The 55,742-nt window shown below is 63.5% G+C and carries 60 protein-coding genes and 6 pseudogenes (1 of these 66 running past the window's edge); 51 read left to right on the top strand and 15 right to left on the bottom strand.

Annotated features, from left to right (window positions below; genetic code table 11):
• The 3 genes in view from IPK65_13220 to IPK65_13210 are tightly spaced (at most 57 nt apart) and all read left to right on the top strand, a layout consistent with a single transcriptional unit that may run on beyond the window.
• Window positions 1-562 carry the end of a class II fructose-bisphosphate aldolase gene (locus tag IPK65_13220; protein MBK8164044.1) on the top strand. Its footprint begins 668 nt before the window's first position, so the window shows 562 of its 1,230 coding nt (coding positions 669-1,230); the start codon falls outside the window, past its left edge; its stop codon occupies window positions 560-562.
• A 1-nt stretch (window position 563) separates the two neighbouring features.
• Complete coding sequence (locus IPK65_13215; protein ID MBK8164043.1) at window positions 564-1,454, top strand: phosphoribosylaminoimidazolesuccinocarboxamide synthase; 891 nt, start codon at window positions 564-566, stop codon at window positions 1,452-1,454.
• A gap of 57 nt (window positions 1,455-1,511) precedes the next feature.
• On the top strand, window positions 1,512-1,874 hold the full coding sequence (locus tag IPK65_13210; protein ID MBK8164042.1) for a hypothetical protein: 363 nt from the start codon (window positions 1,512-1,514) through the stop codon (window positions 1,872-1,874).
• Between the two features lie 36 nt (window positions 1,875-1,910).
• Here IPK65_13210 and IPK65_13205 read toward each other — a convergent pair whose 3' ends face one another.
• Both IPK65_13205 and pgl read right to left on the bottom strand, forming a co-directional pair.
• A complete protein-coding gene (locus IPK65_13205) occupies window positions 1,911-2,915 on the bottom strand; it encodes a glucokinase (GenBank protein MBK8164041.1) in 1,005 nt (334 codons plus the stop codon).
• Window position 2,916: 1 nt separating this feature from the next.
• Window positions 2,917-3,666 carry a 6-phosphogluconolactonase gene (gene pgl / locus IPK65_13200; GenBank protein MBK8164040.1) on the bottom strand — a complete coding sequence of 250 codons (750 nt, stop codon included), beginning with the start codon at window positions 3,664-3,666 and terminating at the stop codon, window positions 2,917-2,919.
• 185 nt (window positions 3,667-3,851) lie between these two features.
• Between pgl and IPK65_13195 the strand changes: the two genes are divergently transcribed.
• Window positions 3,852-4,340: a DUF1043 family protein gene (locus IPK65_13195; GenBank protein ID MBK8164039.1), complete on the top strand. Its 489-nt coding sequence runs from the start codon at window positions 3,852-3,854 to the stop codon at window positions 4,338-4,340.
• 15 nt (window positions 4,341-4,355) lie between these two features.
• Here the strand turns inward: IPK65_13195 and folA are convergent, their stop codons facing one another.
• Genes folA through IPK65_13175 form a run of 4 tightly spaced genes read right to left on the bottom strand, consistent with a single transcriptional unit; the run spans window position 4,356 to window position 7,684 of the window.
• The gene (gene folA, locus IPK65_13190) at window positions 4,356-4,862 is read right to left on the bottom strand and encodes a type 3 dihydrofolate reductase (protein ID MBK8164038.1); all 507 of its coding nucleotides are present in this window, start codon (window positions 4,860-4,862) and stop codon (window positions 4,356-4,358) included.
• A gap of 2 nt (window positions 4,863-4,864) precedes the next feature.
• Window positions 4,865-5,659, bottom strand: a complete 795-nt coding sequence (locus tag IPK65_13185; protein ID MBK8164037.1) for a thymidylate synthase — start codon at window positions 5,657-5,659, stop codon at window positions 4,865-4,867.
• The gene (locus IPK65_13180; protein MBK8164036.1) at window positions 5,656-6,462 is read right to left on the bottom strand and encodes a prolipoprotein diacylglyceryl transferase; all 807 of its coding nucleotides are present in this window, start codon (window positions 6,460-6,462) and stop codon (window positions 5,656-5,658) included. The genes IPK65_13185 and IPK65_13180 overlap by 4 nt, the downstream gene beginning before the upstream one ends.
• A 22-nt stretch (window positions 6,463-6,484) precedes the next feature.
• A complete protein-coding gene (locus IPK65_13175) occupies window positions 6,485-7,684 on the bottom strand; it encodes a class I SAM-dependent rRNA methyltransferase (GenBank protein ID MBK8164035.1) in 1,200 nt (399 codons plus the stop codon).
• Window positions 7,685-7,854: 170 nt separating this feature from the next.
• On the opposite strand from IPK65_13175, the gene IPK65_13170 reads away from it, so the two are divergent.
• The 8 genes and pseudogenes from IPK65_13170 (at window position 7,855) to IPK65_13135 (ending at window position 15,527) form a co-directional block, all read left to right on the top strand.
• Window positions 7,855-8,862 carry a class 1 fructose-bisphosphatase gene (locus IPK65_13170; GenBank protein MBK8164034.1) on the top strand — a complete coding sequence of 336 codons (1,008 nt, stop codon included), beginning with the start codon at window positions 7,855-7,857 and terminating at the stop codon, window positions 8,860-8,862.
• Window positions 8,863-9,113: 251 nt separating this feature from the next.
• On the top strand, window positions 9,114-10,205 hold the full coding sequence (gene gcvT, locus IPK65_13165; protein ID MBK8164033.1) for a glycine cleavage system aminomethyltransferase GcvT: 1,092 nt from the start codon (window positions 9,114-9,116) through the stop codon (window positions 10,203-10,205).
• A 66-nt stretch (window positions 10,206-10,271) separates the two neighbouring features.
• Window positions 10,272-10,664, top strand: a complete 393-nt coding sequence (gene gcvH / locus IPK65_13160) for a glycine cleavage system protein GcvH (GenBank protein MBK8164032.1) — start codon at window positions 10,272-10,274, stop codon at window positions 10,662-10,664.
• A gap of 94 nt (window positions 10,665-10,758) precedes the next feature.
• Window positions 10,759-12,118 (top strand): annotated as a pseudogene (gcvPA, locus tag IPK65_13155) (aminomethyl-transferring glycine dehydrogenase subunit GcvPA).
• Between the two features lie 27 nt (window positions 12,119-12,145).
• Window positions 12,146-12,643, top strand: a complete 498-nt coding sequence (gene tpx, locus IPK65_13150) for a thiol peroxidase (GenBank protein ID MBK8164031.1) — start codon at window positions 12,146-12,148, stop codon at window positions 12,641-12,643.
• 35 nt (window positions 12,644-12,678) lie between these two features.
• Window positions 12,679-14,145, top strand: a complete 1,467-nt coding sequence (gene gcvPB, locus IPK65_13145) for an aminomethyl-transferring glycine dehydrogenase subunit GcvPB (GenBank protein ID MBK8164030.1) — start codon at window positions 12,679-12,681, stop codon at window positions 14,143-14,145.
• 4 nt (window positions 14,146-14,149) lie between these two features.
• Window positions 14,150-14,512: a diacylglycerol kinase gene (locus IPK65_13140; GenBank protein MBK8164029.1), complete on the top strand. Its 363-nt coding sequence runs from the start codon at window positions 14,150-14,152 to the stop codon at window positions 14,510-14,512.
• An 82-nt stretch (window positions 14,513-14,594) separates the two neighbouring features.
• Entirely contained in the window at window positions 14,595-15,527 is a 933-nt protein-coding gene (locus tag IPK65_13135) for a carbohydrate kinase family protein (protein MBK8164028.1), read from the top strand.
• Here the strand turns inward: IPK65_13135 and IPK65_13130 are convergent.
• Complete coding sequence (locus IPK65_13130) at window positions 15,520-16,836, bottom strand: hypothetical protein (GenBank protein MBK8164027.1); 1,317 nt, start codon at window positions 16,834-16,836, stop codon at window positions 15,520-15,522. The genes IPK65_13135 and IPK65_13130 overlap by 8 nt on opposite strands.
• Window positions 16,837-17,024: 188 nt before the next feature.
• Between IPK65_13130 and IPK65_13125 the strand changes: the two genes are divergently transcribed.
• Window positions 17,025-17,684 carry a hypothetical protein gene (locus tag IPK65_13125; GenBank protein ID MBK8164026.1) on the top strand — a complete coding sequence of 220 codons (660 nt, stop codon included), beginning with the start codon at window positions 17,025-17,027 and terminating at the stop codon, window positions 17,682-17,684.
• Window positions 17,685-17,687: 3 nt separating this feature from the next.
• Here the strand turns inward: IPK65_13125 and IPK65_13120 are convergent, their stop codons facing one another.
• The 4 genes from IPK65_13120 to IPK65_13105 form a co-directional block, all read right to left on the bottom strand.
• Window positions 17,688-18,119 carry a DUF2721 domain-containing protein gene (locus tag IPK65_13120; protein ID MBK8164025.1) on the bottom strand — a complete coding sequence of 144 codons (432 nt, stop codon included), beginning with the start codon at window positions 18,117-18,119 and terminating at the stop codon, window positions 17,688-17,690.
• 18 nt (window positions 18,120-18,137) lie between these two features.
• Window positions 18,138-18,827, bottom strand: a complete 690-nt coding sequence (locus IPK65_13115) for an SIMPL domain-containing protein (GenBank protein ID MBK8164024.1) — start codon at window positions 18,825-18,827, stop codon at window positions 18,138-18,140.
• A gap of 227 nt (window positions 18,828-19,054) precedes the next feature.
• Window positions 19,055-21,139: a thioredoxin domain-containing protein gene (locus tag IPK65_13110; GenBank protein ID MBK8164023.1), complete on the bottom strand. Its 2,085-nt coding sequence runs from the start codon at window positions 21,137-21,139 to the stop codon at window positions 19,055-19,057.
• 46 nt (window positions 21,140-21,185) lie between these two features.
• Window positions 21,186-21,812, bottom strand: coding sequence for an NAAT family transporter (locus IPK65_13105; protein ID MBK8164022.1), 627 nt, complete (start codon window positions 21,810-21,812; stop codon window positions 21,186-21,188).
• A gap of 75 nt (window positions 21,813-21,887) precedes the next feature.
• On the opposite strand from IPK65_13105, the gene IPK65_13100 reads away from it, so the two are divergent.
• The 3 genes from IPK65_13100 (at window position 21,888) to IPK65_13090 (ending at window position 24,147) form a co-directional block, all read left to right on the top strand.
• On the top strand, window positions 21,888-22,433 hold the full coding sequence (locus IPK65_13100) for a pyridoxamine 5'-phosphate oxidase family protein (protein MBK8164021.1): 546 nt from the start codon (window positions 21,888-21,890) through the stop codon (window positions 22,431-22,433).
• 105 nt (window positions 22,434-22,538) lie between these two features.
• On the top strand, window positions 22,539-23,759 hold the full coding sequence (locus IPK65_13095) for an AAA family ATPase (GenBank protein ID MBK8164020.1): 1,221 nt from the start codon (window positions 22,539-22,541) through the stop codon (window positions 23,757-23,759).
• A gap of 28 nt (window positions 23,760-23,787) precedes the next feature.
• The gene (locus IPK65_13090) at window positions 23,788-24,147 is read left to right on the top strand and encodes an SPOR domain-containing protein (protein MBK8164019.1); all 360 of its coding nucleotides are present in this window, start codon (window positions 23,788-23,790) and stop codon (window positions 24,145-24,147) included.
• A gap of 40 nt (window positions 24,148-24,187) precedes the next feature.
• Here IPK65_13090 and IPK65_13085 read toward each other — a convergent pair whose 3' ends face one another.
• Entirely contained in the window at window positions 24,188-25,054 is an 867-nt protein-coding gene (locus IPK65_13085; GenBank protein ID MBK8164018.1) for a phosphoribulokinase, read from the bottom strand.
• Window positions 25,055-25,390: 336 nt separating this feature from the next.
• Between IPK65_13085 and IPK65_13080 the strand changes: the two genes are divergently transcribed.
• The 9 genes and pseudogenes from IPK65_13080 to mtgA all read left to right on the top strand — a co-directional run bounded on the left by IPK65_13080 (window position 25,391) and on the right by mtgA (window position 35,272).
• Window positions 25,391-25,990, top strand: coding sequence for a hypothetical protein (locus tag IPK65_13080; GenBank protein ID MBK8164017.1), 600 nt, complete (start codon window positions 25,391-25,393; stop codon window positions 25,988-25,990).
• A 120-nt stretch (window positions 25,991-26,110) separates the two neighbouring features.
• Window positions 26,111-26,671 (top strand): hypothetical protein, encoded by a 561-nt coding sequence (locus IPK65_13075; protein MBK8164016.1) that lies wholly within the window; start codon window positions 26,111-26,113, stop codon window positions 26,669-26,671.
• A gap of 227 nt (window positions 26,672-26,898) precedes the next feature.
• Window positions 26,899-27,711 (top strand): hydroxymethylpyrimidine/phosphomethylpyrimidine kinase, encoded by an 813-nt coding sequence (locus tag IPK65_13070; protein ID MBK8164015.1) that lies wholly within the window; start codon window positions 26,899-26,901, stop codon window positions 27,709-27,711.
• 11 nt (window positions 27,712-27,722) lie between these two features.
• The gene (locus tag IPK65_13065) at window positions 27,723-28,388 is read left to right on the top strand and encodes a thiamine phosphate synthase (protein ID MBK8164014.1); all 666 of its coding nucleotides are present in this window, start codon (window positions 27,723-27,725) and stop codon (window positions 28,386-28,388) included.
• Window positions 28,389-28,467: 79 nt separating this feature from the next.
• Window positions 28,468-29,748: a glutamate-1-semialdehyde 2,1-aminomutase gene (gene hemL, locus IPK65_13060; protein ID MBK8164013.1), complete on the top strand. Its 1,281-nt coding sequence runs from the start codon at window positions 28,468-28,470 to the stop codon at window positions 29,746-29,748.
• 19 nt (window positions 29,749-29,767) lie between these two features.
• A complete protein-coding gene (locus IPK65_13055) occupies window positions 29,768-30,808 on the top strand; it encodes an NADP(H)-dependent aldo-keto reductase (protein ID MBK8164012.1) in 1,041 nt (346 codons plus the stop codon).
• 253 nt (window positions 30,809-31,061) lie between these two features.
• Window positions 31,062-33,857 (top strand): PQQ-binding-like beta-propeller repeat protein, encoded by a 2,796-nt coding sequence (locus tag IPK65_13050; GenBank protein MBK8164011.1) that lies wholly within the window; start codon window positions 31,062-31,064, stop codon window positions 33,855-33,857.
• 7 nt (window positions 33,858-33,864) lie between these two features.
• Window positions 33,865-34,362, top strand: a pseudogene (locus IPK65_13045) (DNA-deoxyinosine glycosylase).
• A 133-nt stretch (window positions 34,363-34,495) separates the two neighbouring features.
• Window positions 34,496-35,272, top strand: coding sequence for a monofunctional biosynthetic peptidoglycan transglycosylase (gene mtgA / locus IPK65_13040; GenBank protein MBK8164010.1), 777 nt, complete (start codon window positions 34,496-34,498; stop codon window positions 35,270-35,272).
• A 114-nt stretch (window positions 35,273-35,386) separates the two neighbouring features.
• Here the strand turns inward: mtgA and IPK65_13035 are convergent, their stop codons facing one another.
• Window positions 35,387-35,551 carry a phage integrase N-terminal SAM-like domain-containing protein gene (locus IPK65_13035; protein ID MBK8164009.1) on the bottom strand — a complete coding sequence of 55 codons (165 nt, stop codon included), beginning with the start codon at window positions 35,549-35,551 and terminating at the stop codon, window positions 35,387-35,389.
• A gap of 530 nt (window positions 35,552-36,081) precedes the next feature.
• Between IPK65_13035 and IPK65_13030 the strand changes: the two genes are divergently transcribed.
• From IPK65_13030 to IPK65_12905, 26 genes and pseudogenes are all read left to right on the top strand, one after another.
• Window positions 36,082-36,702, top strand: coding sequence for a hypothetical protein (locus tag IPK65_13030; protein ID MBK8164008.1), 621 nt, complete (start codon window positions 36,082-36,084; stop codon window positions 36,700-36,702).
• A gap of 220 nt (window positions 36,703-36,922) precedes the next feature.
• Window positions 36,923-37,267 (top strand): hypothetical protein, encoded by a 345-nt coding sequence (locus IPK65_13025; GenBank protein ID MBK8164007.1) that lies wholly within the window; start codon window positions 36,923-36,925, stop codon window positions 37,265-37,267.
• 195 nt (window positions 37,268-37,462) lie between these two features.
• The gene (locus IPK65_13020; protein MBK8164006.1) at window positions 37,463-37,717 is read left to right on the top strand and encodes a GIY-YIG nuclease family protein; all 255 of its coding nucleotides are present in this window, start codon (window positions 37,463-37,465) and stop codon (window positions 37,715-37,717) included.
• 114 nt (window positions 37,718-37,831) lie between these two features.
• Complete coding sequence (locus tag IPK65_13015) at window positions 37,832-38,347, top strand: hypothetical protein (protein ID MBK8164005.1); 516 nt, start codon at window positions 37,832-37,834, stop codon at window positions 38,345-38,347.
• 85 nt (window positions 38,348-38,432) lie between these two features.
• Window positions 38,433-38,855 carry a VOC family protein gene (locus IPK65_13010; GenBank protein ID MBK8164004.1) on the top strand — a complete coding sequence of 141 codons (423 nt, stop codon included), beginning with the start codon at window positions 38,433-38,435 and terminating at the stop codon, window positions 38,853-38,855.
• 79 nt (window positions 38,856-38,934) lie between these two features.
• The gene (locus tag IPK65_13005; protein ID MBK8164003.1) at window positions 38,935-39,558 is read left to right on the top strand and encodes a cold shock and DUF1294 domain-containing protein; all 624 of its coding nucleotides are present in this window, start codon (window positions 38,935-38,937) and stop codon (window positions 39,556-39,558) included.
• 150 nt (window positions 39,559-39,708) lie between these two features.
• On the top strand, window positions 39,709-40,731 hold the full coding sequence (locus IPK65_13000; protein ID MBK8164002.1) for a TIGR00341 family protein: 1,023 nt from the start codon (window positions 39,709-39,711) through the stop codon (window positions 40,729-40,731).
• Window positions 40,732-40,837: 106 nt separating this feature from the next.
• The gene (locus IPK65_12995; GenBank protein MBK8164001.1) at window positions 40,838-41,263 is read left to right on the top strand and encodes a hypothetical protein; all 426 of its coding nucleotides are present in this window, start codon (window positions 40,838-40,840) and stop codon (window positions 41,261-41,263) included.
• Between the two features lie 76 nt (window positions 41,264-41,339).
• Window positions 41,340-41,504: a hypothetical protein gene (locus IPK65_12990; GenBank protein ID MBK8164000.1), complete on the top strand. Its 165-nt coding sequence runs from the start codon at window positions 41,340-41,342 to the stop codon at window positions 41,502-41,504.
• Window positions 41,505-41,774: 270 nt separating this feature from the next.
• On the top strand, window positions 41,775-42,416 hold the full coding sequence (locus IPK65_12985) for an FkbM family methyltransferase (GenBank protein ID MBK8163999.1): 642 nt from the start codon (window positions 41,775-41,777) through the stop codon (window positions 42,414-42,416).
• A gap of 136 nt (window positions 42,417-42,552) precedes the next feature.
• Window positions 42,553-42,879, top strand: coding sequence for a TfoX/Sxy family protein (locus tag IPK65_12980; GenBank protein MBK8163998.1), 327 nt, complete (start codon window positions 42,553-42,555; stop codon window positions 42,877-42,879).
• Window positions 42,880-43,030: 151 nt separating this feature from the next.
• Window positions 43,031-43,456 (top strand): phosphate-starvation-inducible PsiE family protein, encoded by a 426-nt coding sequence (locus tag IPK65_12975; protein MBK8163997.1) that lies wholly within the window; start codon window positions 43,031-43,033, stop codon window positions 43,454-43,456.
• A 35-nt stretch (window positions 43,457-43,491) separates the two neighbouring features.
• Window positions 43,492-43,866, top strand: a complete 375-nt coding sequence (locus IPK65_12970) for a DUF202 domain-containing protein (protein ID MBK8163996.1) — start codon at window positions 43,492-43,494, stop codon at window positions 43,864-43,866.
• Between the two features lie 370 nt (window positions 43,867-44,236).
• On the top strand, window positions 44,237-44,818 hold the full coding sequence (locus tag IPK65_12965; GenBank protein MBK8163995.1) for a hypothetical protein: 582 nt from the start codon (window positions 44,237-44,239) through the stop codon (window positions 44,816-44,818).
• A gap of 138 nt (window positions 44,819-44,956) precedes the next feature.
• Window positions 44,957-45,481, top strand: coding sequence for a DUF4410 domain-containing protein (locus tag IPK65_12960; GenBank protein ID MBK8163994.1), 525 nt, complete (start codon window positions 44,957-44,959; stop codon window positions 45,479-45,481).
• Window positions 45,482-45,614: 133 nt separating this feature from the next.
• Window positions 45,615-46,142, top strand: a complete 528-nt coding sequence (locus IPK65_12955) for a TIGR00645 family protein (protein MBK8163993.1) — start codon at window positions 45,615-45,617, stop codon at window positions 46,140-46,142.
• A gap of 312 nt (window positions 46,143-46,454) precedes the next feature.
• Entirely contained in the window at window positions 46,455-47,498 is a 1,044-nt protein-coding gene (locus IPK65_12950; GenBank protein ID MBK8163992.1) for a class I SAM-dependent methyltransferase, read from the top strand.
• An 873-nt stretch (window positions 47,499-48,371) separates the two neighbouring features.
• Window positions 48,372-49,538: a hypothetical protein gene (locus IPK65_12945; protein ID MBK8163991.1), complete on the top strand. Its 1,167-nt coding sequence runs from the start codon at window positions 48,372-48,374 to the stop codon at window positions 49,536-49,538.
• A 110-nt stretch (window positions 49,539-49,648) separates the two neighbouring features.
• Window positions 49,649-50,416 (top strand): pentapeptide repeat-containing protein, encoded by a 768-nt coding sequence (locus IPK65_12940; protein MBK8163990.1) that lies wholly within the window; start codon window positions 49,649-49,651, stop codon window positions 50,414-50,416.
• A 304-nt stretch (window positions 50,417-50,720) separates the two neighbouring features.
• On the top strand, window positions 50,721-51,353 hold the full coding sequence (locus IPK65_12935) for a DUF2971 domain-containing protein (GenBank protein ID MBK8163989.1): 633 nt from the start codon (window positions 50,721-50,723) through the stop codon (window positions 51,351-51,353).
• Between the two features lie 153 nt (window positions 51,354-51,506).
• A complete protein-coding gene (locus IPK65_12930) occupies window positions 51,507-51,686 on the top strand; it encodes a hypothetical protein (protein MBK8163988.1) in 180 nt (59 codons plus the stop codon).
• Between the two features lie 739 nt (window positions 51,687-52,425).
• Window positions 52,426-52,626 (top strand): annotated as a pseudogene (locus IPK65_12925) (nuclear transport factor 2 family protein).
• A gap of 253 nt (window positions 52,627-52,879) precedes the next feature.
• Window positions 52,880-53,100: pseudogene (locus IPK65_12920) on the top strand (hypothetical protein).
• A 57-nt stretch (window positions 53,101-53,157) separates the two neighbouring features.
• Window positions 53,158-53,439: a type II toxin-antitoxin system mRNA interferase toxin, RelE/StbE family gene (locus IPK65_12915; protein MBK8163987.1), complete on the top strand. Its 282-nt coding sequence runs from the start codon at window positions 53,158-53,160 to the stop codon at window positions 53,437-53,439.
• Between the two features lies 1 nt (window position 53,440).
• Window positions 53,441-53,700: pseudogene (locus IPK65_12910) on the top strand (helix-turn-helix transcriptional regulator).
• Window positions 53,701-53,965: 265 nt separating this feature from the next.
• Window positions 53,966-54,571: an elongation factor-1 alpha gene (locus tag IPK65_12905; protein MBK8163986.1), complete on the top strand. Its 606-nt coding sequence runs from the start codon at window positions 53,966-53,968 to the stop codon at window positions 54,569-54,571.
• A 231-nt stretch (window positions 54,572-54,802) separates the two neighbouring features.
• Here IPK65_12905 and IPK65_12900 read toward each other — a convergent pair.
• Together IPK65_12900 and IPK65_12895 are read right to left on the bottom strand one after the other, a co-directional pair.
• A pseudogene (locus IPK65_12900) lies at window positions 54,803-55,643 on the bottom strand (FAD:protein FMN transferase).
• A partial coding sequence (locus IPK65_12895; protein ID MBK8163985.1) for a hypothetical protein occupies window positions 55,579-55,742 on the bottom strand: 164 nt, incomplete at its 5' end. The gene IPK65_12895 and the pseudogene IPK65_12900, both read right to left, overlap by 65 nt.

Here is a 55,742-nt window from a genome sequence, read left to right as displayed (position 1 = left end):
CCGCGGCGTGGCCAGGATCAACTACTACAGCGGCCTGTCGCAGATCGCGGCGCGCCGCCTGCGCAGCAACTGCCTCGTGGATCGGACCGGCGGCACTGCCGCCCTCAACCAGGGTGTGAACGAGGCGGTCCGCAGGGAGGTGGCGCGCTGCCTGGCGGTGTGGGGGGCTGCGGGCCGCGCCGAGGCCGTGCTCGCCGAGGCGTCGCCCTGGCAGGAGGTGGAGCATCTCATCATTTACAACAGCACCGACGCCGATGCGCGCGTGGAGGAGATGATGGAGGAGGGAAGGCGTGTGCTGGCCACGATACCGGGCGTGCGCCGCGTCTTCGCGGGCCGTGCGCTCAAGGACGGGGCCAAATACCGCTACTGCTGGCTGGTGCGGTTCGCTCATCCCAAGGTGGTGGAAAGTTACCGCGACCATCCCGCGCATGTGGCCTTTGCCGACACGCGCTTCCGTCCGTCCACGGCGGCCCGCATCAGCATAGATTTCGAGGATACAGGCCGTGCGGCCGCGGCCGCACGGCCCGCGGATGCGGTCGGCGGGCGGAGGCTTCCCGGCTGACATGGTGGACGCACTGTTCGAATCCGACCTCCCCGGCCTGGCGCTGCTTCATCGCGGCAAGGTCAGGGATATGTACGACGTCGATGCAGAGCACCTGCTGATCGTCACCACCGATCGCCTGTCGGCCTTCGACGTGGTGCTCCCGACGCCGATTCCGGACAAGGGCCGCGTGCTGACGGCGCTGTCGCGTTTCTGGTTTCAGCGCCTGGACGCGGGTGTGGCCAATCATCTGACGGCGCGCGACCCTCTGTTGCTGGTCACCACGGCGCATGAACGTGATCAGCTCGCGGGCCGTTCGCTCGTGGTTCGCAAGTTGTCGCCGCTGCCGATCGAGGCCATCGTCCGCGGCTATCTGGTAGGGTCTGGCTGGCGTGACTACACCCGCACCGGATCAGTGTGCGGCCATCGCCTGGCGGCCGGTCTGCGCGAGGCGGAGCGCCTCGATCAGCCGATCTTCACGCCGTCGACCAAGGCCGCCGCAGGCGCGCACGATGAGAACATCAGCCTCGCGCGGACGGCCGAGCTCATCGGCCGCGACCTGCTGGAGCGGCTGCAGGCGGTAAGCCTGGAACTGTACCGGCAGGCGGCGGACTACGCATTGACGCGCGGCATCATCATCGCCGACACCAAGTTCGAATTCGGCCTGGATCGTGATGGCGCACTGGTGCTGATCGACGAGGTCTTCACGCCGGATTCGTCACGCTTCTGGCCGGCGGACGGTTACGCGCCCGGACGGGTGCCGGCCAGTTTCGACAAGCAGTATGTGCGGGATTACCTCGAGTCGATCGGCTGGAACAAACGGCCGCCCGCCCCGCCGCTTCCGCCGGAGGTGGCGGCGGAAACAGCGAAGAAATACCGCGAGGCGCTGCACCGACTCGCGCCGGAGACCTGATCTCGTGCCGCATCCCGGCCCCGGAGGCGCGGCCGGTCAGAACGGAGACCGCACCCGATGTCGCTGATCGACGAATTCACGCCCTTGCGCACGCTGCCGCGCCTGCTGCCCGCGAGCTGTTTCAACACCGTGAGACTGGCACAGCTGCGGGTCGGCGCCCCGCTGCGGTTGCCCGCCCCGGGGCTGCGGCTGCTGGAATGCATCCTGGAACGCGAGGCCTGGATCTGTGTCGATGCGCGGAGCGATCATGTCCCGCTGATCGCCTGGACCGGTTTCGATCTCGCCGGGCGCGGATTGCACGAAGCAGTACGGTGCGAACAGCGCCTCTACCACATCCATGCCGGATTGATCATGGGGCCGGCGCTGGACTCGATCGAGCGCGCCGTGGCGGAGCTGCTCGGCAAGGCCGGGATGCACTGAACCGACGACTGCGCGCCGGACAGATATGGAGACGGATCAGCGCGCGGCCTGCGCGGCGAAGTGCGCCGCGCCCAACAAACCGACCCGGGGGTTGATCACCACCGCAACCGGAATCTCGGCTGTCAGATGCGCCATCCGGCCCTTGTCATTGAAGGCCGCGAGGAAGCGGCCGTCGACCAGGCGCGGCAGGATGCGCGGCGCGATGCCGCCGGCGATATAGAGTCCGCCGTAGGGCAGGGTGAGCAGGGCAAGATTGCCGGTATGGGCGCCGTAGACGGCGACGAACAGGCTGAGCGCCTCATTCGCGAGCGTATCGCCGTGGATCATCGCATGTTCGGTCACGGCGGCAGCGGTGTCCTGCGTCCGCAGGCGTTCCGTAAGGTCGGGGTCGACGCGGTCCGGCTGCCGCGCGCAAAGAAAGTCGTAGATCGCCGCCAGACCGGGACCGGACAGCAGGCGCTCGATCGAGACATGGCCGTGGCGCTGCGCCAGCCAGGCGAGCAGGTCGCGTTGAACCGCGCCGTTGGGCGCGAAGTCGACATGGCCCCCCTCGGTGGGCAGGACCTGGTAACGCGCGCCGTCCCAGGCGAGCAGGGCCGTGCCCAGTCCGGTCCCGGCGCCCAGTACAGTGCGCGGAGCCGCGGAGCGCGGCCGGCCCGGCTGCAGGACCACGAGGTCGTTGTCCTCGAGCAGCTCGATGCCGTGGCCGACGGCCTGGAAATCGTTGATCAGATGCACCGCCGGCAGCGCGAACTCGGCGGCGAGGCGGCGGTTGTCCAGGCGCCAGGTCAGGTTGGTGACGCGCGCCATCTCGCTGCCGTCGGCCGTCATCACCGGGCCGGCTACGGCGAAGCAGGCGCGCCCGATGTCGCGCAGTCCCGGCTCCAGGCGCGCGAGGAAGTCGCCGACGATGACCTCCAGGCCGGGGTACGCCCCGCTGTCGTAACGGTGTTCCCGCAGCAGGCGAATGCCGTCGTCCGTGCGTTCCGCCAGTGCGAGCAGGGTCTTGGTGCCGCCGATATCGCCCGCCAGCAGTCTCACGTCAGACACCCGGCAGCAGCCGTGCGGCGGCGTGGTCGATGAACCACTCGAGTTCGCCACGGGGTTGCAGCCGGGAGGCCGGATACCGGGCCGCGGTTTCCGCCCGGCCGACGACATCCCTGACGATGTCCGCCTTGCCTTCGCCGGCCACCAGCAGGGCGATGTGACGCGCGGCGTTGATCACGGGATAGGTCAGGCTGATGCGCCAGGCCTGCAGCCTGTCGACATGGACCGCGGCTGCCCAGGCGCGGTGCTCGTCGAGGATGGCGGTGTCCGGAAACAGCGAGGCGATGTGGCCGTCCGGACCGAGCCCGAGCAGCACCAGGTCGAATCGCCCCCTTTCGTGCCCGCGCGCGTGCGGCAGGTGGCGGTGCAGCAGATCCGCATAGCGCCGTGCGGCGGCGTGCGGATCGGGATCCTCGGCCTCGATGCGATGGACCTGCGCCGGCGGGAGCGCCACGTGCTGTAACAATGCCTCGCGCGCCATGCGGAAGTTGCTGTCGGGATGGTCCGGCGGCACGCAGCGCTCGTCCCCGAAATACACATGCGTCGCCGCCCAGTCCACGGTGTCGCGGTAGTCGGCGGCGAGCGTCTGGTACAGCAGACGGGGTGTGGAACCGCCGGCGAGCGCGACGTGAAAACCGCGGTGCTCGCTCCGGGCATCCTGTGCAAGCTCCGCGAAGCGCGCCGCCGCGGCGCGCGCCAGCGCGGCCGGGTCGGTGTGGATGTGCAGACGACGTTCGCCGCCCATGTGTCCTCCTGAGTGTGTGGCTAAAAGTATCAGGGATTCCCGCGGGAGGAAAGACTGCGCAGGCAGGCAAGTTCCCGTCCCGGCGGATAATTTACCGCGGGCATGCACGCTTGACCGTATGGCGGGCGCGGCCTAAGCTAGCGGCAGGCAGTCCTCGACTGCAGTTGTATCCGGAGGTTAGTGAAGTGATCGCGTGGGAATGGTTGATCCCGGTTCTGTTGCTCGGTCTGGCGGGAGGGTTTCTGCTCGGCTGGGGCGGCAGCGGTTCGGCAAAGCAATCGAGGAAGATCGATCGCGAACTGCGTGAAACGCGCGACGAGCTGGTGCGTTACCGCGATCAGGTCGCCGTCCACTTTTCTTCCACCGCCGATCTCGTCAACGCAATGTCCGCGAACTATGCCGCCCTCCACCAGCATCTGATGCAGGGCGCGCAGGAGCTGTGCAACGGGCGGGAGCCCCGGTTCAAGGCCATCAGCGTGAGCGAGGGCGGTGCCGGCGGCGAATCCCCCCCCGCGCAGGGCGCGCTCGCGCTGACCGCTCCGCCCCTGGAATTGCCGGGCGAAAAGCTGGCCCTATCCCGTCCGGCGCCGGCCCTGCACACGAAGGGCTGGTACAAGGAGTCCGCCTCAGACGACGAGGCGTCCGACTACGTGAAGGATGATCCCCGCTACTGATCCAGGCGGACGGCCTTACGTGCCCGTCCCATCCTCCGCCTTGCGTTCCAGCACGATGAAGCCGTGCGGGTAGGCGTTTTTCTCGTCGGCCGGACGCTCGTCGCGCGCGGCTTCGCGCCAGGCGGAGGCGTCGAGCGGCGGGAAGACGGTATCGCCGGTGAAGTCCGCGTGGATCTCGGTGAGGTAGATACGGCGCGCGCGCGGCAGCGCCTGCCGGTAGATCGATGCGCCGCCGATCACCATCACTTCGGCGCAGTCGCGGCAATGTTCGTACGCCGCTTCCAGCGAGGGCAGTACGGTGCAGCCTTCCGCGCGGTAGCCCGCGGCGCGGCTGATCACAATGTTCTCGCGTCCCGGCAGCGGCCGGCCGATCGATTCATGGGTTTTGCGCCCCATCACCACCGGCTTGCCCAGGGTGACCGCGCGGAAGTGGCGCAGGTCGGCGGGAAGATGCCACGGCAGCGCGTTGTCGCGCCCGATCACGCGGTTGCGCCCCATCGCCACCACCAGAGCGACGAGCATGCTCACACGGCCACGGGCGCCTTGATGTGCGCGTGGGACTGGTAGCCTTCGAGTGCGAAGTCCTCGAACACGAAGTCGAACAGCGAGGTTCGCGCCGGGTTGAGCCGCAGGGTCGGCGGCGGATAGGGCCTGCGCGCGAGCTGGGTCTCCGCCTGTTCCAGGTGATTCAGGTACAGGTGCGCGTCACCCAGCGTATGGATGAACTCGCCCGGCTTGAGTCCCGTCACCTGCGCCACCATCAGGGTCAGCAGGGCGTAGGAGGCGATGTTGAACGGCACGCCGAGGAAGATGTCGGCGCTGCGCTGGTAGAGCTGGCAGGAGAGCCGCCCCTCGGCGACGTAGAACTGGAAGAAGGCGTGGCACGGCGGCAGCGCCATGCGTTCGATGTCGGCCACGTTCCACGCGCTGACGATCAGGCGGCGCGAGTCCGGCGTGCGCCGGATATCCTCCACCACCTGCCGGATCTGGTCGATGTGCCGGCCGTCGGCCGCCGGCCAGCTGCGCCACTGGTAACCGTACACCGGACCGAGTTCGCCCTGCTCGTCCGCCCATTCGTCCCAGATGGTGACGCCGTTGTCGCGCAGATAGCGCACATTGGTGTCGCCGCGCAGGAACCAGAGCAGCTCGTGGATGATGCTCTTCAGGTGCAGCTTCTTGGTGGTGACCAGCGGGAAACCGGCGGCGAGGTCGAAGCGCATCTGGTGGCCGAACACGCTCAGCGTGCCGGTCCCGGTGCGGTCCTCCTTGCGCGCGCCGTGGTCGCGCACGTGGCGCAGCAGGTCGAGATACTGTTTCATCGGGCGGATGCTGCGCGCGCGGGAGTGCCCCGGTGCGCCAGCCACCACAGCACGGCGCCGGCCGCGAGCATCGGCAGGCAGAGCAACTGACCCATGGTGAACCAGCCGCCGGCGAGGAAGCCGAGTTGTTCGTCGGGCGTGCGTGCGAACTCGACCAGGAAACGGAAGGTGCCGTAACCGAGCAGGAAGAGGGCGGATACCGCCATCGTCGGGCGCGGCTTGCGCGCATACAGCCAGAGTATGACGAACAGCAGCACGCCCTCGAGCAGCATCTCGTAGAGCTGGGAGGGATGGCGCGGCAGCCCGCCGGCGCGAGGATCGGGAAACACCATCGCCCAGGGCAGGTCGGTCGGTCGTCCCCACAACTCGCCGTTGATGAAGTTGCCGAGGCGCCCGGCGCCGAGGCCGATCGGGATCAGCGGCGCGGTGAAATCGGCGATCTCGAAGAAGCGCCGGCCGCGCCGGCGCGCGAACAGCGCCATCGCGACGATGACGCCGAGCAGGCCGCCATGGAAGGACATGCCGCCCTGCCAGATCTTGAGGATGTTGAGCGGTTCGGCCAGGTAGACGGCAAAGTCGTAGAACAGGATATAGCCGAAACGCCCGCCGAGGATCACGCCGAGGGCGACGTAGAAGATGAGGTCGGATAGGTCCTGCCGGCTCAGGTCCGCGAACAGCCGCAGCCGGCGCCGGCCCAGCCACCACGCGGCGGCGAATCCGATCAGGTACATGAGGCCGTACCAGTGGACCTTGAGCGGTCCCAGCTGGACTGCCACGGGGTCGATGTCGGGGTAACTCAGCACGGGGCCCAGTATAACAACCGCGTCATCCCGCTGCATCGCCGCGGTGGACGCGCGCGATGAGGCACTTAAGGTACGCCGTCTCCGGGATCGCGGGATGGACGGGGTGGTCCGGTCCCTGGTGGCCCTGCTCGAGGATCTGCAGTTCACGGCCGGCATGCAGCGCCGCCTGCTGCAGCACGCCGCGCAGCTCGTCCGCCGCGAGGTGGAAGGAGCAGGAGGCGGAGATCAGGATGCCGTCCGCATCGAGCAGTTGCATGGCGAGCTGGTTCAGGCGCTGGTAGGCGCGCAACCCGGCCGCCTTGTCCTTGCGCCGCTTGATGAAGGCGGGGGGGTCCAGCACGACGACGTCGAAAACCTCGCCGGCCTCGTGCAGCGCCTTCAGTGTGGCGAAGGCCTCGCCGTGGCGCGCCTCGATGCGGTCGGCGACACCGTTCATGCGTGCGTTGCGCAGCAGCAGGTCGAGTGCGGCGCGCGATTCGTCGACGCATACCACCTGACGCGCCCCCGCCGCTGCGGCCTGCACGCCCCAGGCGCCGCTGTAGCTGAACATGTCGAGCACGCGCCGGCCGCGGACATAGGCGGGCAGGCGTGCGCGGTTCATGCGATGGTCGTAGAACCAGCCGGTCTTCTGGCCGGTGAGCGGCTCCAGTTCGAAGCGCAGGCCGTTTTCCTCCACCAGCACCCGCTCCGGGGCGGCGGGCAGGGCCTCGACGTAAGGCGCCAGGCCCTCGAGGGCGCGGATCGGCGCGTCGTTGCGCAGCACCACCGCCTCCGGTTGTACCACCTGCTGCAGCGCGGCCAGGACGGCGTCCTTGCAGAGATCCATCCCGGCGGTGGTCAGCTGCACCGAACACACGGTGTCATAGCGGTCGATCACCAGGCCCGGCAGGGCGTCGCTCTCGCCGTAGACCAGGCGGTAGAACGGCCGGTCGAACAGGCGCTTGCGCAGTGCCGCCGCCGCCTCGAGGCGGCGCGCGAACCAGGCGGCGTCGGGCACAATGTCCGGGGCCCGGCCGAGCAGGCGGGCACAGATGAGGGAGTGCGGATTGACGTAGGCCGTGCCGAGCGGCCGGCTGCGGTAGTCGACCAGTACGGCGAGTTCGCCCGGCGCGAAGCCGGTCAGCGGGGTCGCCGTCACCTCGACTTCGTTGCTGTATACCCACAGATGGCCGCCGCGCAGGCGGTGTTCCTCGTTTTTCCGCAGTTGCAGCGTTTTGTACATGGGGGCGGGGGCGGCGTCCGGGCGTGCTTCGGGTTTATTTTGGGGGCAAATACTAGCATAATAGCCGGCTCTTCAACCGCGGATTCCCGCCGTCCAAGCGCCCACCGGCGCGGGGCGGGCGCCGCAACCGGCGACCGGTCATCGAATCACTGCGCAAGGGGCAAGGGCACATGCAATTAGGCGAGACGATCACACAATTCATCACCCAGGAACAGCGGCGTGCGGGCGGCACGGGCGATTTCACCGCCGTGCTCAACGACACCCTGACGGCGTGCAAGGCGATCGCCAACGCCGTGAACAAGGGGGCGCTGGTCGGCGTGCTCGGCAGCGCCGAGAAGGAGAACGTGCAGGGCGAGACCCAGAAGAAGCTCGACGTCATCTCCAATATGATGATGATCAAGAGCAACGAGTGGGGCGGCCACCTTGCCGGCATGGCCTCCGAGGAGATGGACGACGTCTATCCGATCCCGGACGGCTACCCGGTCGGCAAGTACCTGCTGGTGTTCGATCCGCTCGACGGCTCGTCCAACATCGACGTCAATATCTCGGTCGGTACCATCTTCTCGATCCTGCGCTGCCCCGAGGGCGTGACCAAGCCGACGGCGAAGGACTTCCTGCAGCCGGGCACGCGCCAGATCTGCGCCGGCTACGCGCTCTACGGCCCCGCCACCATGCTGGTGATGACCACCGGCCAGGGCGTCAACGGCTTCACCCTCGACCGCAACGTCGGCGAGTTCCTCCTCACGCACACCAATATGCGCATCCCGGAGACCACGCGCGAGTTCGCCATCAACGCCTCCAACGGCCGTTTCTGGGAGCCGCCGGTCAAGCGCTACATCGACGAGTGCCTGGCCGGCAAGGAAGGGCCCCGCAAGGAGAACTTCAACATGCGCTGGGTCGCCTCCATGGTGGCCGAGGTGCACCGCATCCTGACCCGCGGCGGCATCTTCCTCTATCCCAAGGACACCAAGGACCCGACGAAGGAAGGCCGCCTGCGCCTGATGTACGAGGCCAATCCGATGTCCTTCATCGTCGAGCAGGCGGGCGGCGTCAGCACCACCGGCCGCGAGCGCATCATGGATATCCAGCCGCGCGATCTGCACCAGCGCGTCCCGGTGATCCTCGGCTCGAAGCAGGAAGTCGAGCGCGTGACGGGCTATCACAGAGAGGTGCGGTGAGGCCCGGCAGTCTGCGTGCGCGGACCGGGGCAGCGCGCCGGCGCGCGGCGGCGGAATGACAGCGGTTTCACCCTAATAAATATCCGGTCATGGGATCGCCGCGCGACCGCGGCGCGCAGGGATCCTCGCGTGCATGCGGGCGCTTTGTCGGAGCGGGGACACCGGTTATAGTATGATCACTTTACGTGCGGGACGGTCGGGGAGGTATCGACCCGGGCCGCCCGGCAACCATCACAGCGAAGCCGTCATCCATGGGTCACAGGACGCCACTCTATAACGAGCACGTGCGCCACGGCGCGAAGATCGTCGATTTCGCGGGCTGGGACATGCCGCTGAATTACGGTTCGCAGATCGAGGAGCACCGCCACGTGCGCAGCGACGCCGGCATGTTCGACGTCTCGCACATGACCGTGACCGACGTGACCGGTGCGCGCACCATCGACTACCTGCGCCATATGTTCGCCAACGACGTCGGCCGGCTGGACGCCGGGAAGGCGCTCTACACCTGCATGCTGAACGAGCGCGGCGGCGTGATCGACGACCTGATCGTCTACCGCCTGAATGACCAGCACTACCGGCTGATCACCAATGCCGCCACGCGCGACAAGGACCTGGCCTGGCTTCGGCAGCACGCCGCCGCGTTCGGCGCGACACTGGAGGAGCGCACGGACGGCGCACTGATCGCGGTGCAGGGCCCGCGCGCGCGCGACAAGGTGCATGCCGTCCTGAAGGACGATGCCGCGCGCGCCGCGGTCGCGGCGCTCGGCACGTTTCGCTCGGTCCAGGTCGGACAGATGTTCGTCTCGCGCACCGGGTATACCGGCGAGGACGGTTACGAGATCCTGCTCCCGGCCGGACATGCGCCCGCCTTCTGGCAGGCGCTGCACGCGGCCGGGGTGAAGCCCATCGGACTCGGGGCGCGCGACACCCTGCGGCTGGAGGCGGGCATGGCCCTGTACGGCTCCGATATGGACGAGACGGTGACTCCGCTCGAGAGCGGGCTGGCCTGGACGGTGGCGTGGAATCCGCCGGAGCGCGCGTTCATCGGCCGCGCGCCCATCGAGGCGGACCGCGCGCGTCCGGCGCGCAAGACGATCGGCTTGGTGCTGCGCGAAGGCGGCGTACTGCGCGCGCACCAGCAGGTCTACGTCGGCGACCGTCTCGTCGGCGAGATCACCAGCGGCAGTTTTTCGCCCTTCCTGCAATGCTCCGTCGCGCTCGCGCGGGTCAGCAGCGAGGTGGCGAACGACTGCGCGGTCGACATCAGGGGACGTCGCCTTGCCGCGCAGGTGGTGACGCCGCCCTTCGTGCGTCACGGCAAGAGCTGCATCGCGCCGGCCTAGGCCGGGATCTCCGGGGCGAGGATTACTGTACAACTGTGGCAGCATATCAATTAAGAGGTTGGTCTCATGAGTGAAATACCCGCGGAATTGAGATATACCAAGACCCACGAATGGGTCGAGGACGAGGGCGACGGCACGGTCAAGGTCGGCATCACCGATCACGCCCAGGACCTGCTGGGCGACATGGTGTTCGTCGAACTGCCGGAGGTCGGCAGTGCGGTCAGCGCCGGCCAGGAGTGCGCGGTGGTCGAATCCGTCAAGGCGGCCTCCGACGTCTACAGCCCGGTCGCCGGCGAGGTGGTCGAGGTCAACGAACTGCTGGCGGACAACCCGGATCTGGTCAACAAGGATCCCTACGGTGAAGGCTGGATCATGCGCATCCAGCTCGACGGCGCCGAGGGCGGTAACCTGATCGACGCCGAAGACTACAGCGCCTTCATCACCGAGGAAGACGAATAACGCCCCCCGGACGTGCCGCGCCCGTGCGCGGCCGCCGGGGTGAGCCGCGCGGTTATCCCGGCACCCCATAGCGACATCCACTTCCAGGATATCTATGCCATTCATTCCGCATACGGAAAGCGACACCGCCGCCATGCTGGCGGCCATCGGCATCGACCGCATCGACGACCTGTTCGACGAGATCCCGCCCGCCCTGCGAGTGCGTGACATTGCGGCGGTGCCGCCCGGACTGACCGAGATGGAGACGGCGCGACTGCTCGGCGAGCGCGCCGCGGCCAACGGCGCGCCGCTGTGCTTCATCGGCGCCGGCGCCTACGAGCACCACATCCCGGCGGCGGTATGGGAGATCGCCACCCGCGGCGAATTCTACTCCGCCTACACACCGTACCAGGCCGAGGCGAGCCAGGGCACGCTGCAGCTGCTGTACGAATACCAGACCATGATGACCGGACTCACCGCGCTCGACGTGTCCAACGCCTCGCTCTACGACGGCGCCTCCGCGCTGGCCGAGGCGGTGCTGATGGCGGTGCGCGCGAATCGCAAGGCGCAGTCGAAGCGCGTGCTGATCCCGCGCACGGTGCCTCCGGTCTACCGCCGCGTGGTGCAGACCATCGTCGCCAACCAGGGCATCGTCATCGACAGCCTGGATTACGATCCGCAGAGCGGCGCCGTCGATCCCGCCGGACTGCCGCAGAATCCGGGCGATTTCGCCGCCCTCGTCATTCCGCAGCCGAATTTCTTCGGCGTGCTGGAAGACGCCGATGCGCTCTGTGACTGGGCGCATGCACATGGCGGGCTGGTCATCGCGCAGAACAACCCGGTGTCGCTCGCCCTGCTCAAGCCGCCGGGCGAATGGGGCGCGCAGGGCGCGGATATCTCCTGCGGCGAAGGCCAGCCGCTCGGCGTGCCGCTCGCCTCGGGCGGGCCGTATTTCGGTTTCATGTGCTGCAAGTCCGAGCACGTGCGCCAGATGCCGGGCCGCATCATCGGACGCACCGTCGACCTCGACGGAAAGCCCGGCTTCACCCTGACACTGCAGGCGCGCGAGCAGCACATCCGGCGCTCCAAGGCGACCTCGAATATCTGCACCAACCAGGGCCTGCTGGTTACCGCCGCCACTATATATGTCGCTGCTCGGCGCGGAGGGGCTGCGTCGCGTCGCCGCCTCCTCGCATGCCAGCACGCGCCGGCTGCGCGAGGCGCTGTCCGCGATCAAAGGCGTCACGCCGGTGTTCGCGCGCCCGTTCTTCCACGAGACCGTGCTGCGACTCGACGCCGACGTGGACGCCGTCCTCGCACGCCTGGCGGACGACGGCATCCTGGGCGGCTACAGCCTGAAGCGGGACTATCCCGAGCTGGGCGAGTGCATGCTCGTGTGCGCCACCGAGACCAAGACGCCCGGAGACATCGAGCGTTACGCGAATGCCTGCGCGCGCGCGCTGGCCCGCGACTGAGCCGGCGGCAATCCGGAGGAGGTGACCATGGCAACCGTGACTTTGAAGGGGACTGCGGTGAACACAAGCGGCGAACTGCCCGCGACGGGGAGCCGTGCGCCCGACTTCGTGCTGACCGACACCGCGCTGCGCGACCGTACCCTGGCGGAGTACGCCGGACGCAGGAAACTGCTTTATATCTTTCCCAGCATCGACACCTCGGTGTGCGCGGCCTCGACGCGGCGCTTCAACGAACTGGCCACCGGCAACAACGCCGTGTTGCTGATGATCTCGGCGGATCTCCCTTTCGCGCACAAGCGCTTCTGCGAGGCGGAGGATCTCAAGAACATCACCACGCTCTCCCTGATGCGCTCGCGCAAATTTGCCGATGATTACGGCGTGCTGATCACGGATGGACCGCTGGCGGGCGTAACAGCGCGCGCGGTGGTGGTGCTGGATGAAAACGATCGCGTGCTCTACACCGAGCTGGTGCCCGAGATCGCACAGCATCCCGATTACGACAAGGCGGTCGCAGCCCTGCGCTGACCGCGGAAACCACGCCACCAACCACGAAGACGACCATGAGCCTGATATTCGAACACTCCGCGCCCGCGCGCCGCGCCGCCCTGCAGGCGCCGGCGGCGGACAACACGGCACTTGCCGACATCCCGGCCGCCTTTCTGCGCCGCGAGGCGCCGCTGCTGCCCGAGGTCTCCGAGCTGCAGGTGGTGCGCCACTACACCCGGCTGTCGCAGAAGAATTTCTCCATCGACACGCATTTCTACCCGCTCGGTTCCTGCACCATGAAGTACAATCCGCGCGCCTGCAACACGCTGGCGAGCCTGCCGGGACTGCTGCGGAGGCATCCGCTCGCGCCGGAGCAATTCAGCCAGGGTTTCCTCGCCTGCATGTTCGAGCTGCAGGAGATGCTGAAGGAGGTGACCGGCATGCGGGCGGTCTCGCTGACGCCGATGGCCGGCTCGCAGGGCGAGTTCGCCGGCGTCGCCATGATCCGCGCCTATCACACCGCGCGCGGCGACCACGCGCGCGACGAGATCCTGGTGCCGGACGCGGCGCATGGCACCAATCCCGCCACCGCGGTGATGTGCGGTTACAAGGCGCGCGAGATTCCGACCAACGCCGAGGGCGACGTCGACCTCGACGCGCTGCGCGCGGCGGTGGGCCCGCGCACGGCAGGCCTGATGCTGACCAATCCATCGACGCTGGGAGTGTTCGAGCGCCGCATCAAGGAGATCGCGGGTATCGTGCACGCGGCGGGCGGCCTGCTCTACTACGACGGCGCCAATCTGAACGCCATCCTCGGCAAGGTGCGGCCGGGCGACATGGGCTTCGACGTCATCCACCTCAATCTGCACAAGACCTTCTCGACGCCGCACGGCGGCGGCGGGCCGGGCGCGGGACCGGTCGGCGTGGGCGAGAAGCTGCGGCCGTTCCTGCCGGTGCCGATGGTGGGCCAGGCGAACGGCGCCTACCACTGGATCACCGAAAAAGAGTGTCCGCAGACCATCGGGCGGCTGTCGGCCTTCGCCGGCAACGCCGGTATCCTGATGCGCGCCTACATCTATGCGCGCCTGCTCGGGCGCGAAGGCATGCAGCGGGTGGCGGAGTACGCCACGCTCAATGCCAACTACATGGCCGCGCGCCTGAAGGAGCGCGGCTTCGAGCTGGCCTTTCCGCAGCGGCGTGCGACGCACGAGTTCATTGTCACGATGCGGCGCGAGGCAAAGACCCTGCACGTCAATGCGATGGATTTCGCCAAGCGCCTGCTCGATTACGGCTTCCATGCGCCGACCACCTATTTCCCGCTGCTCGTGCCCGAGTGCCTGCTGATCGAGCCGACGGAGACCGAGGACAAGGCGACACTGGACGCCTTCATCGACGCCCTGGCGGACATCCGCGCCGAGGCGGAGGCGGCGCCGGACACGGTGACGGGCGCGCCGCATACGATGCCGGTGCGCCGCCTGGACGACGTGCGCGCCGCGCGCGAGCTCGACCTCGCGTGGAAGCCGGCGGCGGGAGCACGCTGAACTCATGGGCAAACGCGGTTACACCGGTCTGACGCGCCTGGTCCACGCGACCGGTTTTTCAATCAAGGGCTTCGCGGCGGCCTGGCAGTTCGAGTCCGCCTTCCGCCAGGAGGTCGCGCTGTTCATCGTCGCCGCGCCTCTGGGCTGGTGGCTGGGCGAGACCGGCGTCGAACGCGCGCTGCTGATCGGCAGCATCCTCTTCGTGCTCGTGGTGGAGCTGCTCAACTCCGCGGTGGAGGCGGCGATAGACCGCATCAGCGACGAGGAGCATGCGCTGTCCGGCCGCGCGAAGGACATCGGGTCGGCGGCGGTGTTCCTGGCGCTGGCGCTGGCGGCTGTGGTGTGGGCGCTGGTTTTGCTAGACTAGTCCCTGCCGCGGCACCCCGCGCCTCCCCGGCGCCGATTTGAACGCAAGCCGATTCACCCACTGCACTGCAAGGACAACGATAATGACGGCCCTGATCTGCGGTTCCTTCGCCTACGACTCCATCATGATCTTTCCGGACCGCTTCAAGCGGCACATCCTGCCGGACAAGATCCACATGCTGAACGTGTCGTTCATGGTGCCGCAGATGCGCCGCGAATTCGGCGGCTGCGCCGGCAACATCGCCTACAACCTGCAGCTGCTCGGCGGCGACGGCCTGCCGATGGGCGCCGTCGGCAAGGACTTCGAGCCCTACGCGCGCTGGATGGACCGCAACGGCGTCAGTCGCGCGCTGATCACGGAATTCCACGATACCTACACCGCGCAGGCCTATATCACCACAGACCTCGACGACAACCAGATCACCGCCTTCCACCCCGGCGCGATGGAGCTGTCGCACGAGAATCGCGTGCCGCTCGACCGCGGCATCACCCTCGGCATCATCTCGCCGGACGGGCGTGACGGCATGCTGCAGCACGCCGCGCAGTTCTTCGAGGCCGGCATCCCGTTCATCTTCGATCCCGGCCAGGGGCTCCCGATGTTCAACGGCGACGAGCTGCGCGAGTTCCTGCGCATGGCCACCTACCTGACGGTCAACGACTACGAGGCGCAGATCGTACAGGAGCGCACCGGCCTGTCGCCGCACGAGATGGCGGCGCAGGTGAAGGCGGTGTTCATCACGCGCGGCGCCCAGGGTTCGCGCATCTACACCGAAAACAGGGAGATCGATATCCCGCCGGTGAAGCCGGCCGGGGTGATGGATCCGACCGGCTGCGGCGACGCCTACCGCGCCGGCCTGCTGCACGGCCTGATGCTGGGCAAGGACCTGCCCACCGCGGCGCGCATCGCCTCGCTGATGGGCACCATCAAGATCGAGCACCCGGGCACACAGAACCATCGCTTCACGCCGGAGGAGTTCGCGGCGCGTTATCGCGCCGCCTTCGGTTCCGCTATCTGACGCGCTCGGTCCGCTCGACGAACAGGATCGACTCGAAATCGCGCCCGAGCGCGCGGCTGCGGAAATTTCCCATCAGGGTGCCGCGGCCGTAACGGATGAGTTCGCCCACGCGGTAATCGTTGCGTTCCGTCGCCAGCCAGAGTTCCTCCGCGCCGTCCGCCACGCGGAGGTAGCTGTACACCTCTGTATTGATGATCTCCCGCACCTCCCCCTCGTTGGGCAGGTCCGCCGCGCGCGCGCCATCCTCCGGCGCAGATGCGCGCCGGGCGGCAGCGGTCGCCGCCTCCTCCTTCGTTGCCCAGTAGCCGATGTCGCCCGCATCGTTGAACTCCGCCAGTTCGACCGTACGGTAGTAGCCGCCGCGGTTGGTGCCGCCGACGATGTAGACCCGGCCGCCGTGTTCCAGCGCGCCGAAATTGGCGCGCGGTGAGGAGAGCGCCGTGGTCGGCCGCCAGGGTCCGAGCGAGGCGTCGGGCAGGATTCGGCTCAGTTCGATCGAGTCGGCATAGCGCGCGCCGTCGAGACCGCCGAGGGCGTAGAGATGGTCGCCGTGGCTGAGCACCGCGAGGCCGTAACGTCCTGCGCCCATGGCGGCGGTGCTGCTCCAGGCCGCTGCCGCGGGGCCGCTGACCCGCGCGTATTCCACCGCGGAGAGGCCGCGTCCCTCACTTTGATCGTGGCCGCCGAGCACGTAGAGTGTGTCGCCGTGCGCCTTCGCCGCGTTGACGTAGCGCGGTATCGTCATGCGCTCCGGTTGCAACGTGAACGGGCCAAGTCCGCCGGCGCCGAATTCCGCGCGCTCGACCGTGTCCAGCAGCACGCCCCCGAAGCCGCCGAGCGCATAGAGCGCGTCCCCGCTGACTGCGAGCTTCACGCAGCGGCGCGGGAGGTTCAGCGCGACGGGCAGGCGTTGCCAGGGTCCGAGGCGCCCGTTTGGACGCAGCGGCGCGCGTTCCACCGAGGCGAGCAGGTGCTCGCCGTTCGGGCCGTTGCCGCCGCCCGCCGCGTAGAGATAGCCGTCATGCGCGACGGCGTCGAAAAAGCCGCGTTCCTCGTTGAGCGGTGCGGTCAGGTGCCACTCGCCCAGCGTGCCGTCGGCGCGGATGGGCGCGTATTCGACGGTCTTGAGGAAGTTGCGCCCGTCGACGCCGCCGAGCGCGTAGACATGGCCGTTGGCCTCGAGCACTGCCGCCCCCGCCCGCGCGGTGGTGAGCGGCGCGGTGGCGCGCCAGCCGGGCACCCAGACCCGGTCCGCGGCCGCGGCAGGCACGGCGATCAGCAGGAGCAGCAGGAGCGTCGGCAGGCGCATGGTCGGCAAACGAAAGCGGCAGAGCCCGCAGCATAGCAGAGGCGCCGCGTCGCTGTCGTCCGGCACCCGGGCCGGCATCTCGCCGGGCCTCGCGGCGGCCGATACTATGGAGGGGTTCTCAGGCGGGCGGTATCCGGCTGGGATAGAATGGGGCGCGAGGACGGGTTTAATCGCAACGAGGTGTCGCCGTGGGCAGGTTCTTCAGATACGCATGGTTCACAGTGCTGGTCCTGTTGTTCGTGCTGGCCGTGCTGTTTTCGTCCTGGTACTACACCTACCACCGCCTGACCTTCGAATCCCTCATCGCCGAGCTCACCTTCGAACCGCTCGGCGCGCAGGTGTACCAGGCGCACCTTGCGACCGGGGACCGCTGCACGGTGCGCAGCTTCGAGCTGTACGGCGACCAGTGGCGCATCGACAGCCAGTTCGTGAAGTGGAAGTCGCTCGGCACACTGCTCGGGCTCGATCCGCTCTACCGGCTCGAGCGCATCGAGGGGCGTTACCGGCTGGTCGAGGAACAGAACCGGAGCACCAAGCTGTCCTACGCGCTCGAGGATGAGGGTGCGGTCGACCTGGTGCGGGTCACCGAGGCGCTGGGGCCGTTCAACTTCCTGTTCGACGCGAGCTACGGCAGTTCGACCTACAGCACGATGGATCCGGAGTACGTCTACATGGTGTACCAGACCAGTACCGGCATCATCACGCGGGTGGAGAAGCGCGAACCTCCGGGTCAGCAGGGCGCATCGATCCTGTCGATCGAGATCAACAAGGCCTGCGGCAAGCAGCCGAGTTTCTGGCGCGCGCTGGCGCTGTGGGTAAATGAAAAGCTTTCCGCGCCGGCGTCCTGAGCCTCATACGCCGATACGCAGCCGGGCCGTAGACAGCAGGATCTCCCGCATCAGCAGCAACAACGCCGCGATCAGGCACAGCATCGCCCCGATGAACAGCAGTGCGATCGGCGTCGCCATGCTGTGCGTGATGAAGGAACCGAGGAACAGCACGGCGACCACCAGGCATACCAGCAGCGCGCTAGCCGTGCACAGGGCGATCGCGCTGTTGACCAGGCGCGCGCGCCGTGCCAGCAGTCCGAGCTCGTCGCGCAGCTCGGCGCCCCGGGCCTCGGTGCTCGAGGGGATCTGGTCCCGCAGGTTGCGGCTGCGGTCGATGATGCGTCCGATGCGGTTGGTGAGTACTCCGAGCAGGCCGCCGATCCCGGCGAGCAGAAACACCGGCGCGACGGCGAGCTGGATCGAGTGGGCGATGCCGCTGATCGGGGCGTCCATGACCGGCCGCGCCGCGCGTCAGCGACGCAGCTGGATTACGGCGTAGACGCCGACGCTGAGCTGGCTGGTGCCCGCCTCGCTCGCGACGGCGGTGTCCTCCGCCTTCAGCATGCGCGCCATGGTTTGCATCGGCATGGGCGGCGCGCCGGCGTTGTCCTGCAGCTGCACCCGCACAATGTCGTAGCCGGACGCGCCGAGTCGTTCGGTAATCGCCTGCGCGCGCTGTCTGAAGTTGTCCAGCGCCTCGCCGGTCAGCTCCTGTTCGACGCGCGCCCGCAACCGCTCCGACACGCCGAAGCTCATCGAGCGCACCTGCAGGCGTTCCTGCAGCCGGCCGACAAGCCCGTTGAGCACGGTGTCCTGCTCGCTTTCCAGGATCAACTCCTGCACGGCGCGCCAGCGCGCGATGCGCCGCTGATCGTAGATCGGGAAGGTGTGGTAGGCGCCGCTGCGGCTGCGTACCCCGGTCTCCGCGCGCGCCTGCTGCAGCGCCCAGTCCATCGTGCGGTTGATCTCGTCCGCCAGGCGCGCGGGATCCGCATTCTCCTTCTCCACCGCCAGCACCACGCGCATCAGGTCATTGTCGACCTCGCGCACCGCCTGCGTCTGGAATTCGACGCGGTCGAGCGCCGTCCCGGTCTCGTCGGCGTGCGCCGCGCCTAGACAGGCCAGCAGGGAGAACAGGGATGTGAGCAGCAGTCTGGTCATGGTTGGTTCTCGCGTTCGGTATCAATAGGGAGGAAGGCGGGGGCGGTCGGCGCTTTCGCATTCCTGGCCGGCAAGCGGCGCACGGGCCGCGTGGCGGTAACATACACCAGTTTGCCGCCGCGCGGAACGTGCCCGGCGGTGTTCGGGTACGGCTTTATTTTATGACCCTCCGCTGTCGTATGATCGCCGGTCGAGCGTTAAAAAAACAGATCAGCCCCCGCATGTCCCTAACGCGGTTCCTGGAGACGGGCGAGCAGTTCCGCCGGATTGCCCGCCGGAGCCGAGCAGCTCGCGCCGCGGCACACGTAGGCGATCGCGCGCCGTTCCTCGGCGCGGCGGGTGCCGAGTACGCCCGGCAGCACGCCGGCATCGTGCGGGATGGCAAAGGCGAGCAGGTCCGGGTCGCCGGCGGAGCGCGCGACGCGCAGCCACTCCGCTCCTTCCTCAGCGCCGGCGCGGATCAGCACCAGCAGCGGCGGCTCCAGGTATTCCTCCAGCGCGTCCAGCATGGCGTTGTGCGCATAGGGCAGCTCCGCCAGCTGCGGCCAGGCCGCGCGCAAGGTCCGTTCCGCCGCGTCCAGGTAGCGCGCCTCGCCGAGCAGATGGCCGAGCCGGCCCAGCGCGCGCGCGGCCACGGCGTTGCCGGCGGGCAGGGCGTCGTCGCCGAAGGGCTTGGGGCGGTGGATCAGCGTTTCGTGATCGTGCGCGGTGAAGAAGAAGCCGCCGACATCGCGGTCCTCGAAATGCGCGAGCAGCGCCTCCGCAAGCTGCACGGAGAAGTCGAGATCGGCGCTGCGCCAGCGTGCCTGCAGCAGTTCGAGCAGGGCGTCGAGCAGGAAGGCGTAGTCATCCAGATAGGCGCGCAGGTGCGCCCGGCCATCCCTGCAGGTCGCCAGCAGGCGGCCGTCGTTCCACAGGTGTTCGCGGATGAACGCGAGGGCGCGCTCGGCGGAGTCGAGCAGGCCGGGTTCCTCCAGCTGGCGCGCGGCGACCGCCATGCCCCGCACCATGAGGGCGTTCCACGCCGTCAGGACCTTGTCGTCGCATCCGGGCGGCACGCGCTTCTGCCGCGCGGCGAGCAGCTTGGTCCGCGCCGCGTCGAGCCGCTTCCGGATGAGCTCCTCGGCCTCGCCGTGAGCGCGCGCGATTTCGGTCACCGTCGATGCGATGCGCAGGTGCCAGTGCCCCTCGAAATTCGCGTCGCGGTCGAGACCGAAACGGGTCGCGAAGACCCGGTACTCGGCGTCGTCGAGCAGGGAGCGCGCCTCGTCACGCGACCACACGTAGTACTTTCCTTCCTCGCCTTCACTGTCCGCGTCGAGCGCTGAATAATATCCGCCCGCGGGCGCCTGCATCTCGCGCACGACCCAGTCGGCGGTCTCGAGCGCGGCGCGCCGGAACAGGGGCGTGCCGATGGCGCGCCAGGCCTGTGCATAGAGCGGGAGCAGCTGTGCGTTGTCATACAGCATCTTCTCGAAATGCGGGATCATCCACTGCCCGTCCACCGCATAGCGGCAGAAGCCGCCGCCGAGGTGATCATAGATGCCGCCACGCGCCATCTTTTCCAGTGTGAACACGGCCATGTGCAGGGCCTGGTCATCGGGCTGGCCGCGCCGTTTCGAGGCGGCCCAATGGCGCAGCATCCGCTCGATGTTGCTCGGATGGGGGAACTTGGGTGCCTGGCCGAAGCCGCCCTGCACGGGATCGAAGCTGTGCCCGAGCTGGTTGCGCGCCATGTCGAGCACCGAGGCCTCGAGCGTCGCCGCGTGATCCGCCGGCGCGCGCGTGCCGAGCGAGGTAAACACCGTCATCAGCTCCGCGTTCTGCGCCTCGAGGTCCTTGCGGTGCTCGCGGTAGAACGCGGCGATGCGTTCGAGGACCTCGCCGAAGGCGGGCATGCCGTAGCGCGGCACACGCGGAAAATAGGTCCCGCCGAAGAACGGTATCAGGCTGCCGGGCGTCAGGAACATGGTGAGCGGCCAGCCGCCGGAACGGTGCGCCAGCATCTGGTGTGCGAGCTGATAGATTTTGTCGAGGTCGGGCCGCTCCTCGCGGTCGACCTTCACATTGATGAAGAGCCGGTTCATCTGCTCGGCGGTGGCGGGATCCTCGAACGATTCGTGCGCCATCACGTGGCACCAGTGGCAGGCCGAGTAGCCGATGGACAGCAGGATCGGCTTGTCCTCGTGCGCGGCGCGTGCAAGCGCTTCATCACCCCAGGGGTACCACTGCACCGGATTGTGCGCGTGCTGCAGCAGGTAGGGACTGGTTTCTCCCCCGAGGCGGTTGGTTCCGTCGGCGGTCTCGTGCATGCCGCCAAGCTAGCACGATCGCCGGACAAAGTCCCGCGCGCCGCGTTTACGGCTGGCCCGTCAGGCTCATGACGATACCGTCCAGCATGTATTGCACCGCGAGCGCGGCCAGGATCAGCCCGAGCAGGCGGCTGACCACGTTGGCGCCCGTTTCGCCCAGCAGGCGCATGAGGTAGGGCGCGGCGAGCAGCGACAGCAGGGCCAGCAGCAGCACCGACAACAGCACCGCCAGCATGCCGAAGAACTCGGCCCTGCTGCCCCACGACGAGGCCATGAGCAGTACCGTGGTGAGCGACCCCGGGCCTGCGATGAGCGGAAAGGCGAGGGGAAAGACCGTAATGTCGCTGCGGGTAACCGCCTCCTCCTGTTCGCGCGCGGTGGTGGAGCGCAGGCCCGAATGGCGGGCGAAGACCATGTCGATCGCGAGCAGGAACAGCAGGGCCCCGCCGGCGATGCGGAAGGCGGGCAGGCCGATCCCGAGCGTGCGCAGCAGGGCGTCGCCGATGAAGAAGAAGACCAGCAGCATGCCGGTCGCGAACAGGATGCTCTGCACGGCGGTGCGGCGCTGCTGGGCGCGGGTCTGGTTGCGGGCGAGCGCGACGAACAGCGGCGCGAGACCTATGGGGTCGATGACGACCAGCAGGACGACGAAGGTGCCGAGCAGCAGATCCACGCGCCGCACTCTAGCACAACGCGTCGCGCCACGGCAGGTGGCCAGGCGCGCCGCGCCGGGGATAGAATGGCCGTCATGGGAAAGCGTTATCAGGAAATCACCCCGGAACTGGAAGAATTCATCGGGCGGCAGCACATGTTCTTCGTCGCCACCGCGGCGCGCGACGGCCGCGTGAACCTCTCTCCCAAGGGAATGGACAGCCTGCGCCTGCTGGGACCGCGGCGGCTGGCGTGGCTGAACCTGACCGGCAGCGGCAACGAGACCGCCGCGCATCTGCTCGACAGTGACCGCATGACGATGATGTGGTGCGCCTTCGACGGCGATCCGCTGATCCTGCGCGTGTACGGCCGCGCGCTCTGCATCCACCCGCGCGACGGGCGCTGGACCGAGGCGAGCGCCCGGTTCCCGCAGCTTCCCGGCGCGCGCCAGGTCGTCGAGATGGAGATCGAGCTCGTACAGACTTCCTGCGGAATGGGCGTGCCGCTGTACGATTTCGCCGGCGAGCGGACAGCGCTGCAGCGCTGGGCAGAACGCAAGGGTCCCGAGGGGCTGCGTGCGTACTGGGACGAGCGCAACCGCGTCAGTCTCGACGGCAAGCCGACCGGGATTTTCGAGGAGTGAGGCCGCCGGCGATGTCGTCGTGCCGCATTTTCGCTTACACTGCGGGCTGTTCGAAGCGCCGGCACCCGCCGGCCCGCCGTTGATTCAGGGATCGGGACTGGCCAGATGCAGGGCAAGGAAATCATCCGTTCGCGCCTATCGCTCGTAGATGCCGGTCGCACAGACGCCGCGACTGAGCCCGCCGCGCCGCGGGATGCCTCCGCCACCGCCCTGTCGCCGTTTTCCCCCGCCGTGCCCGACCGCTATTTCGAGACCGCCGCGCTGCGCGACTGCCACGCCCGCGTCGCGCGTGCCGCGCTCGACAGCGACACCGTCGCGGTCGTCGAGGGCGAGCGCGGCTGCGGCAAGACCACTTTCGTACGCATGCTGCAGCAGCGCGTGGGCCCGAGCCGCGAACTGTGTTACGTGGATGTGCGCATTCCGCAGGGGGAGCGCTTCGTGTACGACTGCCTGCGGCGCGCCTTCTGCGCGGACCCCGCCGCGGACATGCAGGCCCTGCTCGCGCAGCTGATCGAGCGCGGACGCCGGGACAGGGCTTGCCTGATCGTCGTCGACAATGCCGACAAGCTCTCGGTTTTCGGGCTCCGGCTGCTGTTCAGGCTGAAACGCGCGGTGACGGAGGCGGGCAGCCGGCTCGGCGTCGTGATCACCATGAGCCCGCTGCGGCTGGACGCCATACTCACGCTGCCGTCGTTCGAGCCGTACCGGACGGGCGGTCTGACGCGGGTGGAGCTCCCGCATTTCTCCGCGCAGGAGACGGCGGATTACCTGCGCGCCCGCATCGAGAGCGCCGGCATGGCGGAAGCGATCAGCTTCGACGAGACCCAGGTGCAGCGCATCCACCACGCCTCGGGAGGTCTGCCGCAGCACATCAAACGGGTCGCCGCTGAACTGCTTGAGGGTAACAAGCCGCGGCGTTACCGCAGCGCGATCCGGCAGCAGCGCATCGCACGCCTCCGCCATTCGCTCATCCCGGTCGCGGCCGTCGTCGTGCCGGTGATCGGCATCGGCCTGCTGCTCAACGCGATCTTCGACGACCCGACGGACGACGCGGTGGTGGCGCAGCTCATGTCCACCGCCGGCATCGAGTCCGCAGGCACCGCGGTTCCGTTGCCGGGCGCACCACCCGCCGCCCCTGCCGCGACCGGCGCCGTGGATCGAACGGCGGAGATGCGCGCGGTGGCGCCTGAAAAGGTCCGCCGTCAAGCCGGCGCCACCGGAGCGCAAGGCGCCGCCGCCTGCCCAGCAGCCCGTCGCCGCGCCGGAGCCGGTCGCTGCGGCGCCGGAACCGGTGCGGGAGACGCCCCGCCCCGCCCCGGAGGTTAAACCGGCAGAGGCGCCGCGCGCCGATGCGGTGCCGGAGCCGGTCCCGGCGCCCATTGCGGCAGCTCCGCCGGTCGCGGTCGAACCCGCGCCCCAGGACAGCAACGCATGGCTGCGGGCACAAGACCCGGCGTTCTACACGATTCAGCTGGCCGGTGCGGACGAGCGTGAGGACGTGGACGAGTTCATCGGCAGGCACGCGCTGCCCGGCAAGGCGGTGGTGGTGGAGGTGTTGCGCAACGGCAAGGTGTGGTACATGGTGCTGTACAACAGCTACCCGACCTGGGGCGATGCGCGGCGGGAACTTGAGTCGCTCCCGCCGCAGGTAACCCGCAACAATCCCTTCGCGCGCAGCTTCGCGTCGGTGCAGGCGATCGCGATCGCCCCCTGAGGCTCTGCCCGTCCGCCGGGCGGCGGACAGGCCCCGCGGGTCAGCCGCGCTTTCTTTCCATCATCTCGTGAATGATCGGCTGCAGGATGATCTCCATCGCGAGCCCCATCTTGCCGCCCGGCGTCACGATGGTGTTGGGGCGCGACATCCAGGAATCCTTGATCATCGACAGGTAGTACGGGAAGTCGTGCTTCTCGGGATAGCGGAAGCGGATCACCACCAGGCTCTCGTCCGGCGTCGGGATGTCGCGCGCGATGAACGGGTTGGAGGTATCGACCACCGACACGCGCTGGAAGTTGATGTCCGTGCGCGAGAACTGCGGGGTGATGGTGTTGACGTAGTCCGGCATGCGCCGCAGGATGGTATCGGTCACCGCCTCCGCCGAGTAGCCGCGCGACGAGGTGTCGCGATGGATCTTCTGGATCCACTCGAGGTTGACGATCGGCACCACGCCGATCAGCAGGTCGACCCAGCGCGCGACGTCCACCTTGTCGTTCACCACGCCGCCGTGCAGTCCCTCATAGAACAGCAGATCGGAACTGGCCGCGATCTCCTCCCACGGCGTGAAGGTGCCCGGCGACTGCTTGTAGGGGGCGGCCTCGACCTCGTCGTGCAGGTATTTCCGCACGCGGCCCTTGCCCGTCTCGCTGTAGGTGCGGAAGAGCTCCTCGATCTTGTCGAACAGATTGGCGTCGGGTCCGAAGTGGCTCAGCGTCTCGCCCCGCTCATTCGCCTCCGCGACAGCCTTCTTCATGTCCTGCCGGTCATAGCGATGGAAGGCGTCTCCCTCGACGATCACCGCCTTGACCCCCTGGCGACGGAACAGGTGCTCGAAGGCGTTCTTCACCGTGGTGGTGCCCGCGCCGGACGAGCCGGTGACGGCGATGACGGGATGTTTCACTGACATGGCACAGCTCCTCGAAATTGAAAAATATTTTTAAAATTAAGTCGTTGCCACCGGGCAGTCCGACTGCTGGCGGCGCCGTGCGTCGCGGCGGCACGGCCCGGCGGCGGATGACACGCCTCCCCTGACAGGCGATCAACCGATGGAACGACCGGGACGGATTCCCAAATATGACGGATAGGTTGCTTATTGGATCAAACCGGGGGGGCGTTGACAAGCATCCGGCAGGAATTTTTGCCGGTTTTAACGGGAAAAGCGCGCGCATTCACCCGCTTATCGGCCCACGGTCGCGCCATCGGGCTTGTCTTGCCGCGGACGGGATGCGATTATCTGCGCCATATGCGCTGCACACCCGAAACCCCGAGCGGAACCGCCCTGAAAATCGCCCTGGCCACCGCGGCCGCGTGGCTGGCACTGGTGGCCCTTGCGGGCTGCGCCGCGAGCCGCCTCGAGTCCGGCCACCCGCTCGTCAGCGCGGGACCGGATGCGGAAACCGCCCATGTCTATTTCATCCGGCCGCGCACCGAGCGCTATCTGGGCGTGGCCGACAACGCCTTGACGATCGAGGCGGATCGCAGCCCCCTGCTCGACCTGGCCAAGGGCGAATACGCCCTGGTGACGATGAAGCCGGGCTCGGTCTGGCTCACGGTGCGTTCCGACACCTCCTGGGGTCCGGCACACGATATAAAGGAGATGAGCACCACCCGGGAGTTCACCTTCATCGCCGGCCAGACCTATTTTGTCACCTTGACCGCCGTGGACGGCGAATTCCGCGGCGTCACCTACCACCCTGAAGCCATCGACCTGGATCGTGCCCGCCAGCTCAGCGCCAAGCTGCGCCCGGCCGGCGCATCCGCCCGCGCCACCCCATCAGCGTCCTCTGAACTCGCACTCCGGCGTCCGTTGCCGGTGTTTCCATTTGCCGACACCGGCGCATAAAGTGTGCGCCTCCTCACAATAATTCCGGCACGATTTCACTATCCTTTCTTACAGGGCAGCACGTTAGTCAACCGCCCGCATGCCGAGACCCGCCCGCAAGAAATGTGATGGAGGTTTGAAATGAATGCCCTAGTCCAGATACATCCCGTGCTGCGTTTTGCCCTGCCCCTGCTGTTCTCCCTTGCCCTGCTGCGACCCGCGCACGCCGCGGAACCGGTCACCATGATCTGGCTCAACGCGGCCACCTCCGATGCCTACGAGGTGACCTCGCCGGACGACCGCCTCCTGTCAGAGGTGAAGCAGGAGGTGATGACGGAGATGGGTCTCTCGCCCATGAAGAGCCCGCTCTATGCGGTGGAAAAAGTGGTGGTGACCACGATGCCCGTTCGCGGCCAGTTCGATCCTGTCACCGGATTGCCCCTGATGATCACCACTACGGAGTATGTGCTGATGTCGGAGTCGTCCACACTCGGGGAGATGGAGATCTACTCCGGTGATACGCTGCGCCTGCTCCAGATCGCCGAGGACACCGTGGATGAGGAACCGGCCGACGACACCGCCGGGAATACGGACGGCGGCACGCCCGTGAAGTCCTGCAACAACCGCGGTTTCGATAAGAAGCACCATCACAACCGTCACAGCAAGCATAACAAGCATTCCAAGAAGCGCCGATTCGGTTGAGCACCTGACCCGCCCGCGCTCGCGGACGGGTCTGGATTATTGAGGGGGTATCCTCCCGCGCCCGGCAGAGCCATTGGCTGCCGGGCGTTTTATTTTCCGTCGCGGGACGCCCCGGTCCTTTTGCGCGGCGTGGTGCTAGAATGGGCGACATCTGTTTGCGGCGCGGTGTCCCGTCTCCCGGATTGCCCCGCAGCGGCAGCCATTCCAGTCACATCGGATCCGCCACTATGGGCGCACAGCACAATATCCCTGTCGTCATCGCCGTTTCGGGCAGCGATCCCACCGGCGGCGCCGGCATCCAGGCCGACATCGAGGCACTGGTCAGCATGGGCTGCCACACCGCGCCCGTCGTCACCGCGCTTACCGTGCAGGATACGCAGCGCTTCATGAGTTTCGAGCCGGTGAATCCGATGCTGCTGATCCAGCAGATCCGCGCGATCCTGGAGGACATGGAAGTGGCGGCCATCAAGCTCGGGATGCTCGGCAGCACGGGCGCGGTCGAGGCCGTACACACCATACTGAAGGACTATCCGCGCCTGCCCGTGGTGCTGGATCCCGTGCTCAACGCGGGCAGCGGCGCCGAACTCGCCGCGGAGGACGTCCGCGCCGCGATGGTCGAACTGCTGCTTCCGCTCACCACCGTGCTGACACCGAACAGCCTCGAGGCGCGCCAGCTCGCGCCGGATGCCGACACCCTCGAGGCCTGCGCCCACAGCCTTATGGGCCGCGGGGTGGAATTCGTGCTGATCACCGGCACCCATGAGCATACCCCTGGCGTCGTCAATACCCTGTATGGCAACGGCCGCTTCATCGACAGTTATTCCTGGGAGCGCCTCCCCGGCACGTATCACGGCTCCGGCTGCACGCTCGCCGCGGCGATCGCCGGCCTGCTCGCGCACGGTGCCGAACCCGTGCACGCCATGCGCGAGGCGCAGGAGTACACCTGGGAGACCCTGAAACAGGGCTATCGCATCGGCATGGGGCAGTACATCCCCAACCGCCTGTTCTGGGCCGCGTCCGAGCGGGGGCCGGGCCGGTGAGCGCATCCGCGCTGTGCGGCCTCTATCTGATCGCCGATACCGGCTGGCTGGAGGCGGGCTGCCTCGTCGCCGCCGTCGCCGCCGCGCTCGACGGCGGCGGGGCGCTGGTGCAATACCGCAACAAGGCGCCACTCACACCGGCGCGGCGCGAGGAACTGGCCCGGCTGGCTGCCCTCTGCCGCGCGCGCCGTGTTCCGCTCATCGTCAACGATGACGTCGCGCTGGCACGCGAGATCGGCGCCGCCGGTGTGCACCTCGGCCGCGATGACGCCGCGGTGGCCATGGCGAAAGGCGCGCTCGGCCCGCGCATGATCGTCGGCGCCTCCTGCTATAATCGCCTCGATCTCGCGCACGCGGCCGCGCGCGCGGGCGCGGATTACGTGGCCTTCGGCAGTTTCTTCCCGTCGCCGACCAAGCCCGATGCCGTGCGGGCGGACCTCGATCTGCTGCGCCGGGCGCGCGCCGAACTGGACATCCCGCTCGCCGCGATCGGCGGCATCACCGCGGACAACGGCAAATCCCTGGTCGCGGCCGGGGCCGACCTGCTGGCGGTTGCGAGCGGCGTATTCGCCGCCGCGGATCCCGCCGCCGCCGCGCGCCCATATGCGCGCCTGTTTGCATCCACCGATTCGGGGACAGATTTATTTTTTGAAACCGTACTGCATTCACAGGGCTGACTTGGCCAAAAAATAAATCTGTCCCCGATTTCGCGCAGGCGCAGGGCGCGGTTCAGACACATATATAAGGAATACGACCATGACACAATCACACGAGATGTTCGTTAAGGCCCAGCGGGTTATCCCGGGCGGGGTCAATTCGCCGGTGCGCGCCTTCCGCGGCGTCGGCGGCGAGCCGGTCTTCATCAAGCGCGCCGAAGGCGCCTATATCGTCGATGTCGACGACCGCCGTTACGTGGACTACGTCGGTTCATGGGGCCCGATGATCCTCGGCCACGCGCATCCGAAGGTGCTCGCCGCGGTCAAGGCCGCGGTCGACAACGGGCTCGGCTTCGGCGCTCCGACCGAGATCGAGACGCGCATGGCGGACATGATCTGCCGCCTGATGGGCTCCATCGAGATGGTGCGCATGGTGAGCTCGGGCACCGAGGCGACCATGAGCGCGATCCGGCTCGCGCGCGCCTACACCGGGCGCGACAAGATCCTGAAGTTCGAGGGCTGCTACCACGGCCATTCCGATTCGCTGCTGGTGAAGGCCGGCTCCGGCGCGCTGACCCTCGGCGTGCCGACCTCGCCCGGCGTGCCGGTGGCGCTCGCCGAGCACACCATCACGGTGCCGTACAACGACCTGGAAAAGACCGAAGAGGTATTCGCCCAGGTGGGACACCAGATCGCCTGCATCATCGTCGAGCCTGTCGCCGGCAACATGAACTGCATCCTGCCGAAGGCCGGCTTTCTCAGCGGGCTGCGCAGCCTGTGCGACAAGTACGAAGCGGTGCTGATCTTCGACGAGGTGATGACCGGCTTCCGCGTCGCGCTCGGCGGCGCGCAGCAGCGCTTCGGTGTCCGGCCCGACCTCACGACGCTGGGCAAGATCATCGGCGGCGGCCTGCCGGTCGGCGCCTTCGGCGGACGCCGTGCGATCATGGAAAAGCTCGCGCCGCTCGGCCCGGTGTACCAGGCCGGCACGCTGTCCGGCAACCCGGTCGCGCTCGCCGCCGGACTCGCCACGCTGATGGAACTGACCCAGCCCAGCTTCTACGAGAATCTTGGCGCGACCACCAAGCGCATCGCCGAGGGCCTGCTCACGCGCGCCAAGGCTTTCAACATCCCGCTCACCGTCAACTACGTCGGCGGCATGTTTGGCGTCTTCTTCACCGAGGAGGAGAAGGTGGAGAATTTCTACCAGGTCACCAACTCCAACATCGACCGCTTCCGGCTGTTCTTCCACGGCATGCTGGAGCAGGGCATCTATCTGGCGCCGTCGGCCTACGAGGCCTGCTTCGTGTCGGCCGCGCACGGCCAGGCGGAGATCAAGCAGACCCTGATCGCCGCCGAGCAGGTGCTGTCGAAGCTCTGATCGGGCCGCAAGCATGGCCATGCGTTACACCCGGCTCGGACGCACCGATCTCGAGGTAAGCCGCATCTGCCTCGGCACCATGACCTTCGGCGAGCAGAACAGCGAGCGCGAGGCGCACATGCAGCTCGACACCGCGCTCGCGGCCGGCGTCAACTTCATCGACACCGCGGAGATGTATCCGGTGCCGCCGAAGGCGGAGACCTGCGGCCGCACCGAGCAGTACATCGGCAGCTGGCTCAGGGCGCGTGGCCAGCGCGATCGCGTGATCCTCGCCACCAAGGCGATGAGCCGCTCCGACGACCTCGACCATGTGCGCGGCGGCAACACGCGGCTGACGCGCGCGAACATCGAGGCCGCGCTCGATGCGAGCCTGAAACGCCTGCACACCGATTACATCGATCTCTACCAGTTGCACTGGCCCGACCGCCGCACCAACACCTTCGGCCGGCTCGGCTATGTCCACGACGCCGCCGACGCACCGGTCCCCATCGAGGAATCGCTCGCCGCGCTCGCCGACCTGGTCCGGGCCGGCAAGGTGCGCCACATCGGCGTGTCGAACGAGACGCCGTGGGGCGTCGCGCAGTTCCTGCGCCTCGCCGATGAGCGCGGCTGGCCGCGCATCGCCAGCATCCAGAATCCGTACAGCCTGCTCAACCGCAGCTTCGAGATCGGCCTCGCCGAGTTCGCGCATCGCGAGGCCGTGGGTCTGCTCGCCTACTCGCCGCTCGGCTTCGGCGTGCTGACGGGTAAATATCTCGACGGTGTGCGGCCGGCCGGCGCGCGCCTGACGCTGTTCAACCGCTTCCGGCGTTACACCGGCGAGGCCGCGCAGCACGCGGTGCGCGCGTATGTCGACGTGGCGCGCCGCCACGGCCTCGACCCGGCGCAGATGGCGCTCGCCTATGTCAACATGCGCCCGTTCCTCACCAGCACCATCATCGGCGCCACCACGCTGGAACAGCTGCGTGACGACATCGCGAGCATTGATCTCGATCTGTCCGCCGAGGTGCTGGCGGAGATCGAGGCGATCCACGCCGCGCGCTCGAATCCCTGTCCCTGATGCGACGCATGCCTGCGGCGTGCGGGGCACGCACCGATTCCCACCCGATCTCCGCGCGTGCGCCCGTGCTCGCCGCCGCGCTGATGCTGGCCGCCGCGGCCGCCCACGGCGCATCGACCGCTGAGACTGACGGACCGGTCAAGGTGTTCGGCGGCCAGGCGCACACGATCACACTCGATGTCCCCGCCGGCACGGAAGATTATCTGCTTGCGCCGGGCGCGCCTACCTGCGTGCATCGCTGGAGCTCGGCACGGTGGCCACGGATGTGGTGCTGGCGGACGGCCTCGCGTTCATCGCCGCCGGCCGCGAAGGGCTGCTGGTGGTCGACACCGCGGACACGCCGCGCCTCATCGCCCGCCTGCCGCTCGCAGGAGCGGTGTCGCGCATCCGCCTTTCAGGTGACAAGGCCTGCCTGACCGGAGCGGACGGGCTCGTTCTCGTCGATGTCTCCGCACCCGCCGCACCACGCCTGCACACCCGTGTCCGCATGTCGGATGCGCCGCTGGATATCGCCGTCGGGAACGGTAAGGCCTGGCTGCTGTTCGAGCGCGAACTGCTGCAGTTCGATCTCACCGCTACGCCGCCCGTCGTGCGCGCGCGTATCACGCTCGCCTCTCCCGCGCGCGGCCTGGCCGCGACGGCGACGCAGCTCTTCGTCGCAGCCGGCGATGCGGGTGTGCAGGTGTTCAATGCGGCCGAACCCGCCGCGCCGCCCGCAGTCGTGCGCACGACCGGACCCGCGCTCGACGTGGCGGTGGACGACGGCCGGCTCTACGTCGCCGACGGCGACGCGGGCCTGGCTGTCTTCGCGCTTGCCGGACCGTCCGCGCCGCGCTGGATCGGCAGCTTCCGGCGCATCCCCGCGCTGCGTCATATCGCTGCGGCCGGCGCGCGCGCCCTAGCCGCCGACGGCGACGGCCGGCTCTATCTGCTCGATGTCGCACGCGCCGAATTCCCCAACCTGCTCGCGCGCCTGCCGGTACAGGCGCAGGCCTACGCCTTCGATGCCGGGACGGCCGCCGTGCTCGCCGGGACGCAGCTTGTCACCTACGACCTCCGTCCCGAGCCGCCGCGCCTCGGCAACGAAGGCCTCGACTTCGGCCAGGGCGTCAACCTCGGCGGCCAGCGCCGTATATATATAGAAGGCGGCATCGCCTATGTCGCGGACTGGTTCTCCGGACTGCACCTGTACGACCTCCGTGACGCGCGCCGGCCGGTGCTGCTGTCGAGCTTCCACACCGACGGCTCATCGAAGGGCGTCGTCGTGCGCGACGGCGTCGCCTACGTCGCCGATGACGACCATGGCCTGCAGATCCTCGACGTGCGCGACCCGCGTCGCCCGGCGCGCATCGCCGAACTGCCAACGCCCGGACTCGCCTACACGCCGGTGCTGGACGGCAACTTGCTCTATCTCGCCGCGCATCGCGGCGGATTCGTCGTCGTCGACATCAGCGATCCGCGCGCGCCGCGCACGCTCGCCGAGGTCGGCACGCCCGGCAAGGCGTGGTCGCTGCGCGTGCGCGACGGCATCCTCTACGTGGCCGACGACGACAGCGGCATGCTCGTGTTCGACATCAGCGACCCGCGCGCACCGCGCGAGCTCGGCCGCTTCAATCCCGGCGGCGCGGCGGAAGAGGTGCTGCTCGACGGTGACCGCGCCTATGTCGCCTTCTTCGACCGCGGCGTCTACGTGCTCGATATCACCAATCCTGCCGCGCCGGTCGAGCTCGGCCATGTCGCCACGCCCGGCAACGCGCGCGGACTCGACCGCCGCGGCAACCTCCTCTACGTCGCCGACTGGCTCGCCGGCGTGCAGGTGATCGACGTCGCCGATCCGGCCCGCCCGCGCCTCGTCGGTGGATACGACACCGACGGCGCCGCCTGGGGCGTGCAGCTCGCAGGGGATTATGTCTATGTGATGGACTGGTGGGGCGGCATCAGTGTGCTCGACGCCGCGAAGCCGCCGTTGCTGCGCCGCGTCGGCGGTTACCCGCGCAAGGATGCGGTCCGCGCCGTCGCGCTGCACGACCGCTTCGCCTTCGTCGCGCAGGGCACGGCCGGCGTGCAGGTGTTCGACATCGAGAATCCGCTCAATCCGACCTGGATGACCGGCGTCGAGCTCGCCGGCGCGGAACAGGTGGTCACGCTCGGCGACCGCGCCTATGCCCTGCACGACGGCGGGCGGCTGGCCGAGCTCGATATCGCCGATCCGTTCCAGGCCCGGCTGATCGACGACCTGAAGCTGGCGCACCCGGCGCGCGGGATCGAGCTCGCCGTTGATCGCCTGCTGCTGACGGAGGACCGCGCCGTCACGCTCTATGATCCGGCCACGCGCGCGGCGACACGCTACCGGCTCCATGACCGCATCAGCGCCGCCGCCTACGCCGACGGGCGCTTCTATCTCGCCGTGCCGGGAAGCGGACTCGTCGCGGCCGTCCCCGATCACGGCCGCGCGCGGCCGGTGACCGTGCACCCGGTCGCGGGCGACATCACGCAACTGCGCGTCGCCGGCGACCGCGCCTACATCGCCGTGGCCGGCGAGGGCGTGCGCGTCCTGGCGCTGGGCGACACCGGCATCAGCGAGCTGACGCGCATCACGCTGGCCGGAGAGGTCACGGACCTCAAGCCCGACGGCACCACCCTGTACGCGGTCACCGACCGCGCGCGCATCCATGCATACGACGTTGCCGACCCCGCGCGCTGGCGCCTGCTGAACCGCTACGACACCCTGGGCGCGATCAGCGGGTTGACCGCGCGCGGCGGTTTTCTCTATCTCGCCGGCAGCGAGACACTGGCGGCGCTGCAGACGCCGCCGCCGCTCGCGCTGACCATCGCCGATGACGGCCGGGGCCGCGTCGAACTGCCGTCCGACGTGCCCGCCGGCAGCTACGATCTCATCGCCGTCGACCGCGACCGGTACCCGCCGGACCGCATCGCGCGGCGCAACGCGGTGACCGTCGAAGCGCTGCGCTTCGGCAGGCCGAAGATCACGCCGGAGCAGTTCAGGATGCTGCTAAAGCAGTACAAGCAATCCGCGGGACAGCCCTAGGCGCGCGATGAGCGACCTGCTGAACGGCCTGCCCGCGGTGATCGCGCCCGGCGCGCGCCTGCTGATTCTCGGATCCATGCCCGGCGCCGAATCGCTGCGCCGGGGCGAGTACTACGCCCATCCGCGCAACCTGTTCTGGAATCTGCTCGAGGATCTCTATGACATCCCGCGCGCGCTGCCGTACACGGAGCGCCTGGCCCGGCTCGGGAAGGCGCGCATCGCGCTGTGGGATGTCGTCGCGCAATGCCGGCGGACCGGCAGCCTGGACAGCGCGATCGATCCGGCCTCCGTCGTGCCGAACGATTTCACCGAACTGTTCCGCACGCATCCGGCGATCGGCACCGTCTGCTTCAACGGCCAGAAGGCCGCCGCGCTCTATCGCAGGCTCGTGCTGCCGCGGCTCGGACCGACGCACGCCCGCATCGACTACCACACCCTGCCATCCACCAGCCCCGCGCACGCCGCACTGCCGGCCGCGGAAAAGCTTCGCCGCTGGCGCGCCGTGCTGATACCGGTGACGCTGTTACCGGGGACAGATTTGAAATCCGTCCCCGAAACCAAACGCAAGCCCAAGCGCTCAAAAGGGGACAGATTTCAAATCTGTCCCCAAACCCAATCCCGAAGAAACAAACGCGGTCATGAGCGCCTCGAAAGGCTTTCGCCAGATCAACCCGGACATCTTCCGTCCCGCGCGCAAGCGCCGGGTGAAGAAGCGCCGGCACCCGGTCCGCCGCCTGCTCGCCTGGACCGCCGTCATCCTGCTCACGCTGTTCCTCGGCTTCAACCTGTGGGTGCTGGCCAAACTTTGGTGGTGGACCGACCATGCCCCGCAGGCGAGCGCCTTCATGGAGGCGCGCCTCGCACGCCTGCAGGAGAAGGATCCCGAAGCCGACCTGCATTTCCGCTGGGTGCCGTACGAGCGCATCTCGATCCAACTCAAGCGCGCGGTGGTCGCGGCCGAGGACGCGCGCTTCATGGAACACGAGGGCTTCGACTGGGAAGGCATCGAGGCCGCGTTCAACAAGAACCTGAAGCAGGGCAGTCTCGTCGCCGGCGGTTCCACCATCAGCCAGCAGCTCGCCAAGAACCTGTTCCTGTCCGGCCGCCGCAGCTTCCTGCGCAAGGGCGAGGAGGCGCTGATCACCGTCATGATCGAGGCCATATGGAGCAAGCGCCGCATCCTCGAGGTGTACCTCAACGTGGTGGAGTGGGGCGAGCGCGTGTACGGCGCCGAGGCCGCCGCGCGACGCTATTACCGCGTGTCGTCCGATGCGCTGACGCCCGAGCAGTCCGCCCGCCTCGCCGCCATGCTGCCGCGCCCGGGCTACTACGAAACCCACCCCGACTCGCGCTGGCTCGGCATCCGCACGCGGATGATTTCACGGTATATGCGGCAGGTACGGGTGCCGCGGTAAATCATTTCTTCAATTGTTCAAATTTGAATTACTGATGTAGCCCGGATGCAGCGCCAGCGGAATCCGGGAAGATTGTTTGCCATAGTTGGCATATTTGATTGTGCCTGATTTCGCTTAATCGCATCCGGTATAAGCGCGGCAATCATCCGTTGGATGATGCTTGTCATGAAACAGGATGAATCGCTTAACCCAATGGACGTAGCACTTCTCGGTGCGATAGCTGTAATGGCGTACGCGGATTGTCGTACGGAGTTTTTCGAGCAACGGAGACTTCTTCATGATCGGCCCTCCCTGGCGACATGACTCCGATAAAATATCCATTTGCCCGTGTGGTTTCCATAATCCTTCTGGATAATCAAGCAGGTAGTCGGCGCGGGTGCGTGTTATATATAAAACTGCTACGTTATAACGTATAACTTTTATACCTACTCACTGTTGACCGATCATAGGCCTCACGGAAAGAAGCCCAAGCCCAGAAGTTTTAACAATAAAATATGAGCGGACCACTATAAATGGCGGATAGTGCTGGGCCGAAAAACATGGTAGATAAAGCGAAGCAACGCAAGCGTCGCATAACGGCGTTAATGCGGACGCAGCGATTGCTTCGCTTTAGTCCACATAATTTATCCCACACATTATCAGGCAGAGCTGGTGCAGATTGCAGAATCCAGAGGCAACTGCGCACGCCCCGTGATCCCTATGCCGTTCAACCACTCGCAAAAGCCGACGCGCGATCAATGAGCAGTGGTATTAATACCGGAGCTATCGCGCGCGGCTTAGCTCGATACCGTTATATGCAGTAAGCCACGATGGAAAATCGATTTAAAATAACAACAATAGGCAACGTCCTTCAGTCACTGAGTAATGATGACGCACTCCGTGTCATAGCGTTATCTTTAGCTGCGAACGACCTTACTCTAAACGTGGAAGCCATTGGACGTTTTCCAGAATCGGAGAGCATGTATTTCTTTGTTACATCGCTTTCTATATTGAGAGAACTGGCAAAGTTGGTTGCAAAAATCGATACAGGTAACTTTCAAGGAAAAATGTCAGGGGAAACGGAAGGGTTGCTGCAGGAGGTGAAATCTTCTCTGGCTTCGTTCGAGAAAGGAAGCCTTGTCAAAGATACCCTTAAACCAATTAGAGATGTCACCTTTCACTACAATCATATCGATGAAAAAGGTGATTCCAGGTCGTTAATCGAGCAAGCATTGTCTGAAGTGAAGATGCAAGACACTTTAGAACTCGGCTTCATTGAAAATATCGATTCCGCACTGGGCCAACGATATATTTATGCCGATAAATTTCGTTCAAAAATAGTAGAACAATTGCTAAGCAAAGAAATTGTATCAACAATTACCAGTGTGTCCGCTAATGTTGTCGCTTTGGTCGACTCGTTGTTGGTGGATATGAAGAAAGGTCACGAGTAATAGAGATGCATATAACAATGCCATCAAATTCGCTCCCTTCGGTCGCCGGATCTCGCTACCGCTCGGCCGTTTATGGCAAACGTTAGGCGACAGAAGAATGTTCGCTCAGCTTGACCAGTGCGCATATCTTGATCTTGCGGGTGTCAGTGAGCCCCGCACCAACTCCCTTCGCTTGGTTATAGAGGAGATGCAGGTCGGATTCGAGTCTGAGGAGCTCGAGATGGACGGCGTCAACTTTGGTCGATCCCGTAAGATCGAGCACACGTCGAGCTGCCGAGCCTTCGAGGTAACGTGGGACACATACATCGCTTACGCGGTTGTCAATGAGTCATATGCGCGGGTCAAGGACAACGAGACTTACGAAGGACGCTTGGTTCGCGTCTATTCGAAGTCGGATTTCCTTGATCACATCCGCCGTGACACGTTTGCTGACGACAAATACCCTGGCCCATTCAAACATATCGAGTTGATCTGTATGCACCATATCGTCGACGTTGTTTCCGTGGCGGAGCCGCGGGTGCGTTTGCTGAAGGCTGGTCAACCACGTGTTGTGCCTGTCGCCTAGCCAGCAGTTGCAGCGGACCGTGACACGGCGCCGCGTGCGCGCCGCAAGCGCGGCGTTGCCATGGTGCGCCTGCGGCGCGCATGACACGTCGGCGTGCGGCCGCTGAACTGCACGTTAGGCGAGGCAAGAGGAAAGCATGGTTGCATATGTATATCTAATAGAAGAAGAGCCTATTGAAGGAGATAAGTCTGGGCCTTGGACAAAATAGGTTATTCAAAAAAATCCACCAGAATGGAGAATGGAAGCAAACCTAAAGGAGAAAACCCAAGAAACATACATGTAGCGGCAGCCTTCCAATATGAAACCGAGCGAGAAGCCCGAAACGCAGAGAGAAATACTCACAGAAACTTCAATCATTTAAAACATCAAAAAGAATGGTTCAGAATTGCGTGGACTGAAGTTGCCCAGTGGTTGGAGAGTACAGGAGCGAAATTGTGTGCTGAAGAATGAAGCAATTCGGCCTAACAAAGCTGTCAAATTGACAGTTTTTCCGTCGCTCCTTTTTGTGCTAAATAGCACAAACGGGCTCCTCCAAAACTGCAATTTACAACGACGTTAGATTGCATGTCAGAACTAGAGACACAATTAGAAAAAGCAAATCGATTGTCTGCTATTACTCAGCAGGTCGGGTTTTCATTGTGGCAGCTTCAAGAATTAGAGTGTGTGTGCGCTACATATTACGTTTTAGTAGAAGAAGCTGAAATTGGCATGGGAGAAGAAGCTGGGATTAAGCTAGAAGAAAACGCAAAGAAGAAAACCTTCGGCAATACCATTCACAAATTTGTAGAGGCGGGCTTGCTTGCGGAAGAAGTGGAGGAAAGATTCAAAAAATTACTTTCCGAGAGAAATTGGCTTGTTCATAGCTCAAGAGCAAGTAGCAGAAGAGCAATTCACTCGGATTCACATATGCAAGCTTTGCTCGAGAGGCTAAGGAAAATATCTGAGGAGGCATTGTCTCTTCTAAAGCATGTGGACGCATTAACTGAGGCTTATGTAAAAAGACATGGTGTGTCAGAAGAGTTCATAGATAAAAAATCGAAGGAAATATTAGAACAATGGCGCTCAATAGATGCAATCTAACACGGCGCTTGTTCGGACGCTCCTTACGTCGCGCCGCACAGCTTGAACGTTGGGCGTCGCAAACACAGCCTTTGGAGTCCTCACGATGAAGCCACACATCACGCTTGTCACGCTCGCCGTCGATGACCTCGAACGAGCCGTCGCCTTCTACCGCGACGGCCTCGGCTTCCCCACGAAAGGCATCGTCGGCTCAGAAATCGAGAACGGCGCAGTTGCCTTCTTCAAGCTTCACGCCGGCCTGAAGCTCGCTCTATGGCCTCGCAAGAGTCTCGCTGCTGATAGTTCAGCCCCGTTGCAACCGCCGAGTGCCACCGAGTTCTCGCTCGCTCACAACGTGGAGTCGCAGAGCGAAGTCGATGCGGTCATGAAGGAAGCAGCTCAAGCGGGCGCCACGATCCTGAAGCCTGCACAAACCACATCGTACGGTGGCTACGCCGGCTACTTCCAGGATCCAGACGGACACCTCTGGGAAGTTGTGTTCAATCCGGGCTTCGCGTCCCTCGAATAAGACGAAGTCAGTAGCCTCACCAGCCGCATGCCGGTGTGGGGCCGCTCAACTCAAACGTTAGCCCCCAGAGAACACGTCAGTGCGCTATCAGGGAAAGATAACCGACTGGAAGGATGACAAGGGCTTCGGCTTTGTCTCGCCAAACGGAGGCGGCCCTAGGGTGTTTATCCACATCAAGGCATTCACGAATCGTCAGCGACGACCAGTCGGAAACGAACTCGTGACTTACGAACTCTCGGTGGATTCGCGTGGTCGCCAGCAAGGCATGAATGTGGCGTTCGTCGGCGAGAAGGTGGCGTCTCCTCATCCGGTATCCGCACCTGGGCCTGGGCCGGTGGCCCTGATATTTGCCGTTGCTTTCCTTGTCTTCGTAGTGGTGGTGGTCAGTATGGGCCGACTGCCGTTTCTGGTGCTGCTCGTTTATCTTGGTGCGAGCTGTATTGCATACCTTGCATATGTGTTCGACAAAGCCGCCGCGGTACAAGGGAAGTGGAGAACGACTGAGGAGTCCTTGCATCTCTTCAGTTTGTTAGGTGGCTGGCCGGGTGCCATACTTGCGCAGAAGATGAGTCGTCACAAGACACAGAAGAGATCGTTCCAGGCGACATTCTGGGCGACGGTAGTACTTAACTGCATAGGGTTCGGCTGGATGCTGTCGGCACCCGGAATGCGCATTGTAAAGTCACTTCTGGGTGGTGCTTGAGGACTAACCGGTGCATCGAGCCGACTGCCTGCCAGCGGGGCTGGCAGAATCCCTCCGTGTCGCACGCTCCGGCGGCGGATCATGCACAACGTTTAGCCTCCATAACCCGCGCGTTGACGCCCCAGCTCGATCAAGGATAGGAAAGAAGCGATGTCTGTAACAGATTCACAAAGCCAATGGCAAGAAACCGTACGCGTGAACATCCGCGAAGACGCCTCGTTCAGCAAGGCGCACCTGTTGATGAACGCCCTGGCTGCCACGATTGCCAGTTATGGATTGTTTGCCAATAGTCCGGCCGTCGTCATTGGCGCCATGATCGTAGCTATGTTGTTGGGACCCATAGTCGGCGTCTCGTTGGCTTTGGTGGACAGCGATGCAAAGATTCTGCTGAAGAGCGTGTTGTCGCTGCTTTCGGGTACTGTCGCGGTTCTTGCGACCGCGTTCATCATTGGTGTCCTCCATAATGATATTCCCCTCACCAGCGAGATCATGGTACGGACCGCCCCTAACTTTCTGGATCTGATGATTGCATTGGCAGGCGGTGCCGCAGGCGCCTATGCAACCGTTTCTTTCCGCCTGAGTATGGCCCTGGTGGGAGTTGCCATCGCGACCGCCCTGGTCCCGCCGATGTCTTCAGCGGGTATTCTGCTCGCGCGCGGCGATTTCAGCCTGGCGATGGGCGCCCTTGAGCTGGCCGTTGTCAACCTCGTCGCCATCCAGTTTTCTGCCTCTGTTGTTTTGTGGTTAACCGGGTTTCGTCGTGTTACCAGCGCCTCCGGGCAACCCATTGCAAAGTTCCTAAGGCAGAATCTGTTGAGCATTCTCATCCTGGCAGTGCTCGGCGTCTCGCTGTCAGTCAACTCCCGGCATGCCATTGCCAAGCAACTCTTCGAGACGAAAACCCAATTTTCACTGCAACAGGAAATCAATTCCTCTTTGGGGAGCCATGTGACGGGAGTACGCTTTGAGAAAGTGCCGGGGAAAACCATTGTGAGAGCGGTGGTGCGCGGCCCGAACCCGCCTTCCGCGGCACAGGTCGCGGCCATGGAGGATCAATTGCCATCCTCACCCGATGGCACGGCTGTGACATTGCGTATACGCTATGTTCAGGTGATGATCATTGATCGAGACGGCCTGCTGTATTCAGATATAGCGTTTGGGAGTGATGAATAGCAAGAATCAGGTGGCGGCCCAACCACGGCTTGCAGTGGACTGCGCTACGCGCCGCCTCTGAAGTCTGCCGTTCGGCCTCGCAAACACCTCCATGGCGCGCGCTTCAGTGTCAAAGATCATCCAAGCAGGTCTTGTTTACTTCGCCATCGTGCTGGGTGCAGGTTTTGTGCTCGGTGTCTTCCGAGTTCCGTTCCTTGTTCCACACATCGGTGAGCGCTGGGCGGAGCTCGTAGAGATGCCGGTCATGGCAGCGGTAATCTTCATGGGAGCGGGGTACATCCTCCGCCGCTTTCCCGAGATTTGCTATCCCGCCAGGTCACTCATGGCGGGTGTGCTTGCGCTTGTCCTCTCTGTTGCCGCAGAGCTCGGTCTGGCAACTGTCCTTCAGGACCGAACCCTGGCAGATTTCATCAGCAGCCGAGACAAGGTATCAGGCTCGGTGTACATCGCTCTGCTTCTGGTGTTCGCAGTCATGCCAAGACTTCGCCTCACAAGCCATGTCCGAGCCGCAGGCAAAGCCAGCGAGGCCTAACCCATCGTTCAACCGGACACGCCGCCGCGTATCAGAGATAGCAGAGATCTTCGTCGCGAAATTGCGCGAGCCAAAGGTGACCCGCCCCAGGACGGAAAAGACCCTGGCGAGCGCACTGAAGGCACATTTCCGGGATGCCCTCGAGGAAGAGGCGATCCCGCACGTGATCAAGGCGATCCAGGCCACCGGATTTCTGTCCATCACCGCCGGAAAAATCACATACGCCCCGACCGATGGCTGATAACCCGATAGTCCCCCATTCTTGACCCCATGCCTCACTCCGCCGGACTCATTCAAGCGCGGTTAATCGAGGAGCTTGTGCGGTTCTCCGCTGATTCGGAATATAATCACCTGCCCGGACACCAGTTCTGATTACATGACGAGAACCCCGAGAGGGAAACCGATGCTTTCATACCTGCTCAAGTCACTTCGCTATTGGATCAAATCCCGGTTGCTCTGGATCCTCGTGCCGATCAAGGCGGGGCCATTGAAGGGATATCGGTGGTCTGTCGTGACCGGTGTCCGGTTCCTGCGGGGCACGTATCATGAGAGCGAGACTGCGACCCTGATCGGCCTGATCAATCCGGGTGACGTTGTCTACGATATTGGCGCGCATGTCGGTTACTACACGCTGGTGGCCGCCCAGGCCGCCGGGGATGGGCGCGTCATCGCGTTCGAGCCGCTGGAACTGAATCGCAAGACGCTTCGCAAGCATATCGAGGTGAACGGGGTCGGGAATATCACCGTATTGCCGTATGCCGTCTCCAGCACATCGGGGACGGAGCAATTCGATCTCGCGGGCGGAACCGGGCGCGGCCAGCTCAGCACGGGCGGCAGGCTGGCGGTGGAGGTCAAGACGATCGACGAGCTGCACGCATCCGGAACGATCCCGCCACCGAACCTCATCAAGATGGACATCGAGGGCGCGGAGGTATCGGCCCTCAAAGGCGCGGTCAGGGTGATCGAGGCCTTTTCACCCCGAATCTTCCTCGCGACGCACGGCGCGGAGATACGGCGTGAGTGCGAGGAATTTCTGCGCAGCCACGGATACGATCTGAAGAATTTCCGCTCTTCCGACATCATTGCAACCCGGCCCGGCGCCCGGACACCGGCAGGCGCCAAACCCGAACGTCCCGCGTACGGCGAGGCCTAGAAGATCTTCCTGCAGCGCGGATATGCCGATGGAGGCCGGAATATCTGGCCCGCGGCGTATACTGGACATCCATGAATCACGACATCGTCATCAGGCGTTCAGGGCGGATGCCGGGTGATCATTGCGCGGAAACCCGATGAACGAATTCATCCACCATCTGCAGGATGTCTTCCGGCAGTTCGGACCGATCGAGGTGCGGAGGATGTTCGGCGGTTATGGCGTCTACCACGACGGGCTGATGTTCGGCCTGGTCTCCGACGAGACGCTGTACCTGAAAGCGGATGACGGGAACGCGGCGCACTTCCGGGAACTGCAGTTGCCGCAGTTCGAGTACCTGCGGCGTGGCAAGCCGACCCGGCTGTCCTACTATCGCGCGCCCGACGTGGTGATGGAGGACCTGTCCGAGGCGGCGGTCTGGGCCCGGCGCTCGTTCGATGCCGCGCTGCGCGGGCGCCGGAAATAAGGGCGCAGCGCCGCTCCATTGTGTCTTTTTGATCCTCGCGCGCTTGTGTAGTATGGACGACGGACAACTACAGGGCAGGTGATCCATGACCGAGCACCCGACGTCGCAGGATCCGCGTCCGGCCGACGATACGCCGCTGACGCGCCATCTGATGAAACTGCTGACCGTGACCACGACCCTCGGGCATGCCGTCATCGGCATTGCGCTGGTCGTCGCCACGGCGGTGATCACCGCCCACTTCTTTCTGGAGATCTTCCAGGCGGTCGAGGCCCGGACCCTCTTCTCGGGCTTCATCCACGCGCTGGGCACCCTGCTGCTGCTGTGGACCATGCTCGAGCTGATCCAGACCGAGATCGGGTTCCTCGGCGGCCAGCCCATCGACGTGGCGGTGTTCATCGAGGTCGCCCTGGTGGTCGTCGTGCGCGAGATCATCCTGATCCCGGTGGACAACGAGCAGCCGACGTTCGAGGATGTCGGCAAGTGGGCGGCGACCGCCGCGCTGCTGGGGCTGACCTACCTCCTCCTCAGATACGGCCACGCGCATTTCGCGCGCATGCCCGGGCGCGGGACCAAGTGATGCGCGCGCCGACATCGACGCCGGGCTGATCAGCGATGTCCGACCTCAAGGACCCAAGGGTGCTGTTCGCCGCCGAGCGCACGCTGCTGGCCTGGAACCGCACGAGCCTCGCGCTGATCGCCTTCGGTTTCATCATCGAGCGCGCCGGCCTGCTGCTCGAGGTGCTGGCGCCGGAGGGCACGCATGCACTCCAGGCGAATCTGAGCTTCTGGATCGGGATCGTCTTCATCGCCCTGGGCGCGTTCCTGTCCGCCTACTCCGCGCGGCAGTACGCGATCGTTCTGAAAACCCTCAACCCGGACGAGTTTCCCCCCGGCTATGCGGCGAAGTGGGGACTGGCGGTCAACCGGCTCGTCGCCGCGCTGGGCGTCCTGCTGATCGTCGCACTGATCGCCGGACGCATCCTGTGATGGCGTTCGTTTCCTGATCGTTCGCAGGCCGGCGCCATTGCCCGCGGTTGGGGGCTGGGCACAAAAGCCTATATCATCAGAGCGTGCCTCATAATTGGATATGCATGTTTGCAACGAAAGAGAAATGCGTCATTCCCGCGAAAGCGGGAATCCAGTGTCTCTGATTATCAATGGCTTAAAGTCACTGGGTCCCCGCTTTCGCGGGGATGACACCTGCTGTTTCCACCCACTATCAATTTTGAGACAGGTGCAGGAGTTTTCCCTGCTGACGACCGGCACGTTCATCTGGGGCTTCGGCGATCTCCTGATCGAATACCTGATGTATCAATGAAACCCCTTTCCCGCGTAAACGAGACGAAACAACGCAGTCATGCATGTCAAAGAGCTCCTGAGCGCCATTGCGATAGCCCTCACGCTGGCGGCGTTTCTCCCCTACATCCGTTCGATCGTGAAGGGCGAGATCAGGCCGCATGTGTTTTCCTGGGTCATCTGGGGGTCGACGACCTTCGTGGTATTCCTGGCGCAGCTCGCGGACGGCGGCGGCGCCGGCGCCTGGCCGATCGGGATTTCGGGCGGCATCACGATCGTGATCGCCGTGCTGGCCTATATAAAGAGGGCGGACACTACCATCACGAAGCTCGACTGGCTGTTCTTCACCCTCGCGCTGTGGTCGCTGCCGCTGTGGTACGCGACCTCCGATCCGCTGTGGGCCGTGGTGATCCTCACCTTCGTCGACGTGCTCGGCTTCGGGCCGACGGTGCGCAAGGCCTATCACTTCCCGCGCTCGGAGTCGCCGCTGTTCTTCGGCCTGTTCGCCGCGCGCAATCTCCTCGTCATCCTGGCGCTGGAGCATTACTCGCTGACGACCGTGCTCTTCCCGGCGGCCATCGCGATCGCCTGCGCGCTGCTGATCGGGCTGATCTTCCATCGCCGGCGCGTGGTGGCGGTGTGAGTTGGCGCTGTTGGGGCACGGCTGCCGGCGGCGTATACTGGAGGCGCGCCGGGGTCATGTAACACGGGCATCATCCGGCGCGTCTATGATGGACCCTCTCGCAGGAGATCATCCTCGTCTATCACCGGAGCCGTCATCATGGGAAAGCCCCACCTCGTATTGGGTCTTCTGATATTCCTGACCGGATGCGCGGGCATGCAGCCGCAGCGCCCGGCCGGTTTCGAGGCGTACGGCAACGCCGTGATCCGCGTGACCTCGGACGTGGCGAAGGCCCAGGGACACCTCGAGACCCTGCAGTTCATCCTGGTCGATGAGCTGAACGGGGAGCAGGTCTTCCAGTCGGTCGCGGCCGCCGGAGAGTCGGGCGACACCGGCAGCCTGGTCATAGAGATCCACGTCAAGCGCTTCGTCGAGGTGCACAACCCGCTGCGCATCGCCGTGGGCGAGATGGCCGGCAGCAATGAGGTGGGCGCGGACGTGACGGTAATCGACGGATCGAGCGATCAGGTGCTGAGCAGGTTTTACCTGGAGGCGGAGTCCCCGGAATATCCCCCCACCTTCGACTGGCCCTGGGGCAGCATCGATATCGCCATGGAACGCTTCGCCGGCGCGCTGATCGGTATCCTGCTGGACTGGAAGCAGACCGGAGCCCCGGGGGGCTGAGCACCTTAATTGTCCGCGACAGTTGGGATCGGCGTGGAAATTCCATTAAGATAGACGGAATTTTTCACCCCGATGTCGGATATTTTTCTCTGAGGAAGGCATGAGCGAAACCAAAACGATCCCCCCGCGCAATATGTTGCACGTCGGCTTGTCCGAGGTCATCTTCTGGAGCCGCTGGCTGCAGGCGCCGCTCTACCTGGGCCTGATCGTCGCCCAGGCCGTCTATGTCTATCTGTTCGGCGTCGAACTCTGGCACCTCGTGCACGACGCGCACAAGATCGGCGAGACCGAGATCATGCTGATCGTGCTCGGCCTGATCGACGTGGTGATGATCGCCAACCTGCTGATCATGGTCATCATCGGCGGCTACGAGACCTTCGTGTCGCGCCTCAACCTGCGCGAGCACCCGGACCAGCCCGAGTGGCTGGCGCACGTCAACGCGGCGACGATGAAGATCAAGCTGTCGATGGCGCTGATCGGTATCTCGTCGATCCACCTGCTGAAGACCTTCATCAACGCCGAGCAGATGAGCGAGCATGCCATCAAGTGGCAGGTCATCATCCATATCACGTTCATCGTCTCGTCGGTCGCGATCGCGCTCACCGACCGCATCATGACCAAGACGCTGATGGACGCCCATCGCGACATCGAACGCGAATAGCAGACAGGCGGCAGCCCGCTCGCGCGGGGCCGCCCGGGGACCGACCTGTCTCTGCCAGAAGCCCCGGGACCTCAAGAACCGCTGCCCGCACGTCGCTAAGAACCGCAAGCACCTGCGGCAGGTGCGCGGGGCTGGAACCACGATTTTTTCCCGGCCCGGCAATGCCCTAGGCGCGCGCGGGACCGGGTGAAAGCGGCGCGGTCCGGCCCGCCGGCTGGACAATTCCGGCGTTTTTCGCTATATTTTGCCGGTATTTTTCAATATCTTACCGATACTTAGTCTCGATACCATACAAACTCTCAGGGGGTTTCCATGTCAGGTTCCCAGGGCGACAAGAAGGGCGGCGAATGGGGTTGGGACATGCCGGAAGGCATGGATCCGATGAAGGTGATGCAGGTGGCGTCCGCGTACTGGGACTCCTGCGTCCTGCACGCCGCCAACCGGTTGAACATCTTCAGCATCCTGGATGACAAGAGCAAGGACCTCGACACCCTCGCCCGCGAGACCGAGTCCGACCGCCGCTGCCTGGGTGCGCTGCTGAGCGCGCTGGTCTCGATCGGCTTCCTCGACCGCGACGGCGACGTCTTCCGCAACAACCAGTTCAGCAAGATGTTCCTCGCCGAGTCCAGCAAGTACTACCAGGGCGGCATCGTCTACATGTTCGAGAACTGGTACCAGGCCTGGGGCGGTCTCTACAACACGGTGAAGACCGGCAAGCCTTCGGCGCTGATGCACCAGGCCTACTCCGACGAAGAGACGCGCAACTACATGATGGGCATGCACAACCGCGCCCTGTCGCAGTCCGACGTGCTGACCTCGATGTTCAACCTCACCGGCAAGAAGCAGCTGATGGACGTCGGCTGCGGCCCCGCGACCTTCGCGGTCAAGTTCTGCGAGCGCTACCCCGGCCTGAACGCCGTGGCGATGGACCGCGACCAGAACCTGAAGATCGCGAAGGAAGTCGTCGACATGTACAACATGCACAACCGCGTGAAGCTGCTGCCCGGCGACTACAACACCGACAGCCTCGGCACCGGCAACGACGCCATGCTGCTCTCCTCGATGACCAACCAGGAATCGCCGGAGAACATCAAAAAGCTGCTGAAGAAGTGCTACGACTCCATGAACAAGGACGGCGTCATCATGATCCAGGAGCAGCTGCTGTGGGGCGACAAAAAGGGCCCCAAGCTCGCCGCCCTGATCGGCGTCAACCAGATCATCAACACCGTGCTGGGCTCGTCCTACTCCACCACCGAGATGGAAGACATCCTGCGCGCGGTCGGCTTCAAGGACATCAAGTCCGAACAGATGGCCCCGCCGAGCCCCTTCATCATGGTCAGCGGCTACAAGCGCTGACGTCAAAGCAATACTGAAACATAAAGGCAGCCACCGTTATCGGGGCGGCCTTTTGTTTTTGTGGTTCAGGCACTTCTCGCGACGTACGTGCTTTACACCCATGTTGGGTTCGCGATTCGAATTAATACTTATTGATTAACAGAATAGAGATAACGCATCCATGCTACTGGGTTTGGGCAGTGTATTGCCTCCTCGTCAATGGCGGCATCCATACCATTCGTCATTGGATGAGGTAGGATTGTCGGTGTTGAATCCAGTAAAGAGCGGAGGGAATATCCATGCTATACGGAATCGGCCTATTATCAATATCAGCGATTCCGGCAAATTAGCTGTTATGTGGCAACGAACCTGTAGCGCCAGCGAATGAATCTAGCAACGTTAAGGGTCGAAGGAACTGATAGCGCCCTCGAATCGCTTAAGACGGTACTATCCCTTGAGTGCGATACACAATGGAAAATGGGTGACAAAAGGCGAAATGGTCGTGTGCACACACTGTCAGGCTTCAATGCGACCGTTGCGGATGCTAAGAATCCAGGTGAACTTACAGAACTCATCCGCTCGTTCCTGGTGCAATGCAAAGACAACAAAATTGTTTTTCCTAACCTGGATCTCTCGGCCGAGTTAGCGATCAGTTTTACGGTCGGTGACTCCGAGCAATTCGTGGCGGGCGTGGAGTTCTCTCCTCCGAGTTGCTATTGTGCGCGGAATGCGGAATCACACTTAGTGTCACCGCATACCCAACATCGGATGAAGCAAATGCAGAAGAGAATGCCACATAACAATGTGTTCAAGTTCGCTCCCTTCGGTCGCCGGACCTCGCGCTGTCGCTCGGCCGCTTAACACAACGTTAGACGGCATTCCAAAGATGCGGTCATGCCCCAAGCATTCTTAATCATGCATATCGGCAACTCTGAGCTTGACCATGTTGCGGCGTCAGCAATTGTTCCAGCGCTCGTTGCTTGTGGCCTTGATCCAAAGCGTGTTGACAAACACAACAAGGGCAGCTTGCTTAAAACGGAGATCATCGACTTCATCGAAACATCTGACATCATCGTTGCCGATCTTACGCATGAACGACCGAACTGTTACCTAGAAATTGGGTATGTGATGGGCTTGGATAAGTTTCGCAATCTGATTCTCACGGTACGTGAGGATCATTTTCAAGAGAGCGAGAATTTCATGAAGGGCGGCCCCAAGATTCATTTCGACCTTGCTGGATACGACATCCTTGCTTGGCACCCGGGTGACATTGACGGTTTCCGCATGGAGCTTGAGAAACGCATACGTCGCCGACTCGCAATAATTGCGCCCCCGCCAGAAGCTACCGCAGCGCCGCATGAAAGCAACTGGTTCGCGGACCAACGGGCTTTGGCGGATGAAGGGATGAAGAAAACGTCTCGTACCGCGTACATGGAGTTGTCTTTTGCTCTCGCTTCTCGAATAGAGAAATTTTCCTTACCTGCTCTAAACAAGGCGGCACAGACTGCGCCAATTCACACCTTTGGCTGGCCCATCGCAGTCTATCTGACTCGCGAGGACCTTCGTCCCCACCCACGTGCGGATGGCGTGGTTGCAGAGGTTACTCCGGAACGGAGAGAGTCATACGACTTTTGGGCTTTGCGCCGCAATGGAGATTTCTACTGGCGCGGATCGCTTTTTGAGGATGAACGTCGTCCAGAAGACCTCTTTTTTGATACACGTATTGTTCGGGTAACCGAGGCGTTGCTTTACTGCGGACGTCTTTATGCCGCGCTGCAGCAAGACAGGCAGCGCGTTGTGTCTGTTACCGTAAGGCATGTAGGTCTGAAGGGGCGACGCTTATCCTGCGCCAATCAAAATAGACTTATTCACGCCCGTGATTCATCGCATGAGAATGAGTCAGCGGTATCTTTGTCCGTTCGGCTTCAACAACTAGAGACTGATTTAGTCTCGTTGGTAAAAAGCGTTGTTGCACCAATGTTGGAGCTTTTTGATTTCTTCGAGCTAAACGATCATATATACGAAGAGCTAGTGAATAACTTCGTGGCAGGAAAGGTATGATAGAAACGCCGTCTAACCACTGCTTCCACGGGGCGGCGTCGCTAACGCGCCGCCGCCCGTGAAACGGGCCATTGAGCCCCCATCGTCCTTGTAACCATGCATTATAGATTATGAAAACCCTGTTTTATGCAGTTGTTCTAGTATCGCTTCTGGGTCTAATTCTAGAGGGCTACAATCATCCCTGGACAGGCTTCGCCGGTTACCAACTTCAGAACGGCGATTTTGTAGCTGCGAAGACGCTTTGGGATTGGCTAGATCTGCTTATCGTGCCACTTGTTCTGGCAATTGGGGCATTTCTTCTGGATGGGTCAAGGAAGCGTTCTGAGCAGGAAGTGGAAAGCGACAGGCAAAAACAAGAGATACTTGATGAGTTCATTGCCTATATTTCGGAACTACTTATTGAAAAAGATCTATTTAATTCAACCGGACCAAATGCAGTCCGTGAGGTGGCGCGTACGCGTACTCTGACGGCGCTTCGGTTATTAGATGGAAAGCGAAAGGCGCAAGTTCTGCAATTTCTTTACGAAGCTAAATTGATTCTTGCTAATCCTGTGATACAACTGAACGGGGCTGATTTCAGAGATGCGTTACTAGATGAAGCAACGCTTTCCGGAGCGGAATTGCGGGGCGTATACTTTTCTGGCGCTTCTATTCGTCGCGCTAACCTTGTCGGCGCTGATCTACGCGGCTCAGACTTCTCCCGCGTAAACTTCCACGAATCAAACCTCAGCAATGCACTTCTTGTACAGTCAACGCTCGACAGGTCCGATCTTAGGGCGGCGACACTAGATAATACTGACTTTTCAGCCGTCAGCCTGAATAAAGCCTGCATGACTAATGCGCAGCGTGCGGCGCTCTTACACAAAGCCGGTAAATAGGAGGAAATTATGGCAGAAAGTTCCTGTCCAAAATGCAGTGGCTCTGGAAAGGTGCCCTGCCAAGGTTGCGGAGGGACAGGTGGGGTCAAGGACTATTCGCGAAAGGAAGAAGCGCAGTGGTCCTCATGCGCCGGTTGTCACGGAACAGGGGAGCGTACCTGTTCGTCATGTGGTGGGACTGGAAAAAAGTCTAGCTCATGAGGGCTCTGGGGCTATGAATCTGTGGCTGTCCAACAATGCGCTTGTTCGGACACAAACTACGCTACGCTTCGTTTGCGTCGCACAGCTTCAGCGTTAGGCGACTGTGCGCGCGTACTACTTCACCACGGCGAGTTTCGGGCTCTCGGCATTGCAAAAGCGTCGGCTCAAGGTCGCGCGTATTCATGAGCTGAACGACCCTTTCGAGTTTCTGGGAGTTGAACTCTCAGATCCGGACTTCCGCAAGATCATTAAGGAGACGAAGCGCGAGCTCTCAAACGGTAGCGGTTTGGTCTGTTTCTCGAAGTCGTGGCGTCATCCGATGCTTTGGGCTCACTACGGCGAGAAACACCGCGGGATCTGCCTGGGCTTCGACGTCGCTGATGAGAAGCTTGAGCATGTGAGCTACCTGAACTCGCGGTTTCCGAAGCCATCGAACGTTCACAGCGGTTCGTTCATGCGGAAGCTCTTGTACACGAAATTCGCGCACTGGAGTTATGAGGACGAGTATCGACTCTACGTCCAGCTCGTCGACCAGGAGGACGGCCTCTATTTCGTTCCTTTCTCCGACGAACTCAAACTGAGACAAGTAATCGTTGGCTGCGAGTCGACAGAGTCTCGCGCAGACATCAGCAACGCACTCGGAGCCGACTCCCATCTTGTGGAGGCGTTCAAGGCTCGACCGGCGTTTAGGTCATTCAAGATCACGCGACAGAAGGACGATCGACGGTGGACCTAACCAACGTTGCGGAGTCGCGCAGCAACAAGCGGTTGGAGCGATCCGTGGCAGGGCATCGCGTGTGCGCCACGAGCGCGCCATTACATTGTGCGCTCGTATCGCGCTGCATGCGGCAGCACGCGGTCGCTCAACCGCAGCGTTAGGCGAATTCCCATGGGTTACACGGAAGAACAGATTGGCGAATTTGATGCAGAGTACACAAGAGTATGCCAGGGCCTTCAATATCTCATGTTACAAACCGTATTGGCTGGTCAAGAAACAGGCCATGTGGGTGTGAAAGAGCATCTTTTGTATGGTGCAGCACGAAGATTGAATATCCTAAAAAATGTCTAGAAAATATATTTAATGAATTTCCTCTGACTACCAGTAAGCCGCTCCAAAGAGATGTGGTTTATGATGTTCAGATCAATCTGCACGCGTATGTCATGAATCTCTATGGTATTTTTGATAATTGGGCTTGGTCTTTTTGTTTGTCAGCATGATTTGTTAGACGATGTTGGCGGAAAACATGGACGGGTCTGTTTCGCGAGAGCACAAGCACGCATCTTCCTAAACCGCTTCGTGACTATCTTGCTTCAGAAACAATCACAGACTGGCATGAGAAATACCTAAAGTCTTATCAGAGATGCATTGGCTCACAGAATCCCTCTGTATATTCCTCCGGCAGAATTCACTAAAGAGGGTGAGACGCTTCAATAATCTTGAAAACAAGAAACTGGAACTGATAAAAGGCTATGGAATGGGGAAAACTTGATGAGCTTTATGCAGAGCAAGAAAACATAGGCAGGCCATCTTTTGTTTTTCTGCATTCGTTTGATGGAGAGCCATCTAGGCCGGTTTTATTCCACCCGCAGTTGTTGTGCGACGGATTGGCAATCGTTGAATTCGGTTCTCTGTTCATCAAGCATTGGAAAGAACCCGCCTAATAAGGCGCAGCTGATCAAGAGGTCTGTGATCAAGGGGTCAGAGTGCATGAACATCTTGGTCAGAGATCTGGTTTCAATAACTCAGACTTTTTGATTTCTCAGCGTTTGCCATTTATACACTTACTGCCTGTAGTGGAGGAGTGCCTGTGAAGCCAGATTTTGATACAGCCCTGCAAGAGCATTTCAAATCCATTTCCAATAGAGATATTGAGGCATTCAAGTCGCATCTGACTAAAGGCGACACCCTTTATACGATCGTTCAAAACGGGCATGCCTTCACGACCCCGTCTGAAACCATTGCGATACATGAGCAATGGTTTAAAGATCCGAATTGGGTATGGGAAGGTTCAGTTGTTCGGGTATCAAGGGGTCAGAGTTGTTGATATAACCATCGCTGACCTCGATACCTCCGATAAAATCTGCCATGCACATTCGGGCAAGGCGATCGGGTGTAGATCTCTGACCCTCTCGGTTCTCTAATTAAAGAAGGAACAGATGCGGAAACTGAACTACATGATGATGTTCTTCTATTTGGCATGCGCGGTAAAGCCGGCACCGGCAGATGATGTCAATGTTGAGTCGTCTTGGTTTAAGCCCGCGTTGATTGAAAATCATGATCCAGCCTGTGAAGACTTATTGAAAGATGCATATAAAAAGTATTTTTCCGATTCCTCCTATGATGAAGCTTATGCGAGGCAACGAAGCATAATACCCAATATCAGAAAATGATTCGCTGGCTTCTCGATGCATATACGGAGACCCAGGAGCAATCTCTGACAAGTCGCTCAACCGGACACAGCAAAAAGCGCCGCACCGGTTAGCGACTCGTTATGCCGCGCGATTGACATACCATATAGGATATATATACTAATTCAGGTATGTGGGAGATATACGAGCACAGGAAGGCCATAAAGCAACTGGAGGCGCTTCCTATGGATATCCTCAAGCGTTACGAGAAATGGAAGGATATCGTTTTAATCAGCGGCCCAGAGGGGTTAAGGGCCATCTCAGGATTCAGAGACGAAGCTCTAAGAGGTGAATGGCAGGGGCACCGATCTTCCCGTCTCAATATTCAGTATCGTGTGATTTACCGGGTGGTGAGAGAAAAGGTTCTGGTGCAGGTAGTCAGCGTGACTCCACATGATTATCGGAGCAAGTGAAATGAAAGATTATCGTAAAGCGAAGAAAATGGTGGAAGTGTCGGTAGGCGAGTCGGTGAAAATCCTTCGAGAGTTGCAGGGGTTAAGTCAGAATGAACTTGCTGAAATTACCGGCATTCCGCAGTCTACTATCTCGGCTATTGAAAATGATCGAGTTAGCCTTGGGGTGGAGCGAGCCAAGGTTCTTGCCAGAACGCTCAAATGTCATCCCGCGGTCCTGTATTCCCAGGATGGGATGTGCAGCAGGAATCCGCGGCATAATTATCGGCTCCATGGGACATGCGGCCCGTGAGCCGAACGTTATCAGCGGATCAGGGGGCCAGAGCTGGTGAAATTATTCTATGACTGAGATGTTCATTCACTCCGAGCCCTTGATGCGCACGCACCTGATGATTAGCGAAGGTCCTCCGCCCTTGTCACGAAACTGACATACTTGAAGCCAGGTGCGGACTCGTTTTATCAGCGCCGCTTCGGTTAGAATCTCGGCTCGCCCAGCCCCGCGCCTCCACTGAAGTGAGCCACCGCTATGAACGCCAGCCGCCCCGCCTATCACCACCCGTTCTTCTCCGAACTGCCGCGCCACCTCAAGGTGCTCTACAGCATGATCCTGCTGATCCTGGGCCTCGGCTACCTGTTTGCCGTGATCCAGATCTTCGAGGTGCACGCGGGTGCGGACGGCAAACCCGGCCTGTCGGTGCGCGACATCCAGATCGCCTATGCCGGTACGCCGGACAACAGCCGGCTGGAACGGCGCTGCGCGGCCGATGTCGCCATGGCGAGCCCCGAGCAGATCCAGCAGATCATCGCTTGGGTGCGCACGGGCGCGGACGAAGCGGAATTCAATCAGGATATCCAGCCGATCCTGCAGGCGAAGTGCCAGCTCTGCCATGCCAGCAGGGATCCCTCGCTGGGGAGCTACGCCGAGGTCAGGCCGCTCACGGCGGCAGACGGCGGCGTGTCCATCGGCGCGCTGGTGCGCGTGTCGCACGTGCATCTGTTCGGCATGACCTTCATCTTCGCATTCCTCGGCCTGATCTTCAGCCATGCCTATGTCCGGCAGCGCCATCGCAAGTCGATCCTGATCGCGCTGCCTTCCTCGCGATCTTCGTCGACATCGGTTCCTGGTGGCTGACCAAGATGTCGGTGGTGTTCGCCCTACACGGTGTTCGCCGGCGGCGCGGTGATGGGGACCGCCTTCGCGCTGCGGTGGCTGATCTGCGCCCACCAGCTCTGGTTCCTGCGCGCGCCGCCGGAAGGGCCGCGGCCGGACTAATGCTGAGTTGGACGGATTTGGCTGCGGGGACAGATTTGAAATCTGTCCCCGTCAATAGAATTAATCCATCGGTGGTTTCATCGCGCAGGTTCACAGGCGTTCACTTGATCGGCTCAGCGATCCGCCGACATTCCCTTCCACGTCCACCCACAGATGGCGCAATCCCAGGCTTTCCAGCCAGGCCGGGCCGTCCTGTTCTTCAGCATCGCGATGGTGGAGGCGCTGCCGGCGACGACCAGGAAATCTCCCACCACGGTGACGGCGGCCATGTACCGCACGGGCCAACAGGTTTTTCGGATTCAGGATATGGCCATAGCGGATGCCGTCGACGCTGATGCAGCGCTCGTAATCACCGCTGCTCGCGGCCGCCGCCCTGGTGCGGGGCGATGGTCTCGATGGGTTCGATGCCCGGCTTGCGCGGGTGTTTATGCCGATGCGCCAGGGGACTTCGTCCGGGTGCGGACCGATGACGCGGATGTCGCCGCCGAGATTCACCAGGCCGTGGCGCGCGCCGCGTTCCGGCACAACGTCGCGAGGTGATCGACCGCGTATTCCTTGACGATGCCGCCGAGGTTGAGCTCCATGCCGGGTTCGAACCCGATCGTCGGCGGCGACCAGCGCACCTTGTGCCAGCCGATCCGGTCGAGCGGCAATGCCGGATCTGCCCGTCGCACTCGGGAAAACGGACCGGAAGTTCCCAGGCCTGGCGCAGGCCGGAGGTGATGTCGAACAGGCCGTCGCTCTCGCGGCGCACGGCGAGCCCATCGCCCTGGACGGGAATTTGAACAGTCGCGGTTCGCCGGTAGACTTCATGACTTCCCACACGATGCCGCTCCCGGTGACGGGGTGTTAAGTCGGCCCGGTCGTCAGATATGGATGCCCCAGTTGAAGACCAGTGTCCCTTCGCGGTCGAGCTGGTGGCCGTTGAAATCGTTCTGCACCGGCACCAGCCATTCGAGGCTCAGGCGGTTGCCCGCGAAGGTCCCGCTCCGGATGCTGGCGGACAGGCCGAGGCCGAGGTCGATGAAGG

Source organism: Gammaproteobacteria bacterium (genome assembly GCA_016712635.1).
Classification (GTDB): Bacteria; Pseudomonadota; Gammaproteobacteria; order SZUA-140; family SZUA-140; genus JADJWH01.
This window is presented reverse-complemented; position numbering and strand designations above follow the sequence as displayed.

Coding starts and splice junctions, on each gene's coding strand:
- IPK65_13100 (MBK8164021.1), top strand. CDS start 21,888: ATGGGAAAGCGTTATCAGGAAATCACCCCGGAACTGGAAGAATTCATC.
- IPK65_13035 (MBK8164009.1), bottom strand. CDS start 35,551: ATGAAGAAGTCTCCGTTGCTCGAAAAACTCCGTACGACAATCCGCGTA.
- IPK65_13085 (MBK8164018.1), bottom strand. CDS start 25,054: ATGTCAGTGAAACATCCCGTCATCGCCGTCACCGGCTCGTCCGGCGCG.
- IPK65_13025 (MBK8164007.1), top strand. CDS start 36,923: ATGGACGGCGTCAACTTTGGTCGATCCCGTAAGATCGAGCACACGTCG.
- IPK65_13210 (MBK8164042.1), top strand. CDS start 1,512: ATGTCGCTGATCGACGAATTCACGCCCTTGCGCACGCTGCCGCGCCTG.
- IPK65_12960 (MBK8163994.1), top strand. CDS start 44,957: ATGGGAAAGCCCCACCTCGTATTGGGTCTTCTGATATTCCTGACCGGA.
- IPK65_13140 (MBK8164029.1), top strand. CDS start 14,150: ATGGGCAAACGCGGTTACACCGGTCTGACGCGCCTGGTCCACGCGACC.
- IPK65_13115 (MBK8164024.1), bottom strand. CDS start 18,827: ATGACCAGACTGCTGCTCACATCCCTGTTCTCCCTGCTGGCCTGTCTA.
- IPK65_13135 (MBK8164028.1), top strand. CDS start 14,595: ATGACGGCCCTGATCTGCGGTTCCTTCGCCTACGACTCCATCATGATC.
- IPK65_12955 (MBK8163993.1), top strand. CDS start 45,615: ATGTTGCACGTCGGCTTGTCCGAGGTCATCTTCTGGAGCCGCTGGCTG.
- IPK65_12975 (MBK8163997.1), top strand. CDS start 43,031: ATGAAACTGCTGACCGTGACCACGACCCTCGGGCATGCCGTCATCGGC.
- IPK65_13175 (MBK8164035.1), bottom strand. CDS start 7,684: ATGTACAAAACGCTGCAACTGCGGAAAAACGAGGAACACCGCCTGCGC.
- gcvH (MBK8164032.1), top strand. CDS start 10,272: ATGAGTGAAATACCCGCGGAATTGAGATATACCAAGACCCACGAATGG.
- IPK65_13070 (MBK8164015.1), top strand. CDS start 26,899: ATGGGCGCACAGCACAATATCCCTGTCGTCATCGCCGTTTCGGGCAGC.
- gcvT (MBK8164033.1), top strand. CDS start 9,114: ATGGGTCACAGGACGCCACTCTATAACGAGCACGTGCGCCACGGCGCG.
- IPK65_12915 (MBK8163987.1), top strand. CDS start 53,158: ATGTGGGAGATATACGAGCACAGGAAGGCCATAAAGCAACTGGAGGCG.
- IPK65_13000 (MBK8164002.1), top strand. CDS start 39,709: ATGTCTGTAACAGATTCACAAAGCCAATGGCAAGAAACCGTACGCGTG.
- mtgA (MBK8164010.1), top strand. CDS start 34,496: ATGAGCGCCTCGAAAGGCTTTCGCCAGATCAACCCGGACATCTTCCGT.
- IPK65_12905 (MBK8163986.1), top strand. CDS start 53,966: ATGAACGCCAGCCGCCCCGCCTATCACCACCCGTTCTTCTCCGAACTG.
- IPK65_13130 (MBK8164027.1), bottom strand. CDS start 16,836: ATGCGCCTGCCGACGCTCCTGCTGCTCCTGCTGATCGCCGTGCCTGCC.
- folA (MBK8164038.1), bottom strand. CDS start 4,862: ATGCTCGTCGCTCTGGTGGTGGCGATGGGGCGCAACCGCGTGATCGGG.
- pgl (MBK8164040.1), bottom strand. CDS start 3,666: ATGGGCGGCGAACGTCGTCTGCACATCCACACCGACCCGGCCGCGCTG.
- IPK65_13120 (MBK8164025.1), bottom strand. CDS start 18,119: ATGGACGCCCCGATCAGCGGCATCGCCCACTCGATCCAGCTCGCCGTC.
- gcvPB (MBK8164030.1), top strand. CDS start 12,679: ATGAGCCTGATATTCGAACACTCCGCGCCCGCGCGCCGCGCCGCCCTG.
- IPK65_13075 (MBK8164016.1), top strand. CDS start 26,111: ATGAATGCCCTAGTCCAGATACATCCCGTGCTGCGTTTTGCCCTGCCC.
- IPK65_13095 (MBK8164020.1), top strand. CDS start 22,539: ATGCAGGGCAAGGAAATCATCCGTTCGCGCCTATCGCTCGTAGATGCC.
- IPK65_13215 (MBK8164043.1), top strand. CDS start 564: ATGGTGGACGCACTGTTCGAATCCGACCTCCCCGGCCTGGCGCTGCTT.
- IPK65_12980 (MBK8163998.1), top strand. CDS start 42,553: ATGAACGAATTCATCCACCATCTGCAGGATGTCTTCCGGCAGTTCGGA.
- tpx (MBK8164031.1), top strand. CDS start 12,146: ATGGCAACCGTGACTTTGAAGGGGACTGCGGTGAACACAAGCGGCGAA.
- IPK65_13110 (MBK8164023.1), bottom strand. CDS start 21,139: ATGCACGAGACCGCCGACGGAACCAACCGCCTCGGGGGAGAAACCAGT.
- IPK65_12950 (MBK8163992.1), top strand. CDS start 46,455: ATGTCAGGTTCCCAGGGCGACAAGAAGGGCGGCGAATGGGGTTGGGAC.
- IPK65_12930 (MBK8163988.1), top strand. CDS start 51,507: ATGGGTTACACGGAAGAACAGATTGGCGAATTTGATGCAGAGTACACA.
- hemL (MBK8164013.1), top strand. CDS start 28,468: ATGACACAATCACACGAGATGTTCGTTAAGGCCCAGCGGGTTATCCCG.
- IPK65_12940 (MBK8163990.1), top strand. CDS start 49,649: ATGAAAACCCTGTTTTATGCAGTTGTTCTAGTATCGCTTCTGGGTCTA.
- IPK65_13170 (MBK8164034.1), top strand. CDS start 7,855: ATGCAATTAGGCGAGACGATCACACAATTCATCACCCAGGAACAGCGG.
- IPK65_12945 (MBK8163991.1), top strand. CDS start 48,372: ATGCCCCAAGCATTCTTAATCATGCATATCGGCAACTCTGAGCTTGAC.
- IPK65_13010 (MBK8164004.1), top strand. CDS start 38,433: ATGAAGCCACACATCACGCTTGTCACGCTCGCCGTCGATGACCTCGAA.
- IPK65_13080 (MBK8164017.1), top strand. CDS start 25,391: ATGCGCTGCACACCCGAAACCCCGAGCGGAACCGCCCTGAAAATCGCC.
- IPK65_12970 (MBK8163996.1), top strand. CDS start 43,492: ATGTCCGACCTCAAGGACCCAAGGGTGCTGTTCGCCGCCGAGCGCACG.
- IPK65_13030 (MBK8164008.1), top strand. CDS start 36,082: ATGGAAAATCGATTTAAAATAACAACAATAGGCAACGTCCTTCAGTCA.
- IPK65_13015 (MBK8164005.1), top strand. CDS start 37,832: ATGTCAGAACTAGAGACACAATTAGAAAAAGCAAATCGATTGTCTGCT.
- IPK65_13185 (MBK8164037.1), bottom strand. CDS start 5,659: ATGAAACAGTATCTCGACCTGCTGCGCCACGTGCGCGACCACGGCGCG.
- IPK65_13055 (MBK8164012.1), top strand. CDS start 29,768: ATGCGTTACACCCGGCTCGGACGCACCGATCTCGAGGTAAGCCGCATC.
- IPK65_12965 (MBK8163995.1), top strand. CDS start 44,237: ATGCATGTCAAAGAGCTCCTGAGCGCCATTGCGATAGCCCTCACGCTG.